Raw genomic sequence first — 51864 nt, 5'->3', positions numbered from 1 at the left:
ACTCATGACCCCATCCTGGGCCGTCACCACGCCAACAACAGTATTCAACGCTTCTCGATCCTGAACTCGCCCTGTCCGACGGACTTGCTATGAGCCGCTGGCCTCAACTCACCCTGACAGACAGGGCGAGGCCGGAGGCTCCGTTGAAGGGCACGCTGTGACTGCAGGTCGTAGATGGGCCAAGAGTCACCGGACAGGTCTTCACCGGGGCGAGGATGATGCCGTGCTGGGCAATGCCGATCTGCATGAAGATGGCGTCGGTCTCGGTCGCCAACCCGTTGTCGTCGGTCCACCGGCAGGCAACGGCCCAGGTCACGTTGAGGTAGCCGTTGTACACGGTGACGTCATTGCCGTAGCTGACATGACAGAGGATCGGCGCACCGGGTGCCTGCACGCTGATGGCGGAAGGATCGCTGAACGCGGCGCGTGGGCCGAGTGCTTGTGCGGCGGCCGGCGTGGTGCTCAGGGTGAGGCTCGCCAGCGAGGCGGCGAACACGACGACGAGAAGACGAAAAGATCGTAGACGTCGCAGTTTCATGAGGCTCCTTGTAGCTTGCGAGTGAGTCGTAGCCGTGGTGCCTGGTCGACATCCGTCGACTTTCGCGGTGGCTCAGGGACGCACATGGTGAACCTCCATTCCGGCGCTGCGGTCGCTGTCCCTGTGGCACGGAGCAGTCGAGTCGATGGTCGGTACGGCGAGCCGATACCGATCACCCAGTCGACAGTTGCGACTGCGTAAGGGCTACCAGTGACGATGCGGTCATCGACTGGATTCCTACTGAACACCGACTGGACGCCAGGATCGTTGAGGCCGACCAGAGCGGTCAGCCAGGGGCGGTGGGTCGAGCAACATGCTGCTGCAGTACTCGGCACACCGGTTCCGGTTCCACGACCTGCTCCGGCTCTACGCCGACAAGCTGGTCGAGGCGGAGAGCAGCCGGACCCGACACGACGCCTTCGCACGGCTGCTGGCCTCGTACGCCGAGCGGGTGACCGCTGCGATGGACCGGGCGCTGCCCCAGATGGTGCGGCTCGCCGGCCATCCCCGGCCGGAGGGCCAGTTCCCGGACGAGAAGCGGGCAGCGGCCTGGCTCGCCGCCGAGGCGACCGCGCTGGTGCTGCTGGCCGAGCAGGCCGGCCGGGACGGCGGGCTCGCCGACTTCGCCTGGCGGATCGCCGACCAGCTGCACGGCTACCTCCTGGTCAACCCGCACGTCGACGGCTGGACCCGGATCGTCGGGGCCGGCTGGTCGGCGGCGGAGCGTTCGGCCGACCGCCGGGCGCGGGCGGCGATGCTGATGTCCAGGGGGCAGGCCCGGAGCATGGTCGGTCGCGACCTCGAAGGTCTCGACGACGCGCTCACCGCCCTGCGGCTGGCGCAGGAGTGCGGCTGGGACGCGGCGGCAGCCTACCTTTCCCACAACGTCGGCTGGCAGTACTACGAGTTCGGCCGGCTCGCCGACGCCGAGACGTGGTTCGGCCGAACTCTCGACCTGACCGCGCACGAGCCCCTGGGGCACATCCGCGCGGCGGTCCTGAACGGCATCGGCATGAACATGCTCGACCGTGGCCGCTACGAGGACGCCGCGACGAGCCTCACCGCCGCCCTGGAGATCAACAACGCGACGGGGCGCGAGCGTTCCGCGCTGGTCAACCGGGGAAACCTCGCGAGCGTACTCCGGCAGCGTGGTGAACTCCTCGACGCGGCCGAGCAGCTCGACACCGTCCTGCGCAGGCACCGGCGGCGCGGCGACCTGCGCGGCGAACTCTCCACCCTGGACGACATGAGTCGGCTGGAGATCGACCGGCGGAACCTCGCCACCGGGTTGAGCCTGGCCCGGCAGGCACACGATCTCGCGGTCGAGACGTACGACCGGCGGGCCCAGACGATGACCGCCGGCACGCTCGGAAACCCGCTCCGGGAGAACAGCGAGATCGCGCAGGCGCTCGACGTACTCCGGGACGGGGTTGCGATGGCGAGGCGGCACTCGTACCGCTATCTGGAGACCAGGGCACGGGTGGGCCTGGCCCGTGCCCTGGCGCTGGCCGGTGAGCCGGATGCGGCGTGACACGAGGCCGGCCGGGCCGAGCGGGTCGCCCACGACCTGGGGTTCGGGACGCTCGCGACGGAGGCGAGGACGATCGGGGCGGACCCGCCGGCTCCCGACTAGCCGGTGACGCCGACCAGCCGGTAGTAGCCCAGCGGGGGCTTGAAGTCGACGCTCATGTATCCGATCCCCGCCGCCGGGGTCATGGCCGAGTACAACTGCCCACCGCCCGCGTACTGGCCGACGTGGCCGTCGTAGAAGACCAGGTCCCCGATTTTGAGCTGGCTGCGGCTGACCCGGATGACGTCGCGGCTCTTCAGGTTGGTGAGGTCGGCATTGTTGTTGTTGGCCTCCGAACGCGCCCAGTCGTACTGCTGCGCCGACGACCTGACGCCGCCCCAGCCGGGGAAGTTGACCACCCGTTCGTAGGCGAACTTGACCAGGCCCGAGCAGTCGAACGCGTCCGGACCCTCGGCGCCCAGGACGTAACGCTTGTCGATCTGGTTGAGGGCGTACTGGTAGGCGAGCCGGGTGTAGTTGTAGGTCTTCTTCGTCACCGAGCACGCGGTGCCCTGCGCGCTCGTACCGTTGCTGACCTTCACCTCCAAGTGGTTGAACTGGGCGATCCCGGCCGGGTCCCAGGACATGCCGCCGCCGCTGGCGGAGGCGCCGTAGCCGCCGTCGACGCCGAACACCACCTCGTCGTTCCGGAAGACCCAGCTCCGGCCGTCGCCGGAGTCGTCCCTGGCGGCGATCTTGATCAACGGCGACTTGCCGTCCGAGCTGGTGTCGGTCAGTTCCCAGTGCACCTTGGCGGTGCGGGTACCCTCCCACTCGACCTGGATGACCGCGCGGGCACCCGGGCAGCCGACCGGGATCTCCAGGCTCGGGTTGCCGATCGGCGCGGCCGAGGCCGGCGCGGCCATGGCGACGCTGGTGGCCAGGAACACCGGTATGGCGAGCAGTATCGCGGGAAGTGACCGGCGTCGCCGGCCGGGCGTCTTTGTGAGCATTCGACTCTCTCCCTCGGTTCGTCCGTCCTGTGATCGGACGTCAGGGAGACTAGGAATCCGGCTGGCGCCGCCGATTCCCGTACCTCACCCGTACCGGGACGCCTGTACCGCGCCAGAACTCGTCGCACAGGCTGTGAGCTGGGAGTTCTCGGCTCGGTTTGATGATCGTCGGTATGGTCGTGCGGTTGCTGTACCGGGGAATGATCCACCTGTTCACCGGATCGGGGCTACTGATCCCGGGCGACAGAGCGCTGCTGGTCGAGGTCCTCGCGCTACGGCACGAGGTGGCGGTGCTACGCCGCCAGGTTCCGGTCCGGCCGGGGCTGTCCTGATCGGACCGGGCGATCCTGTCCGCCCTCGCCCGCCTGCTGCCCCATCGGATACGGGTACACCGGATCGTCGGCCCGGCCACGTTGCCGAACTGGCACCGACGGTGCAGCTGGGACACCATCCGGTATGGTCCTCGTCGGGAGAGCGGCGCCCTGCCCGGTCGCGAACACCCACGCCCTGGCCGACAGCTTCGGCGGTACGTCGACGATCTCCTCACCGTCGGCGAGTAGCCGGTCGGCGATGTGTCGGACGATGCCCTCGCAGCCCCCGATAGCAACGCTACTTCGAGCAGTGCAAACCTCTCTCCGCCCTGGGGCGACGCCCGGGCCGCGCAGGCCAGATGAGAGCCACACGACCGGCGTGGGCAGCCGAAATGAGAGAGCGACAGCCCGGGCGCCTCGACCGAAGCCTGGCCGGACCACGGTCGCAGGTCAAGGAAACCAGTAGCCGATGAGCGGACATGTCGCGCCCGCTCAAGCCGAGATCAGCGCGTCCGAGGGAGGTCCTATGATCGACACCAAGTTATGTCGAGTCGAGGGGACAGCGATGGGCATAGTCCACGTATTCGTTCGGGCAACCGAAGAGGAATTGGCACGCGCAGTCGCCGATCCGACGAGCTTCGAAGGGACGTCAGGCCGTCCCCCGGATGAGATGGCGGACCTTGACAAGGCGTTGCCAGACATCCAGGAGCTCCTCGTCGAAGCGGACATCAAGGTCGACCTGGAACTGGGCGGCAAAATGATCTTCCCCTACGGCAACAACACGGACTTCGTCATGGTCTGGAGCGTTGACGACGTCGCCGACACCGCCGAACAACTCCGCAACGTGCCGTTCGACCGGCTGGCCGCCTTCGTTGACGACCCGGACCTCGTTGACGACCCGGACGAGCTCGACTACCTGAAGGAATACTACGAGGACATGGTCGGCTTCTTCGTTGCGGCGGCGGAGGCTCGCGCAGGCGCTTTCATGATCACGGCTTAGCGTCACTGCACATCTCTCGCGATGAGCGCAGTGAGCGTCTTTTCCACGAACATCCGAGGAAGGAGCCTGGTGGCCGTGGGGCGACGGGGACCCGGCATCTCCCTGCTCCAGGTGCCTCTGCCGGTCGGGTGTTGTCTCGCGGACGGGTGAGACAGGTCCGGGTCGGCGGGTACGGCGTTGTTCTGTCGGAGGCGGCGGGCGTAGCAGGCGGCGTACGGCACCCTGTTGGGCCTGTCGAGGGCCCGGCGCGACCGACGACGAGACCTCTCGTAAGACGAGACTTCCCGTACCAGGCCCAAACCAAATTTAAACCAGCATAATAATCATTAGCTGGACATATGGCGTTGATTCTGGTCCGAGTGCGGTGACGGCCGTCTTGTGTCGGAGGGGTTGCCCATTGCCTGGTCCTCGGCGGCGCCCGCGCCCAGCGGCGGACTACAGGGCAGGCTGGTTGAACAGCCGGCCGGTCCTGTTGTTCGCGTTCGCGTTCGCGGTGATGGCCGATCCGGTGTCCTCGGTGGCCTACGCGATCGAGGCGGCCTTGCGGGCGTTGGACGCCGACCTGTCGCTGCTTCTTCCGACGATGGCTCTCGTCGTGGGCCTGATCGGGCTGGTGATCCTGAACTATCACCAGTTGGTCGCCCGTTATCCGCAGGGCGGGGGCGCCGCCTCTGCCGCTGGGGAGGCCTTCGGTGAGGCGTGGGCGTTCATCCCGATCGGGGCGCTGATCGTGGACTTCGTCCTGACCATCGCAGTCAGCGCGTCCGCCGGGGCCGCCGCGTTGATCGCCTTCATGCCCGGCCTGGCGTCGTTCCGGGTTCCCCTGGCGCTGCTGCTGATCGTCGGGGTCGGCGGGCTGACCTGGTTCGGTCATCTCGGCCGGGCCGTGTTCGCGCTGATGACGGTCGCGTTCGTCGGCGTCGCGGTGGTCGTCATCGGCTACGCGACCCAGGCCACCCCGCACCCGACCGGACAGGTCACCGCCGTGGAGCCCCGTCCGGCGCTGTTGGCTGTCGCGTTGGCGTTCCCGGTCGCCATGGCCCTCGCCACCGGGGTCGAGGCGCCCTCATCGGCGATCGCCCAGCTCGGCCAACTCGACGACGCCGGACGGCGCCGCTTCGGCCGGGTCACCCTCTGGACGACCCTGGGCATCGTCGGGATCATCACTCTTGGCCTGACCACCCAGGCGGTCCGGCTGCGGGTCGGCGTCCCGCACCCGGACACCACGCAGGTCGCCGAACTGGCCCGGGTCGCCGCCCCGGCCCCGGTCTTCGCCGCGTTCCAACTGGTGACCACACTCCTGCTGCTCGCCGCCGCCAGCTCGTCCTTCCAGGCGGGCCCCGGCTTGCTGAAAGCACTGGCCCGACAACGGCAATCCGACGGAAGCACCTTGGGAATCCTGCCCGCCGTGCTGGCCCGCACGAACTCCCGCCACACCCCGGTCTGGGGAGTGCTGTTGTTCATGGTCGTGTCAGCGTTGCTCACCATCGCGGCAGGCGGCCGTGATCAGGAGCTCGTCCTGTTCTATGCCGTCTCGGTGTTCCTCAGTTTCCTCGCCGGACTCGGCGCGATGGCCGTCTTCTCCCGCCGTGAGCGGCGCCGAACACTGCTGGTGATCAACCTGCTCGCCGCCGTCGGGGTCGCCTTCACCCTGCTGGTCAACCTCTCCCGAGGTGATCCACTCGTCTCCCTCGCAGCGGCGTTGCTCATCGCCGCCGGCCTGTACTGGCTCTGGGTGCGATCCGGACGCCCGCGCGGAATCCGTCACGCGAGCGCGGAGTCCGGCTAGGTCCGGGGCATTTGGCCGGAGGTGGGACCTGGTTGCTGGTGGCGTCGGCCCGCCCCGCGAGGTACTGCGCCAGAGCGCGGATCCGGTGCGAGAGGTTGTCCCGCCGGCCTGTCGGTGGTCGGCGGGACGGGGTGGCGTGGTTCAGCTGGTCAGGTCGCGGCGGTTGAAGACGGTGGTGGCGATGAGGACGAGTACGGCGATGGCTGCGGCGAGGATGCCGAGGTCGGCCCATTGGAAGCCGTTACGCAGGGGTTCGTTGCCGATGTAGTAGTGGAACGGGGAGGCGTAGCGGAGGCCGTCGGCGCCGATCTGGGCGGCGAAGGTGTTCGCGGCGTAGGCGAGGACACCGACGCCGGCGCTGCCGGCGAGTGCGGCGGCGCGGCTGCCGGTGGCGGCGCCGACGGTGATGGCGATGCTGCCGAAGACGGTGGAGAGCAGTGCCAGTGCCGCGCACTGGGCGGCGAACTGTCCGATGCTGATGGTGTCGAGTTGGGCGCCGGGGCGGACCGCGAGCATGGCGAGCAGGACGAGGCCGGCGAGGGCGCTGGCGCCGATGGCGAGCGCGGCGCAGCGGTGGAGCAGGAGTCTGGTGCGGCTGACCGGGTGGGCGAGGAGGAGGTCGAGGTAGCCGGCTTCCTCGTCGCCGGCGATGGCGCGGGTGCCGGTGGCAATGCCGTAGATGACGGCGATCAGGGGCACGATGATGCCGAAGACGCTGGAGCCAAGGTAGCCGGCGGCGCTGGCGATGTCTTCCATGTTGAGGGCTTCGCGCAGAGCGGGGGAGAAGCCTTCGACGGCCTGGCCCATCGCCCCGTCGGCGACCTGCGGATAGAAGCCGGCGTACATCGTGCCGACCAGAGCGGTGCCGACGGCGAAGCCGGTGAGGCTGCGGCGGGAGTCCCAGAGGGTCTTGGTCAGGACGTTAGGCACGGCTGGGCTCCTTGGCGGCTTCGGTGGTCTGGTAGTAGGCGAAGAAGAGCTCTTCGAGGTCGGGTTCGCTGGCCCGCAGGCTGGCGACCTGGTGTCGGGCGAGGACCTGGATCAGTTCGTTGGGGTCGGTGGCCAGGGCGAACCGCGCGGTCGGGCCGTCGATGGTCAGGTCGGAGATGCCGGGGAGTGTGGCGAGGGCGGCCTGGTCGACCGGGTCGGTGAAGGTGATCTCGAACCGGTGTAGGGCGTGGTCGCGGAGCCGGGCGACGGTGTCGAGGGCGACGAGGCGGCCTTCCCGGATGATTCCGACCCGGTCGGCGACGGCCTCGACCTCGGTCATGATGTGCGAGGACATGAAGACGGTCTGTCCGGCGGCCTTGGCCTCGCGGACGAGGTCGAGGAAGGTCTGTTGGACGAGCGGGTCGAGTCCGGAGGTCGGCTCGTCGAGGATCAGCAGGTCGGGGCGGTGCATGAACGCCTGGACCAGGCCGACCTTCTGCCGGTTTCCCTTGGACAGTGCCTTGATTCTGGCGGTCAGGTCGAGATCGAGGCGGGCGGCGAGTTCTTCGATCCGCGCCCGGGGTACGCCGCCTCGCAGGTGGGCCAGGAAGGTCAGGCATTCGCCGACCCGCTGGCGGGGGTTGACCACGAAGTCGCCGGCGAGGTAGCCGATCCGACGGTGGAGTTCGACGGCGGGCTCGCGGGCGTCACGGCCGAACAGCCGGGCCTGGCCACTCGTGGGGCGGATGAGGTCCAGCAGCAGCCGGATGGTGGTGGACTTCCCGGCACCGTTCGGGCCGAGGTAGCCGAACACCTCGCCCTCGGCCACCGCCAGGTCCAGCCCGACCAACCCGCGGCGGGTTCCGTACGTCTTGGTCAGCTTCTCCAGCTGAATCACGTCTCCCATGACCGCCACAGTATCAAACTTTCAGAGATTTCTGAAACTTCGAAGCTGTTAGGATTTCGTCAAGACGAGTGACGGGAGGACCGGAGTGTCAGCCTTAAGTGATTCGGCGGAGCGCCTTGCCCTGACCCTCAGCCAAGGGGGGATGCAACGAATGACCGCGCGTGTGCTGGCGACGCTGCTTTTCACGGAGCGGGACACGCTGACCGCGGGCGAGCTCACCGAACTGCTGACCATCAGTTCGGGCAGCGTCTCGACGGCGTTGAAGTCACTGACCTCGGTGGGGTTGATCGAGAGGGTGCCCGCACCCGGCAGCCGCCGGGAACACTTCCGCTTCCGCGAGGGCGCCTGGGCGACCCTGATGTCGGAGCAGAACCAGCTGGTGAAGGTGATGCGGGAGGCCGCCGAGCAGGGCATCACGGCCACCGGTGAGGACAGCGCGGCCGGTCGCCGCCTGTCCGAGATGCGGGACTTCTACGACTACCTGTGGCGAGAGCTGCCGGCCGTGATCGACCGGTGGAAGGCCCAGAGATCGAGCCACTAGCCACGTCATGAGACGGCTGGTGCGACGCCGAAGACGGCGACGGCGCCGGACTCCTGGCGGTCGTCATGGGCCCGACAACCGGTCTTCGTCTGGTGGTCCAGTGACATCAGTCGTCGCAACGCCGAGCGGTGGCGGCCGCGGCGTCCGGACGCCTCGTGAGCAGCCGCCTTCGGCATCGACAGATGTGGTCAGGCTAGGGTCGTCCGGGCAGTTCCGCAGACGCGAGCCTTCCTGCGGGCGTGATGGGGTTGGCAACGGCTGGGAGACCGAGTGCGAAGGTGGCGTCGACGCTTACGACTGAGTGTGCTGGCTCAGTTTCAACAGCCAACCCAGGTGGTCGTGGGCGGGTTCGCCGCCGCGGTCGCGGTCGGCACCGCGTTGCTGTCGTTGCCGACCGCGACAGAGTCGGGACAGCGGACCGCGCTGGTTGACGCCCTGTTCACCGCCACCTCGGCGGTGTGTGTGACCGGGCTGGTCACGGTAGACACCAGCGGTCACTGGTCCAGGTTCGGCGAGATCGTCATCCTGGCACTGATCCAGGCCGGCGGGCTGGGGATCATGACGCTGGCGACCATGTTCACGGTGCTGCTCGCCGGGCGACTCGGCCTGCGGGGCAGGTTGCTGGCCCAGGTGGAGATGAAGACCCTCGGGCTGGGTGACATCCGCCGCCTGGTCCGCAACATCGTGCTGTTCAGTCTGGTCAGCGAGGCCATCGCAGCGGCAGTGCTGACTGTCAGGTTCGCGGTCGGCTACCACGAACCGTTTGGAAGTGCCGCCTACCACGGGGTCTTCCATGCGGTGTCGGCATTCAACAACGCCGGCTTCTCCCTCAACAGCGACAGCATGGTGCGTTATGTCGCCGACCCGTGGGTCACCCTGACCGTGGCATCGGCGATCATCATCGGAGGTCTCGGGTTCCCGGTGGTGTTCGAACTCGCTCGGAACTGGCGGCGCCCCAGGACGTGGTCGGTGATGACCCGCATCACCGTGTTTCTCACCGTGACGCTCCTTGCGACCGGCACCGCCGTGTTCACCCTCGCCGAGTACGCGAACCCGGCGACCCTTGGCCGGCTGGACGCGCCGGCCAAACTACTCGCCGGTTTCTTCCACTCGGTCAACACCCGCACGGCCGGGTTCAACAGCATCGACGTGTCGGCGCTGCGCCCGGAGAGCCTGTTCGCCACCGATGTGCTGATGTTCATCGGCGGAGGCAGCGCTGGCACCGCGGGTGGCATCAAGGTCACCACCTTCGGACTGCTCGCGTTTGTCATCTGGTCGGAGATGCGCGGCGAAACCAGGGTCAACGTCGGCCGCCGCCGGATTCCGGAAACCAACCAACGCCAGGCGCTCACCGTCGCGCTGCTGGGAATCGGTGCGGTGACGGTCTCCACGTTCGTACTGTTGGCCCTGACCGCCCACAGCTTTGACCGGGTGCTGTTCGAGGTGGTCTCCGCCTTCGGCACCGTCGGCCTGTCCACCGGCATCACCACCGATCTGCCGCCGGCCGCGGCGCTGCTCCTCGTCGGGCTGATGTTCCTGGGCCGCACCGGACCGTTGACACTCGCCTCCGCGCTCGCGCTGCGGGAACGCACCCGCCGGTTCGAACTTCCCGAGGAAAGGACGATCGTTGGCTGACGAAACGGAAGAGATGGTCGTGGTGGTCGGGCTCGGTCGTTTCGGCGGTGCGCTCGCCCTGGAACTGCACCGCCAGGGCACCGAGGTGCTCGCCGTCGACCACCGGCCGAAGGTGGTACAGAGCTTCGCCGGGCAACTGCCGCACGTCGTGACCGCCGACACCACCGACATCGAGACGTTGCGGCAACTCGGCGTACCGGAGTTCCCCCGCGTGGTCGTGGCGATCGGCACCGACGTCGAGGCCAGCATCATGACCACCTCGCTGCTGGTCGATCTGGAAATCCCGGACATCTGGGCCAAGGCGATCAGCCGGCAGCACGGCAAGATCCTGCAACGGATCGGCGCCCACCACGTGGTGCTACCCGAACACGACATGGGAGAGAGGGTCGCCCACCTGCTCACCGGCCGCATCCTCGACTACATCCAGGTCGACGACGACTACGCCATGGTCAAAACCAAACCTCCGCGGGATGCGGTCAGCGTCCCGCTGCGCCAGTCCCGGCTCCGCAGCCGGTACGGCGTGACCGTCGTGTCCGTCAAGAGACAGGCCGACGGACGGGAAGCCACATTCACCTACGCCACCCCGGAAACCGTGTTGATGTACGGCGACATCGTCCTCGTGGTGGGCCGGATCAGCGACGTCGAGCGATTCGCCAACGCCCACTGATCAGACGGACCGGCGCGGCGTTTGCCCGCGCAGGACGTGTTCCGTGCCCGGACGCACCACAGCGGCCGCTGCGCCTCGAGCGCACGGAGGATCTCCCCGGGCAGAACGCCAGCGGGTCCGTCGATGATCGGCAGACCGCTCTGGAGGGGCAGCAACCAGGCGTCACGATCTACTCCACGCCGGCGGCACCGAACTTCGGCAGGTACCACCACCGGCGGTGAACCTTTCGCGCTGTGGGTTCCGGCCTGCCGATGGCAGCACCCCTGGTTTCGCCACAGGTCCTACGGCTCGGGCCAGTCGAGTAGGCGGGCGCCGAGTACGGCGGCTTGCAGGGTGAAGCGTTGGGTGGGGTCGTCGGGGTCGTACCCGGTGAGGTGACGGACCCGGTCGAGCCGGTAGGCGACGGTGCGGGCGCTGATGTGTAGTTGCCGGGCGGTGGCGGTGGTGTTGCCGTGGCAGGCGAAGAAGGCGGTCAGGGTGTCGAGGATCGGGATGGCGCCCCCTCGGGCTTCGGTCAGGGGAGCGAGAACGGTGTGGACGAGGTCGGTGATCGCGGCGCGGTCGCGGAGGAGGACGGGAAAGACGAGCAGGTCCGCGGCGCGTAGGACGGGGGTGGTGAGGCCGAGTCGGTCGGCGAGTTGCAGGGTGTCGCGGGCCTCTTCATAGGACTGTTGGATGCCGCTTGGGCCTGGGTGGGGGCGGCCGACGCCGATCTGCCACCGGTTGTCGGTGCCGAGGGCGGTGAGTAGGTGGTGGGCGATCTCGCCGGTGGTGCCACGAAGCGCGGCTGGGGTGATGCAGATCAGCAAACCCTCGTGGGTGGTGGTCAGGATGTTCCGGCTGCCGAACCGGGAAGTGAGCCCTGCCTCGACGCGCTCGAGCACAGGGTCGGTGAACGTGGTGGCCGCGCGGGCGACGATGACCTGGTGTCGGCCGGCGAGTTGGACCGCGAAGCGGTGGGCGTGTTCGGCGAGCCGCCCGGGGTGGCCGTGACCGTAGAGCAGGTCGTTGATGAACTCGCGGCGGGCGGCGTGGTCGCGGCGGGCGGCGTGCAGGTGCGAGCGTTCGTGCCCCTCCGCGGCGGCGTCGAGGAGTCGCCGAGCCGCGTTCCAGACGGCGGTGGCGGCGGCGCGGGCGGCGCTGGGGGTGGGTGCGTCGGCGATGCCGGGCAGGGTGGGCAGGAGGGTCTCGGCGGCGTGCAGGTAGGCGGCGGTGAGGGTGCGCAGGGTGATGTTGAGGTCGGCGGCCCGCTCTCCGTGGCGTCGGCACGCGTCGAGGTCGGCGCGTTGCGGGCGTCGACCGGTCGCTGCGGCGGTGGCGAGGGTGTCGAGGTAGCCGTGCAGCAGTTCGGCTGGCACGTCGAGCGTGCCGACCTCAGCTGGTGAACTGGACGGCTCGTCACTCACGGCGGGCTCCACGGCGAGAACTCTATGGTCACGGGCGGCTTGCTCCGTCCGGTGCCGACGACGCCCGCCGGCACCGGACGAGACGTCAGACGGCGAGATCGCGTCGCTCGAACGCTGCGGCGGCCGCCCCGACAAGAACCGCGATGATGCCGGCCAGGACGAGAAGGTAGCCGACGTGGAAGCCCGTGTGGAGCGGGTCGGCGCCGAGGTAGTAGTGAAAAGGCGAGAGCCAGCGCAGCGGGCGGACGGCGTCGAACTGGTTACCGAGGGCGTGCAGCAGGTACGTGGCAACGGCGACGCTACCGGTGGTGGCCAGCACGACGGGACGTCGTCCGACGAACGCGCTGACGGTGAGGGCGAGGGTGCCGAAGCAGAGCCCGACCAGCAGCAGGCCGAGGGAGGCGGCGCTGATCCTGCTGGCGCCGACGTTCATCTCCAGCGCAGCGGCGAGGGCGAGGACGAGCAGCCAGACGACCGCGCCGACGGCGACCACCGCGACGGTGAGGGCGGCGAAGCGCTGCAGGACGAACCGGCGGCGGCTGATCGGGTTGGCCAGCAACAGATCGAGCACGCCGGCGTCCTCTGGCCCGGCGATCGCGCGGGCGCCGAAAACGGTCGCAGCCATGATCAGCAGTAGCGGTACGAACACGGTGTAGATGACGGCCTGCAGGTAGCCGGCACCGCTGGACAGGTCCTGGAACGCCAGCGCGGTCTGCATCCCCTGCGGGATGCGGTCGGCAGCGGACTCGGCGGCCTCCGGATCGCCCTTGAACTGGGACCAGGAGGAGACGTAGATGGTGACAAAAACGCCTATGCCGATCATCCAGCCGGCGACGGCTCGCCGGTAGTCACGCAGGGACTTGCGGATCAGGCTGGGGATCACGACGTCGTCTCCTCGGACTGGTGGTAATAGCTGAGGAAGGTTTCCTCCAGGTCGGGTTCGGTGCTGATGAGGTCGACGACGGTGTGTCGCCCGAGGGCCTTGATCAGCGGGTCGAGTTGCCCGTCGACGGTGCAGCGCAGCACAGGTCCTTCCACGGAGACGTCGGTGACGCCCGACAGGCCGGTGAAGTCGGCCGCCGCCGGCGGCTCGGCGAAGTGCACCTCGACCTGGCGGACGGCTCGTCTGCCCAGCGACTCGACCCGCTCGACGGCGACCAGCCGGCCGGCGCGGACGATGCCGACCCGGTCGGCCGCCGTCTGCACCTCGGCGAGTACGTGTGAGGACATGAACACCGTCTGCCCGTTCGCGCGGGCCTCGCGGACCATCTTCAGGAACTCCTGCTGCATCAGCGGGTCCAGGCCGGTGGTCGGCTCGTCGAGAATCAGCAGCTCCGGCTCGTGCATGAACGCCATCACCAGGCCGACCTTCTGCTTGTTGCCCTTCGACAGGCCACGAATCCTGCGGGACAGGTCCAGTTCCAACCGCTCCGCAAATTCGGCGATGTGTCGGGCGGAGACGCCGCCACGGGCGTCGCCGAAGAACCTCAGCAGGTCAGCCACCCGTTCCCGACCCTCGAACGCCAGCTCGCCCGGGAGGTAACCGATCCGGCGTCGGGTGTCGACGCCGTGCCGGGGTACGGCGCCGAGCACCGTGGCGGTGCCCCGGGTGGGACGGATGAAGTCCAGCAGCAGCCGGATCGTGGTCGTCTTCCCAGCTCCGTTCGGACCGAGATACCCGAACACCTCACCCGGCTGGACCCGCAGATCGAGATCCTCCAACCCGCGGCGACCGCCGTAGAACTTCGTCAGGCCCCGGGCCTCGATCACCGAGTTCACGAGACATCCCCTCGCCCAATGTGTAGTAGTGACGTGTCGGCCCTGGCCGGCACGCGACGGATTTCCACCATGCCGGCAGCCTTGTCTCGCCCCCAGCGGGTTTCCAGGCCGATGTCGGGACAGATCCGGGCAGTGTTCGTTGCCGAATTTCAGCAACGGACAAGGCGGGAACCCCGCCGTGCACGTTCACGGCCGGGAGGAACGCGGTCACGGGCCGGGACGTTTCTGGTTCTCGATGTATTCGCGTACGACGGTCAGCGGCGCGTCGCCGCAGGAGCCGGCGAAGTACGACGGCGACCACAGGTGTCCGCCCCACAGGTATCGGGACAGGTGGGCGTCGAACTCCTTGCGTAGGTAGCGGGCCGACACGCCCTTGAGGCTGTTGACCAGCTGGGCGTGGCGAGTCACGGCTGTGGAGTGGTCTGCCTCACACGCCGTCAGGACGCTCGGTTCCGCGGTGTCTTGAGGCGGAACCCCTGGAAACGGAGGAGTCACTATGGCTGGGAACACCAAGGTGGTGGTGGTTGGTGGCGGGTACGCCGGTGTCATGGCGGCCAATCGCCTGACGCGGCGCGACGATGTGGGCGTGACGTTGATCAATCCCCGTCGGATGTTCGTCGAGCGGATTCGCCTGCACCAGGTGGTGGGCGGGTCGGACGACGCGGTCGTCGACTACCGAGAGGTCCTTGCCGAGGGCGTCCGGCTGGTGGTCGACACGGTGACCCAGATCGACGCGGCCGGTCGCGGCGTGACGCTGGCAGCCGGCGGCACGGTCGGCTACGACTATCTGATCTACGCCGTGGGCAGTGGCAGCGCCGGCCTGAGCGTTCCCGGAGCGGCCGAGTTCGCCTACCCGATTGCCACCCTGGAGGAGGCACAGCGGCTGCGGCCGGTCGTCGATGCTGCTGTCTCCACCGCGCCGGTGACGGTTGTCGGAGCCGGTCCAACCGGCATCGAGACCGCCGCCGAACTGGCGGAGGCGGGTCGTACCGTGACCCTGGTCTGCGGCGGGGTACTCGGTCCGTATCTGCACGCCCGAGGTCGGCGCTCGGTTGCCAAGCGGCTGGCCAGGCTCGGCGTGACCGTGCTCGACGGCCCCGGCGCGAAGGTGACTGCGGTGACTCGCGACACCGTGCGGCTCGCGGGCGGCCGCGAGTTGCCCAGTGCGGTGACCATTTGGACCGCCGGGTTCGGCGTGCCGGACCTGGCCGTCCGCAGCGGGCTGAGCACCGACGCGCTGGGCCGCCTGCTTACCGACGAGACGTTGACGAGCGTGGACGACGTACGCCTCGTCGCGGCCGGGGATTCGGCGGCCCCGTCGGACCTGCCGTTCCGGATGAGCTGCCAGGCCGCGACGAGGATCGGCGCGCACGCCGCCGACACCGTGCTGGCCCGGATCGCGGGTACGCAGCCAACGCCCATCAACCTGGGATTCTTCGGCCAGTGCATCAGCCTGGGGCGTCGCGCCGGCATCTTCCAGTTCGCCTCCAGGGACGACAACGCGAACGGGTTGCACATCGGCGGAGGCCCGGGCGCGAAGCTCAAGGAGTTCGTCTGTCAGCACACCGTCAAGCATCTGGCGAACGAGGCACGTAAGCCCGGTTCGCTCACCTGGGTCAAGGATGACAAGCGCCAGGAGTTGCTGCGGGCCAAGCGCGGCGGGGCGCCGGCCAACCGCTGAACAAACAGCCCGGGGTCACGGGTCGGCGATCCCAGTTCGAACGACTGCCAAACACCGAGGGTGTCCCGTGGGAGCTCCGGCCTGTGTCGGCGGGCCCCGGGTCCCCGAAGCCACCTAGACAAGGCAAGGAAACGCATGAACGTCGCTCTTTGGATTGCTACCGGGCTGCTGGCGGCAGTCTCCCTGACCGGGGGCATCACCAAGGTGTTCGTAGCCAGGGAGAGATTGGCTGCGCTGAATGGCGGAGAATGGACCAGACACGCCAGCGTCGGCTTCATCAAGACCATCGGGGTCCTCGAACTCCTGGCTGCGGTTGGTCTGGTCCTACCCGCCGTGCTCGACATCGCACCGTTCATGGTGCCGGTGACCGCCGTCTGCTGGGTGCTGCTCATGGTCGGCGCGGCGATCATCCACGTCCGCCTTGGCCAGCTCAGGTTGGTGATGGTGAACCTGGGCTACGTCGCGCTTGCCGCCTTCATCGCCTGGGGCCGCTTCAGCCTTGAGCCCTTCACCGGCTGACGATGATGTGCTGCTGGCGGGGCGGTGTGGTGTCGGCGCGGATCATCCGGAAGCCCGGGCCGCCCGGTGGTGGCGGCTTGCTTCGGTCGGAACAATTGGCTGCTCCCCGGCCGAACGCACCCGACAAACCCGGTCGAGGGACGAACGCGGCGTCGCCGGTCGGGACGAGACGGGAACCTCGTCAGCAGCACGGCCAGCCGAGCCAGGATCAGGGCTTCGCTGTTGATACACGATCGAAGGCCTTCGGCGACCAGGGCCGGCGGCGAGGATGAAGGGTCGAGACATGAGCGACACCACTGACCCGGCGACCGACACCTTCGTCGCCCATCGGAACCTGCTCTTCACCGTCGCGTACGAGATGCTCGGATCGGCGGCCGACGCCGAGGACGTCCTCCAGGAAACCTGGCTGCGATGGATCAAGGTGGACGCGGAGCATGTGCGCGACCAGCGTGCCTACCTGGTTCGGATCACCACCCGGCAGTCGCTCAACCGGCTACGCGCAATGAAACGCCGGAAGGAGGCTTATGTGGGCCCCTGGCTGCCCGATCCGCTGCTCACCGCCCCGGACGTGGCCGAGGACGTCGCGCTCGCCGAGAGCGTGTCCATGGGACTCATGATCGTCCTGGAGACACTGTCACCGACCGAACGTGCCGTTTTCGTACTGCGCGAGGTCTTCGATGTCAGCTACGGCGAGATTGCGGCCGCCGTCGGCAAGAGCCCCGCGGCCGTCCATCAGATCGCGCATCGCGCCCGCCAGCACGTTGACGCCCGCCGCCCCCGCCAGGTCGTCTCCCCCATCGAGACCCGGGCGGCTCTGGCCGCGTTCCAACGCGCGGTCGAAACCAGGGACCTGCAGGGCCTCCTCGACGTGCTCGCCCCCGACGTTGTTCTGGTCGGCGACGGTGGCGGTGTCAAGCACGCCGCGCTGCGGCCGGTCATCGGCGCCGAGAAGGTGGTCCGGATGTTCTTCGGTGGTCTGGGCAGGGTCGAAGGCAGGCTCACCGGTGAACCGACCGTGGTCAACGGCAACCCGGCACTCCTCGTACGCCTGAACGGCGAGATCGACGGCATTATGGTCATCCGTGTCGAGGGCGCCCGCATCGCCGGCATCTACTACGTCCGCAACCCGGAGAAGCTGACCCGCGTCGAAACCGAGACCCCGCTCACCCTGCGGTGAACACCGATGCCGGAGCGGGGACCCGGGATTCAGGCTCGCGGTTGCCCGGGCATGGCTACAGCAGGCCGAGCCTCTCGTCCGGAAAGTGCTTCCATGCGAGTCGTTCGGCGGCGAAGGGGTCCTCCACCAGTTGCGGACGGTGGTCGAGGAGCATCGTGCGCCGCTTCGTCCCGTACGTCGACCAACGCCCGGTCCGGCTGTTCGAGGGGTCGCCAGTATGGGCGAAGGCCAGCCAGGCGTCCTGGATGTTGACCGACAACGCGTCGATCGCTGGACCGGTGCCGTTGAAACGCTCGTCGTGGGTGCCGAAGACGAGTCCCAGGTCGAGCGCGTGACAGCAGCCCAGGAGGCCGTCCAGGATCGGGGCCGGATAGGTGCCGAGGAAGTGGTAGGCGGCAACATGGTGGTGCCGCTTCGCCTCCACGATCCGAATTGTCGGCATCCGCACCGCCCGGTCGCCCTCGATCGCCATGTGCAGGTCAAACGGGCTGGTCCAGGCCTTCCCTCGGGCGGCCATCAACGGACGGTACGTGTCAATCAGCCGCTGGACATGCTCGGCGGGGATGAGGATCCCGAGCTGTTGGATGAGTTGCTCCTCGGTCATCGGGGGCAGTGCACCCTGTCCCAGGGCCAGCCGATGTTCGTCGAGCTGCGACCCGGCGAGCAGCGAGACATCGGACGAGGCGCCGTTGCGGATTGCGTCGATCGGCCGCTCAAGCAGGTTGACCCCGTCGATGACCGGAAGATAGTGCATCGCGCCGAGGTGCGGGTCGACGGCCGCCATGTGCGGCACGATGGCGGAGGACGCCTGGACCATCTGTTGCGGCGTGAGCGCTCGGATCGCCTCCACGTCACCAGGTCTGATCTTGAGGGAGTTGAGGTAGATCTCCGCAATGAGTGCTGCCCGTTCCACGGTCTGGGCCGTGTGTCCGGCACTGCTCTGCAGGATCACCCGACGGAACAGGCCCCTGGCGGGCGGGGAGGCCATCAGGAACGCGCAGTCCACCGAGCCCGCGGACTGGCCGAAAACCGTGATGTTGTCCGGGTCGCCGCCAAACGAGCGGGCGTTCTCGTGTATCCACTGGAGTGCGGCGATCAGGTCGAGTCGGCCCTCGTTGCCGGTGGACGGGATCCGGCCGCCGGTCACCTCGTTGAGGTTGAGATAGCCGAGCGCGCCGAGCCGGAAGTTGACCGTCACGACGACTACGTCCCCGCGGCGGGCCAGCGAGCTGCCGTCATAGTTGGGCTGTCCGCCGGAGCCGTACTCGTATCCGCCGCCGTGGATCCAGAACATGATGGGCCGGTGGGCATTGTCCAGACCGGGTGCCCAGACGTTCAGGAAGAGGCAGTCTTCGCTGCGCTCGCCGGGCACCGTCAGGTATGCCCCGGCGAATTCACTGGGCGGCTGCCTGTGCTGCGGTGCGACCGCGCCGAAGGTCTTGGCTGACCGTACGCCGTGCCACCGCTTCTTCGGCTGCGGCGGCAGCCACCGCCGGTTGCCGGTCGGAGGCTCGGCGTAGGGCACACCACGGAAGACGAAGAGCCCGGCTTCCTTTGTCCCTTCCAACCTGCCGCAGGTGGTGCGGATGACCGGATCGGTTCGGGGACTCGAATGCGGGCCCGCCGCAGCGGGATGGCCAGCGGACATCACCAGCGGAAGGGCAAGACCCGCCCCGAGAAGCGTTCTCCGGTTGACGCTGACCTGCTCCTCGTCGGTGGTACGCGGGAGTGAGATGCCGGTTCTTGCAGCCGTGTGGCGAAACGTGACCATGCCGACCACCCTCGCCCCGGCTCACCCGTCTTTCCAGGTCGATGTTCCGACAGGGGCCGGGGTTGTTGCCTGCCGAACCTCGGCAAGGGGGAGCGGTCCTCCCAGGGCTCGGCGGTCCCCACGGGACGATTCGGTTGGAGGCCGCCCGGGCATGGCTGGTCAGTATGCGCCGGCCGCATGCCCGGCCCGCCGTGCCGCTCCGACCGTTGCGCCGGATTGAACGGGTGTTTAATGTGTTGGTATGGCATCGGCCGGCGTGGTTCCCGGCGAGCGGGATGGCGACGTCCTCACCGCTGATCGGATCCTCGATGCTGCCATCGAGCGGTTCGGATGTGACGGCTTCCATGTCGGGCTGCGCTCGATCGCCACAGCTGCTGGTGTGACCGCCGGCTTGGTCATCCACCACTTCGGTTCGAAGGCCGGGTTGCGTCGCGCATGCGACGAGCATGCCCTGGCGGTCATGCGTGAGCAGAAGACGAAGGCGCTGACCGACGGCACAGCGGCGATGTTCATGGCGCAGCTGGCCGAGGTCGAGCAATTCGCACCAGTGGTGCGGTATCTGCTGCGCAGCCTGCAGGCCGGCGGCGACCTGGCGATGACGCTGATCGAGCAGATGATCACCGACGCCGAAGCGTACCTGGCCGCGGGGGAGGCGGCCGGGGTGATCCGGCCCAGCCGCGACCGGGCTGCCCGTACGCGGTACCTGGCCTACCAGGCGACGGGCGGCATGGTGTTGTGGTTCAGCGTGCACGGCGCGGCAGTGGGACCTGAGTCGTTCCGTACGCTGTTCCGCCGGTACGTGGAGGAGATCACCCTGCCCGCCCTGGAGCTCTTCAGCCAGGGGTTGCTTGTCGACCGGTCGATGCTCGACGACTACCTGATGTACGTCCCGGATCCGCCGTCGGACGGTGACGCGGCCACGGCCGCACGGTAATCACCACGCCCCGCGTGGGCTTCTCCTCACCATCCGACGACACGTTGCCCAGCGAGTGCTCAGGGCTGCCTTCGAACGGGACATACGACCATGACTGCTGCCATCGACATCCAACACCTCGACAAGTCCTTCGGCCGGGTAAAGGCGCTGAACGGGCTCGACCTGTCGGTCGAAACCGGCCACGTGCACGGCTTCCTCGGCCCGAACGGCGCCGGCAAGTCCACCACCATCCGGGTCCTGCTCGGACTGCTGCGGGCGGACTCCGGCCAGGTCCGCATGCTCGGCCGCGACCCGTGGACGGACGCGGTGCCGCTGCACCGCCGGCTCGCCTACGTACCCGGTGACGTGGAGCTGTGGCCCAATCTGACCGGCGGTGAGGCGATCGATCTGTTCGCCCGGCTCCGCGGCGGCACCGACTCCGCCCGGCGGGACGAGCTGTGTGAACGGTTCGATCTGGACCCGAGCAAGAAGGGGCGGACGTACTCGAAGGGTAACCGGCAGAAGGTGGCCCTGATCGCCGCGCTGGCCAGTGACGTCGAGTTGCTTCTGCTCGACGAGCCCACCGCCGGACTGGACCCGCTGATGGAAGCGGTGTTCCAGGACTGCATCCGGGAGGCGAAGGCCGCCGGCCGGACCGTCCTGCTGTCCAGCCACATCCTTGCCCAGGTCGAGGTTCTCGCCGACCAGATCTCGATCATCCGGCAGGGCCGGATCGTCGAGACCGGCTCGCTGGCCGAACTGCGTCACCTGACCCGTACCTCGGTCGAGGCGATCACGGACCGGCCCGCCGACGCGCTCGCCAGCCTTCCCGGCGTGCACGACCTGCGGACCGAGAACGGCCACGTCCGCTTCGAGGTCGAGGGCGACCACCTCGCCACGGTGGTGCGGCAGTTGGGCGAACTCGGTGTGCACGGGTTGACCGCCCGCCCGCCGACGCTGGAGCAGCTGCTGCTGCGCCACTACGACGACCGGCTTCGCGACGACGCTGCCCGGCAGGTGGCGTGATGCCTACCGTGGATGCCGACCAGCCCACGCGTGCCGCCGGTCCCTCTGGGACGGTGCTCACCGGGACCGGCACGCTCCTGCGCTTCATGCTGCGGCGCGACCGGATCCGGTTTCCCGCGTGGACGCTCGGGCTGACGCTGATGATGACCTACTACTCGACCGCGATCGGTGGCGTCGTCCAGAGCCCGGAGGACCTCGAAGGGCTGAGTGCGTTCTCCGGCAGCCCGGCGGGTGCCCTGTTCGGCGGGCCCGGTTTCGGGTTCGACGAGTTGACCATCGAGCGGTTCCTCGCCGGCCAGTACGGGCTTTACATGTTCGTCGGCGCCGCACTGATGGGGTTGCTCACCGTCGTCCGGCACACCCGGGCGGAGGAGCGCAGCGGCCGGGCCGAACTGGTTCGCGCCAACGCCGTCGGCCGACACGCCCAGCTCACCGCCGCGCTGACCCTCGCCGCCGTGATGGGCGTGCTGGTCGCGCTGCTGGTCGGCGGGCTGATGACCGCCCTCGGCTACGGTGTGGGCGGGTCGCTGCTGTTCGGCGCCGCCATCGGCGCCGTGGGGTTGGCCTTCGCGGCGGTCGCGGCGGTCACCGCCCAACTGTCGGAATACCCTCGGGCGGCTGGCGGCATCGCCGGTGCCGTCCTCGGCGCGACCTTCCTGCTACGCGGCCTGGGCGACATGGCAGCGGTGCAGGGTAACGGTCCCTCGTGGTTGTCCTGGCTGTCGCCGATCGGCTGGTCCCAGCAGACCGCCCCGTACGTCCACGACCGCTGGTGGCCACTGACCATCTCGCTGGCGTTCGCAGCGGCGACCGCCGCCGTGGGTTTCACGCTGTCGGCGCGCCGCGATCTCGGTGCGGGCCTGATCCCGCCGCGCCCGGGTTCCCCCCGTGCCGCCGGCTGGCTGGCTGGTCCGCTCGCGCTCGCCTTCCGGTTGCAACGGGCCAGCCTGATCGGCTGGAGCGCCGCCCTGCTCGTCAGCGGCCTCGCCTACGGATCGTTCACCCAGCCGATACTCGACGGCTTCGCCGACGCACCCGAAGACCTCGTGGCGGTGATGGGAGGCTCGCAGGACATGCTGGCCGGCTTCCTCGGCCTGATGGGCCTGACCATGGCGTTCACCGTCGCGATCTTCGCCGTACTCGCCGTGCACGCTCTACGCGGTGAGGAAACCGGCGGCCGTACCGAGCCCATTCTCGCGACCGCCGTCAGCCGCCCCGCCTGGATCGGCAGCCATCTCGCCGTCACCGCCGTCGGCGTGCCCTGGCTGCTTCTCGTCGCCGGCGCCGGAATGGGGATCGGGGCGGCGGTGAGCACCGGTGACGCCGCACTGATCGGCGACCTCATCGTCGGGCACGTTGCCCATACCCCGGCGGTCTGGTTCGTCCTCACCGCCGCCGCCCTCCTGTACGCGGCTGCGCCACGGCTGCTGCCGGCGATCTGGGCAGTCCTCGGATACGCCCTGATCGTCGGCTTCTTCGCACCGATCCTCGACATCCCCGCTGGCGCCGTACACCTGTCGCCGTTCGAACACATCGGGGAGTACCCACTCGACGAGGTCCGTATCGCCGCCGTACTCGTCCTGACCGTGCTCGCCGCTGCGGTCGCCCGGACGGCCGTGGCCGCGTTCCGCCGACGCGACCTGACCAGCTCCGCCTGACGGGACGACACCATCGTCGCGACGGCAAGCCGTTCGGCCCACGCGGTGACGAAGACGAGGTGGTGAGGGCGGCGGCTGTTCCACGAACGCCCTCACCACCTGCGACACCTGGTACGGTTGAATAGCTTCAATGTGATGGCCGCCGTCCGAATGCTCAGGGAGGACTCGTGGCGGCGGCCGCGCTCGGTCGGTGGCAAATGAGTGCGCCAACGCGTCGATTGACGAGTACGTCTCCCTCGGCAGTTCTCAAGGGCGGCGAGCGAGCAGGGAGAACGAGTTCGGCAAACGGCCCTCCCACGCGGCCGCCGCGACATCGTCCGGACGCCAGAACGGCTCGGGATACTCGGCGAGATGCAGGAGCTCCATCCCGGCCGCGACCACAGTGGTGACGATCTGGCCGAGGGTCCATTGCCACTCCACCGCACCGTTGGCGGGGAAGGTGTCGTTGACGTGACTTCGGCCGAAATAGCTTCTACCCGGGCGAATGCGTGGCTGGTCGGTGTCCCACGTCCACAGCGGCACCGCCGGATGCGCTTCGTAGACAAACAGGTGCCCCGACGGTCGCAGCACGCGCACGATGTCGCTAGCCCACGCCGCCAGGTCGCGCATCCAGATCAGCGCGCCTTTGCCCGTGTAGATGAGATCGGCGCTCGCGCCTGCCAACGGCAGCTCGGGCACTGCCGCAACAACGTACCGGCAGGCGACACCGACCTCTGCGGCCCGCCGTTGCGCCGCGTCAACAGCCACCGCGCTGTAGTCAATACCGACCACCGACCTCGCGCCGGCCTGTACAAGCGCCACGTCCTCCAGGCCGTGGCCGCTCTGCAGGTGCACGACCTCCGGCGAACGGGCCAGTACGTCGTGCAACAGCTCACGTTCCGTCTCGATCAGTGACGAGCCGGCCGCCGCCTGTGCCAAGAGATCCTCGTACTCGCGCACATACTTCTGCGACGCTGTTTCCCAGGCAATCCGGTTCGAGTGCGTCGTGCGATCCACAAGGGGATGATCCTGGCATGGTGATGGTGCGTCAACTGTATTGACGACGCGCCTCGCGGGCGCCGCGACGTACTGCCATCGGCTATGACAGCCACTTCGCCGCGCTGTTGTCCTGGTGTGGGGAGTGGATTGGAGTAGGCGGACTTTCCCCACGGCGCTGAGCGGCACTCACCCCTCTGAGCTGCCCCGATCGTCACAGCGCCGACCGGTCGCCATGACATTGGCGCTGCCCAGAGAACTGCGGATCGTTCCTTGACGCGGAAGAGGTTATTGGTCCAGCCCCGGTACCGCCCGCCAGCTATAAGCAGGCCATGCGGCTCGTCACCGGATTTCCGGTAACGAGTCATTCTCGTTGTGTTCCGTTGGGCGGGCGCACGTTGAGAGCACGTGGTTCGCCGGGCCCGGGCCGCGGGTTGGCCCCGTGCGGCCCGGTCGGACGGAGCGGGCGGCAGTTGATTCGAGGGCGCCTTGGGCGGGGCATCGCTTGTCGCGCGGCATCCGGTCACGCTTCCTGACGGTGCGGCGTTTTTCCCGGGGGAACGCCGACCGGTACGGAGGCTGTGTAGGAGGCGAGCAGAGCGAGCTTGTCGGCGCTGTCGGTTCCCGGGTCGGGGTGGTAGACGGCAAGGGCGAGGGTCTGCGCGGTGTCGCCGACGATGAGCTTCGCGCGGTTGAGGGTGAGCGGCCCGACGAGGGGGTGATCGATGGTGACCGGCCAGTTCTGCTGGGCTTGGACGTCGTGCTGTGCCCAGAGGGTCCGGAACCGTTCGCTGGCGAGGGAGAGTTCGCCGACCAGTTGGACGAATCTGGTGTCGTTGGTGTCGGTCCCGACGGAGCGGCGGAAGCCGGCGACGAGCCGGGCGGTCGTGTCGTCCCAGTCCGGGTAGAGGGCTTGTTCGTCAGGGTCGAGGAAGACCGCGCGAAGACGGTTCTCCCCTGGGGCGAGCCGGGGCGAGAGCGCGGTGGCCAGCGGGTTGGCGTCCAGGACGTCGAGATAGCGGCCCTCGACAAAAGCGGGCAGATGTAGGGATACCAGGAGCTTCCGGATGCCCTCCGGGACGGTTTCGCGCGGCCGCCGGCGTGCCCGTGCCGGGGACTGCTCGGTGAGGGAGAGCAGGTAGGCGGTTCCGGTCGGGTCGAGCCCGAAGACGCGAGCGAGGGCTTCCAGAACTTGCGGCGAGGGGTGCCGGTCGCGGCCCTGCTCGAGGCGGAGGTAGTAGTCGGGGCTGATCCCCGCGAGGAGGGCCACCTCCGCCCGGCGCAGGCCCGGTACCCGGCGGTTACCCGTAACGGGCAGGCCGACCTGATCGGGGCGTACCTGCGCGCGGTGGGCGCGCAGGTAGTCGCCGAGCATGTTCTTGCCGGAAGCCATGTCTCGATCGTAGATCCCGGATCAGGGCTGGTCGTAGCCCTGCGGGGACCACTGTCCCGGGGGCATACCCGCGGTGACGGCGGCGAGACCACCATTGGTGGCAGATCAAGCGCGACCGGCTTCCCATCGGAGGTGCGGGCGTTCTCAATGCCGCGAACGCGGCTGCGAACGAAGGGAAGAACTGTGACTGGGCTGGCAGTAGTGACTGGTGCGTCCTCCGGGATCGGCCGCGAGTACGCGCGCCGGCTGGCCTCGCAGGGCGTGTCACTGATCGCGGTCGGGCGCCGGCGGGAGCGACTCGACGGATTGAAGGCCGAGTTTCCCGATGTCACCGTGCATACGGTGGTCGCGGATCTGGCGACACGGGACGGCATCGAGCAGGCGATCGCCGCGGTCGCGGACCGGCCGGTGACGATGCTGGTGAACAACGCCGGTGTGGCGCACTACAAGGCGTTCGTCGAGCTCCCGCCGGAGCAGGCCGCGGAACTGATCGGGGTGAAGGTGCTCGCGCCGACCCTGCTGACCCGCGCGATCGTCCCCGGCATGGTCGCCCGTGGCGCCGGGCGGATCGTCAACGTGTCCGGAATGATCGCGTTCAGCGGCCCGGCGAGCCTGGAGCAGGTCCCGCTGCGCCGTGCGGTGTACGCGGCCAGCCTTGCGCACAGCGTCGCCCTGTCGCAGACGCTGCATGCCGAGCTGTCGCCGCACGGGATCCACGTCCAGGCGCTCTGTCCGGGCGTCGTCGCGACCGAGTTCCACGAACGGCAGGGCATGGACCTCAGCGCAGCCCCGCGGATGAGCGCGGCCGACGTCGTCACCGCGAGTCTTCGTGGTTTTGCGCTCGGCGAGACCGTCACCGCGCCGGGCGTCGAGCTGAACGACCTCCTGCAGAGTGTGTTCGACGCCGACCTCGCCGCATTCGGCGGCCAGTCCCCGCAACTGGCGACCCGCTACCGCTCCTGACGATCCAGCAGCAAGGTTCGGCGGCAGCACACCAGGCCGCCGCGCCCCGCCTTGTGCCGGCGCGCCGTCAACGCCACCAGGTGCGCGAGTACGGCCTGGAGCCGCGAACCCGGTAGTCGTGGTCAGAGCCTCCCCGGCGATCCTCTCCGAGGAGGCTCTGACCACTGCTGGCGAATCGGTTGGTCAGCTCACAGGCGCGGGTCCTGCTGGACCTTCAGGGCGCTGAGGATCGGGTCGCCCTCGCCCTTCTCACGGGTGAGCTCGATCTTCAGGTCGCCACCCTCGTGCTCGACGATGACCATGTTCAGGTCCGCGGTCAGCGCACCCACCTTCGCCTGCACGTCGTGGTCGTAGAGCACGACCTTGCCGTTGGCGAGCACGTCGAAGGCACGCTTGCCGACCTTGACCTTCTCGATTTCCGCGAAGTCGAGGCCGATCCGGTACGTCCCGGCGGGGGCGTTCTTGAACACGTAGCTGAACGTCTCGCCGGTCCGCTGGGTGCGGAACAGCACGTCGTCCTCGGTGCCGGCGATGTCGGACCTGGTGGTACGCGCCCTGCCGCCGACGTAGCCCCACGGCCGCTTGCCGAGCTCCTGGTCGGGCGACCAGACGAAGCCGTCGGCACCGACGTACCCGGACCCGCCCACGTCCACGCCCCGCCAGTAGGCCGAGGTCGCCAGGCGGACCGGCTTGAGCTGGGCTTCGCCCTTGCCGGCGTTCGTCGCCACGAGCAGGTCCCCGACGAGTACGCCGGGCTCGACGTCGGCGTTGTCGGCCGTCGCCGTGACCGTGGTGGACTCGCCGGCCGCCAGCGTGACCGTGCCGGTCGCGGCCGCGCCCGTGAGGGTCAGCCACGGAAGGTCGGCGGCCTCGTGCCCGCCGCCGCTGGTGCGTTTCTGCTCGCTGATCCGCACCTCGAGCGGGGCGGAGCCGGTGTTGGTCACGGTCACGTCGGCCATCGACTTCTGGCTCCTGTCGAGGAGCCAGTCGAGTTCACCTCCGGTGACGGTGGCGATGCCCGTGGTCAACGCCGTGTCGACGACCTCGGCCTGATCCTTCCTGGCGATGGTCACCGGGTGGCTGGCGGTGACGTAGTTCGGCGCCGAAACCTCCACGGTGTTCTCGCCGACCAGCGCCTGGGCCTTCCACCGGCCCTTCGCGTCGGCCGTGATGACCCGCTCACCGCCCGGCCCCTTGAGCGTGACGATCGCGCCCTCGATCGGCTTGCCGTCGTTGGCGTCGGTGGCCGTGCCCTCGATCGTGCCCGCGGCCGGGAGGGTGTACTCCAGCCCCAGGCCGGCCTTCAGGACGGGCTGGTTGACGGAGTACTGGCTCGCGGGGTTGCGGGTCAGGCTCTCCACGCCGACTGTCGCCGACGACCCACGGGTGAGCGGGTTGTCGCCGCCGACGCCGTCGCCGTACCCGATCTGGATCCGTCCGTCCGCGATCAGGGTGACCGAGAAGCTCACCCGAGCCGTCCGGTCGTTGTAGAAGGCGACGTTGCGCCACTCGATGACCTGCGCCGCCAGCCCGTCCACCTCGGTCGTGCCGAGGTAGATGCCCGCCTGGTCGTCCACGACGAGGTCGTCCCAGAGCGGATAGATCGCGTCGATCGGGTACGGCGACGGCAGTGCCGTGTTGTTCCCCAGCGTGCTGGCGCGGTCGAAGGTCAGCGTGCCGTTTGTCGTCACGCACACGCCGTCCCAGGCCGTGTCGTAGAACGGGAACAGGAAGTCTGAGTTGAACCACTGCACGCCGCAGAGGTCGTCGCCGTGCCACCCGGACTCCTCCGTGCCCTGGCGGTAGAGCCCGTCGGTCACCTTCATCGAGTACGAGCGACCGGCGGGGGCCACCGGCACGGGGCCCGGCTCCGGCTGTTCGGGCTGGGGCTCCGGCTCCGCCGTGTCTGCGCGCGGGTCGAGCGTCACCCGCAGCGCGGCGATGGTCGGGGCCTTCAGGCCCTTCGATCCTCGCAGCTCCACGGTGAGCGGGCCACCCTCGTGCTTCACGACGGCGGTGCGCCAGTCGGCGGTGTTCGGCCCCACGGCCGCAGCCGGGTCGTACGCGTACTCCGCCAGCGTTCCGTCCACGAGGACGTCGAACACCCGCCTGCCCTTGGCCGTTTTCTCGATCTCGGCGAACCCGAAATCGATCGCGTAGGTGCCCTTGGGCGCGTCGGGGAAGCGGTAGAACAGCTGCTTGTCCGGCGTGCTCCGCTGCGACTGGAACAGGGCGTCGTCCGTCGTGCCGTTGATCCCGGCCTTCGTGGCGGCGACCTTCGTCTTCCCCTCGTAGCCCCACGCCGCCTTGCCGGCGGCCTGGTCGCCGGACCAGGTGTAGCCGGAGCCGTCGGTGAACGTCGAGCCGCCGGCGTTGACGCCGACCTGGTACTTCGTGGTCGTGAGCGTCACCGGGACGTAGGTCTTGGACTGACGTCCGGAGTCGGACCTGACCACGATGTTCGCACCGAGGACGCCGGGCTTGGTGCCCTTCGAGGAGATCGAGACCTTGACGGTCGTCGACTGACCCGGGGCGAGGGTGCCGCCGGTCGAGGAGAGCGACAGCCATGGCAGGTCGGTGACCTGGTCGTCCTCGACGTCGACCAGCACGACGTCGTCGGCGATCTGGTCCACCGCCCACAGGGCCCCGGTCGAGTCGGTCTCGAGGCCGCCGCCCTGGCCCACCTTCTGGCCCGGGAACCACCACGCGTTCACCAGCGAGCAGTCGTCGGGGTCGACCTGCAGCAGGCGGGTGGGCCGGTTCGAGGTGAGGTCGGTGTACCAGATGGTGTCGGACGCCTGGTTGTAGGCCAGGCCAATCACCTCGGGCAGCGGCGGGGCGCAGAAGGACAGCAGTGCGCCCGCGTTGTCGTGCGACGTCCCGGCGACGGTGCCGATCATGCCGTTCGCCCGGCCGCCGACGTAGAACACGTCCTCCGTCGGGTTGTAGGCGAGGCCGGTCAGCGGCAGCGTGGACCAGTCACCCTTGATCTGCCGGGTCTCCTTTCCGGTTTCGCGGTCGAAGCAGTGGATGTAGCTGGCCGGGCTGTCCTCCAGCTGGCACATGTCACCGGTCTTGGTGTCGAGCGCCATGTCGAACGCCCGGTAGGCGGGGTTCCACGCCGCGTCGAAGACCTTCCCGGTCGGCTTGCCCGCCACCGTGTAGGCGGTGTTGGTCCGCGCGTTGTAGTCGTGGACCCAGACGTCGCCGTCGTACCCGACGCCGGACGGCTCCTTCTCCGCGATCGTGCCCGGGATGGCGATCCGGGTGATGACGTCTCCGCCGGCGGTCGGGCCGACCTTGGCGGCCGCCTGTGTCTCCGCGGCGCTCGTCGTCGTCGCCTTGCCGTCGACGTTCGACGGCTTCGTGCCGCTCGCACCGGCCTTCCACGCGGTGAGGTCGATCGTGCTGGCCGCACCCGTGCCGGTGCGCGCGGTGGTGCCGGAGGCGTCGAGCTCGGGGTGGCGCGCGGCCTCACCCAGGTTGTACGTCAGCGGGGCGGAACCGGTGTTGGTGAGCGTCAGCGAACCCGCACCGTTCTGGTCGGTGCCCAACAGCGCCTCGAGGCCGTCGGCCTTCAGACCGGCGACACCCGTGGTCAGGCGCACGTCGATCGTTGCGTTCGCGTAGAGCTTGTCGAGGGAGAAGGGATATGCCGAAGTCGCGTAGTTCGGCGCGTCGACGGTCATGGTGTAGTCGCCGACCGGAAGCTGGCGGTGCACGACGCCCGTCCCGTTGGTCGTGACGGTCTCGACGAGCCCAAACTTGTTCGAGAACGAGACCTTGGCCCCGGCCACCGGCAGCCCGTCGTTCTGGTCGACGACGGTCGCGTCGAGGTACCCGAAGTCGGGCATGTCGTAGGTGACGGTCATCCCGTCGCGCAGCACCGGGGCGCTGTCGGAGAACCGGATGCCGTTGACGCCGGCCCAGCCCTGGATGCCGGTGACGGCGTGGCCGCCGGCGGTCACCGGGTCGTCGGTCCCGACGCCGTCGCCGTAGCCGAAGATCACGGTGCCGGAGCGGGTGAGCGTGGCCGAGAAGTTGACCGGCTCCGTGTACTCCGACCGGATCGGGTAGGCCCAGATCTTGGCGTTGCGGTACTCGACGACAAACGCGTCCTCACCGTTGACCTTGGTGGCTGCCGTGAAGACACCACCGCCGGGGGCGAACTCGACGGGGGACTGGACGTAGAACGGGAAGATGCCCGCACCGCCGGTCCCGGGCCCGGTGGTGGTGTCCGGGGAGATCACGCCGCGCTTGCCGATGCCGAGGGTGTCGTGGCTGCCGTTGTACAGCGCCACCGGGAACGGCAGCTTCACCGTCGCCCACACGCCGCTGGTGAACCCGACCGGGTCGGTGCCGCGCAGGTACTCGCCTTCGGAGACGACGCAGCTGTAGCCGCCCTCGTCGACGACGAGCCCGACCGGGATCTCGAGCGACTCGTTCTGCGTGCCGACAGTCAGCGGGATTGTCGTGGGCGAGAAGCAGGCGTTGGGCTTGACGGTCAGCTTGTACCCGCCCTCGGGGACACCGCTGATCGTGAACGCGCCGTTGGCGTCGGTGCGTACCGGCTTCAGCGGCGTGTCCGCGACGGTGACGTCGGCGTTCGGGACGGGCTGCAACTTGTCGTCGACGACCCTGCCGCTGATGTGATGCCTCGCAGCAGCGGTGAGCGGCAGCCCGACCGAGGTGTCCTGGCCGAGAGTGATCGTGACGTTGGCGGTCGCGGTCAGGTAGCCGAAGACCTTGGTGCTGAGCTGGTAGTCGCCGACCGGGAGGTTCGTCGTGAACCGGCCGTCCTCGTCAGTGCCGATCGACCGGCTGAACGGTCCGCTGATTGTCACCTCGGCGGCGGGGACCGGGGCGCCGTCGGCGGTGACGACACCGGTCAGGGTGCCGCCCTGCCGGGGCGCGAGCTCGAGCAGGCGGACGAGGTCGAGCCGGCCCTCGCCGTACTTGTTGTTGAACGCGGCGGTGCCGCCGCACTCGGTGTCGTCGACGTCGACGGCCGACTCGGCGAGCAGGCGACGGGTCTGGTCGACCTGCCCGATGAGGGTCGGGTCGTAGCTCCACAGCGCTGCGACGGCACCGGCGACGTGGGGCGCCGCCATCGAGGTGCCGCCCATCTCGACGTAGCTGTTGCCCGGGTAGGACGACAGGACGGCGTCACCCGGAGCGGAGATCTCCGGCTTGATTCGGCCGCCTTCACCCTCGCCCTTGCGGGAGAACAACGCGAGCGTGCCGTCCGACGAGTAGGCGCCCACGGAGTAGGCGCTCTCGGCGGAGCCGGGCGATGACACGGTGTCGCAGGCCGCGTACGGCGTGGTGTTGCCCGATGACCAGACGCTGAAGATGCCCGCGGCGGTCCAGGCCTCGTCGATGGCCCGGAAGAAGTCGTCGAAGGCGTGCTCGGCGGTCTGACCCCACGAGTTGTTGATGACGTGGGGACGCTTCGACGGGTCCGGGTTGTCGCCGTGGACGTCGGTCGGGGCGAGCAGCCACCAGCCGGACCGGAGCAGCGACTCGACGCCGGTGCTGTCGCAGCAGCCGTTCGTGGCGATCCACTGCGCGTCCGGGGCGACGCCGACGTGGTTGGTGCCGTCGGCGCCGACCATGGTGCCCATGGTGTGCGTGCCGTGTCCGTTGTCGTCGCACGGCGCGTCCGTGCACGTGCCCCGGGTGGCCATCCAGTTGTAGTTGTGGTCGACGGTGCCGTCGGGCTGCACGCCGCGGTACTGGTTGGTCAGGGCCGGGTGGTCGAACTGGACGCCCGAGTCGAGGTTGGACACGGTGATGCCCGCACCGGTGGCGCCCATGGCCCAGGCCTGGGGTGCGTGGATGGCCTCCAGACCCCACGTGACGGTGTCTGCCTCGGCTGCCTTCGGGGCGGCGGGACGGGCAGCCTGGTCAGCGGGGCTTTTCTCGACCACGGGCTCGACCAGTGCGACCTGCGGCGTCGCGTGGATCTCGGCGACCTGCACCTTCGAGGCCACGTCGAGGGCAAGCTTCTCGGTGCCCCCCCTGACGAGCACGGCGTTGGCGATCGGGTACGAGGTGTATGTGACGCCTGCCTGGTCGAGGTCGGTGGAGACGGATGTCAGGGACGTTTTCGCCGCCGCGGTCAGCGCGTCGTAGACGAACTGACCACGAGCGGCCCAGTCGGTGATCTTCTTCGCCGGCTCGAGGTCGGCCTCGGTGTCGAACCTGATCCAGAAGTCGGATGCCGGAGATGTGCGGAAGCGGTCCTTCAGGTTCGACGCGATCTTGTTGGTGGCGGCGCCGGGATCCGGGTCGGCGGCGGAGGCCGCTGGCGCCTGGATCAGGCTCAGGCCGACCGCTGCGGCAAGTGTTGCCGCGAGGGCTTTGAGTCTCATGTGGGTCCTTTGGCCTACAGGGGCTGGTAGGGGTCGTGGTTCTCGTGGTCGTCGGCGCCGTCGGCGCGGTCGACGTCGCGCGTGTCGGGGGAGTTGACGCGCGGCTCGCGGGACGGTTCGGGTGGTGGCTGGTGCACGTCGGTGGCGTCGTCACGCGCGGCAGGTCGCTCAGGCATGCATCGCCCCAGGGCTGTGGATCATGAAGCCATGCTCGACGGGGGTGAATGATCTTCGCTATCCAGCGGATACGTCAATTTTCACGACGCGTCGTCGAGAGAGTCCTCTTCTGCGAACACTCCGGCCTCCACCGCCTTGACCGCGAGCGCGGTCCGAGAGGTTACCTTCAACTTGCGCATCGCCGCACGCAGCTGCTGATCCACCGTGGCCGGCGACTTGGCCAGGATCCGGCTGATCTCCCGGTTCGTCTTGCCGGCGACAACCAGCTGGACCACGTCGAGCTCGCGAGGTGAGAGCTGGTCACCGTACCCCCGTCGGCCGCCGCGCCACAGGCGCGGGACCTCGGCGCCGTGCTCGCGAAGCCGCTGCGCGACCCGGTCCGCATCGCCGCGGGCGCCGAGCCTGAACAGGTGCTCGTACTGTGCGGCCAGCAGCTCCCGGCCCGGTTCGAGCTCGCCGTGCGCGATGAGCGCCTCGGCTTGCCGCTCCCGGGCGAGCATGGCGTCGTAGGGGCGCGGCATCACGCTCCAGGCGCGCGCCGCCCGATCGTGCACCGTCGCCGCGCGGGCGTGGTCTCCGGCCGCGGCGAGCAGCAGGGCGCGGCATACGGTGAGCGCGGCGCGGGGCGCCGGTGCTGTGCGGCCACGTAGTCCTCTGGCGAACTGGTCGGCCAGGCGGGTCGCGGCCTTCAGGTCGCCCGCGGCGAGGTGCGCCTCGATCCGGGCGGGAACGAGGTCCGTCGCCCAGATCCAGATGCCCTTTCTCCGGACGGTGTCCATCGGCTCGTCCGTGATCTGCAGCGCCCGACCGCTGTTTCCGTCCGTCAGCCACAGTCTGGCCAGCGCGGCGGCGGCCTCCATCGTGTCGTCGGCTGCGCCGAGACGGGCAGACTCCTCGAGGACCAGCCGGAACTGCTCCTCCGCGGCGCGCCGCCGTCCGGCCGCGGCTGCCAGCCGGGCCGCGAGGCGAATGCTGCCGAGGTAGTGCGCCGGCCGGTCTCGGTCGGCATCGGCGAGTGCCGCACTTCGGTCCGGGAGATCCTCCCACCGGCCGGTCAGCCACGCCAGGTTGGCCTGTTCGAGTCGGACGTTGTGCTGCAACCGGGACGCCTGCTCGGTCTCGGCAAGGCGCATGGCCACGGCGAGGTGTTCGTCCGCGTCGGCGTACCGACCCCAGATCAGCGCGCCGGTCCCGACATTCGCGTGGATGCGGGCCACGTCGAGGCGCTCCGCCGAGGTTGCGCCGTCGACGGGTAGGCCGGCAACGACGTCCCAGGCCTCCTCCTCGCCGAGCATGAGCAACGCGGCGGCGCGGTTGCCGGCCAGGTTCAGCCGCTGCGCGGGGGAATCGACCTCGGCGGCGAGCTCGGCGGCGCGATCCAGCCAGCGCCGATGGGTCGCCGCCGGCCACGGCCCCGCATAGGCCCATCCGAGGTAGGTCATCGCCCGAGCCGCCTCGACCGGGTCATGGTCAAGGTTGGCCACCGCCCGCTCCAGCTCGCTGAGTGCGGCCTGCGCCTCACCCCCGGTGATCAGGAGTCGCCCCAGTGGGTTGCGGATCTCGGCCTGCTGGCGGGCGGAGAGACCGGGGGTCTCCAGCACCGAGCGCAACGTACGGATCACGCGGTGGTGAACCTCGTCGACCGGTTCACGCCGGCCCAGCGCGGCCACTCCGGCGATGCGCGCGACCCGTGCCCGGTCCACCGGCGGCAGCACGGCCCACGACAACAGATCGACCAGCACGTCGACCGCCTTGGTGTGGTCACCCGAGGCCATGGCCAACTCGGCACCCTGCTCGGCGTACCGCGCCCAGGACTGCCGCTCGCCCGCCTCACGGAAGTGGTGGGCGAGGCGCGCCACAGGCGGCGGGTGGATGTCCTCCAAGGCCCGGCCGGCCAGCAGGTGAAATTGTCTGCGGTCGGTCAACGGGATCGCCTCGTAGACAGCCGTGGCGGCCAGCACGTGCCGGAATCGCCACCGGCCGCGGTCGTCTCCGTCCAGGACGCCGGCGTCGGCCGCCTCCGCGACAGCGCCTCGACACGCAGCCGGTGACAGGCCGGCGGTTTTCGCGATCGTGGCCACCGACGACCGCTCAGCCAGCGTGGCCGCGGCTCGCAACACCTGCTGCGCCGTCGGCGACAGACGGCCCACCCGCTCCCGGGTGGAGTCGCGCACCGTCGGCGGCACCTGTAGCTCGCGCAACTTCAGCCGGACCCACTGCCCGTCGCGGAAGACGAGGTCGGCACGGTCGCACATGAGGCGAACCGACTCCTCCAGGGCCAGCGGAACGCCGCCGGTCCGCTCGTGCATGAACGTCGCGAACTCCTGCGATACCGGGTTGCCGTCCAGCATCGAGGAGACCAGCGCTGCCGTGTCGTCGGGTCGCATCGGCGCCAGGGCGATCCTCAGCTGGGTCACGCCAGCAGGCAACCGGGACGTCAGCCGCAGCAACAGCGATCCGTCGTCCACCTCCTCCGGCCGGTAGGAGACCACGAGGCTTGGCCCGTCCGACTGCTGTCGGGAGGTGACGAACAGCAGGAACTCCAAGGTCACCTCGTCTGCCCAGTGAGCGTCCTCGAGCACGAGAACGTCGACACGCAGCGCCCGCAGCAGCTCGTCCAGGGCGCGGAACAGGCGATGCCGTGCCGCCTTCGCATCGTCCAGGGGCTGTAGTGCGGGCGGCAGGTCCGAGGACCATTCCGGGAACAGGGGTCGTAACGCACCCGCGAGCTCGGTGAGCCGCAGTCGCGACACCGGGCGGTCGATCCCACGGAACGCGTCGACGATCGGCCCCAACGTCAGCGACTCGCGAAGCGGCGGGCACACCGAGACCAGCGCCGTACGCTGGTCTGGCGCGGCCAACCACTCTCGCAGCAGCCGGCTCTTCCCGATCCCCGCCTCGCCCTCCACCAGTACGATCGCCGGTGGCCGGGCCAGGGCGCCGCGAAGCGCCGCCATCTCTCGATCACGGCCCACGAAACGCGGTGTAGAAACCGTTGGTGCAGTTCCATCGTCCTCGGGCGAGGGGTCGAGCATGCGTGATGATCTCGCTTTTCGGTGCTCGGGCACAAGTACCATCGCCGCGACTCTCGACCAGCGCGATGGAGTTTGCGTCGGTGGCGTCGGTCTTGCGGCCCTACCCGGTGGCGAACATCCCCGCCCCGGGCGGACAACTCCGGTGCACGTCCACGACCTGCTCGCCATCGGCGAGCAACCGGTTGGCGATGTGCCGGCTGATTCCCTGACAGCCCTCGAGCGCCCGGATCCGATGCGGCCACCGCTTTGCGTACTCCTTCATCGCCGCGTAGTCGTCCCGGCCGGTGTCGAAGCGGCCGCCGCCGGCTCCGGTGCTCGATCCGCCTGGTCCGTCGAGCCGGGAGGGCGACGTCACTTCGAGCAGCGCAAACCCCTCGTGAGCCGCTCCCCGCCCTTGGCGGCGCCCGGGCTGCGCAGGCCAGATGAGAGCCACACGACCAGCGTGGGCAGCCGATGAGAGAGCGGTCGACGAGCGGATGTCGCCTGAGACGTTCAGTTCTTGGGGTCCGGAGACTACTGTGGTCCGATCGGCATCGGCCCGTCGTGAGGATCAGCAACGTGGTGCCTGGAAACAACGTGGTGCCTGGAAACCCGGACCGAGCGGCGCGTCCGCCAACCTCCGAACCCGCCCGAGGCACAGCGCGTCGCGAATACCTTACACTTTGAAGCCGCATCCTGCGGCGCAGCCAACTGCCCCGAGGGATGACCTATCGAGTGATCAGGCACGACGCTTGGACCATGCGGTACGCGCGGTTGGTGCGCTCGACCCTGTGGAGGGCAGATGACCGATCTGACGCTCGTGACAGTCCACGGGTTCGTCTCCTCACCGCGGACCTGGGAAAGACTGGTGGCTGTCTGGTCTGCCGACGAACGTCTCCGCAGTCTCAGGATTCACCCGTTCGAGTACCGGTCGCCGAAGATGCCGAGACTGCCACTCTCGCCGCAGCGCATTCCGGACTACGACGACATCGCCCAGACGCTTGCCTCCACCTTCACGGCAGCACTCGCGGACGCCCCGGCGACAGCGTTCGTCACCCACAGCCAAGGTGGTCTGATCGTACAGCGGTTTCTCGCCTGGATGCTGCAGCAGGGGCGAGGTCGCGAACTGTCCAGAATCGTCTCGGTGATCATGCTCGCGTGTCCGAACAACGGGTCGGACTACGTCCGTACGTTGCGGCACGCGTTCGGTTACCGCCGCCATCCGCAGGCTGGCGACCTGGAGATGCTCAACAGACGGGTTGCGGACACGCAGCGGACAGTGTTGCGGGACATTGTCAACACCGACCGCACCGACGATCACCGGTGCCGGATCCCATTCCATGTCTATGCGGGCGACAGCGACCGGATCGTGGTCGCGGCGTCGGCGCAGTCCGCTTTCCCGGGCGCGTCGACGCTGGCAGGGAATCACGCATCCATTCTCGACCCGTCGGCTCCGGGAAATACCACCGCCGACGTCGTGCGGTATCACCTCCTGGCCGACCACTCGTCGTGGCGTACGGCAAGCCCATCGTCCGGCCGGGCGGTGCCGCAGGACAGTAGGGGACCGGGCATCGTTGAGGGGTTGATGACATCGAACGGCGACATCACCGTGAGCGGTACGTATGTCGCCGGTCATGACATCAGGTTCGACCGCCACGCGGACGACGAGCAGGAGCGATCGTCCTGAACCCGCATCGAGAGTCGTTCGGTCCCGAGGGCGGCAATCGACCGGTTGAAACCTCGAACCCCGGTCTGACCGTCGAAGGTGTCGCCACCCAGCGTGGCGACGTTCGGCTTGACGGCACGTTCGTCGCCGGCCATGACGTGAAAATCAACAAGGTGGTCGTTGTCAATGAGCTGGTTGACGGTGACGACGCCGCTCCCTTCCTGGTTGTCGATCGCGAATACCTGAAGAGACAGTCCGACGTGCCCAAGCGGGTCTACGTCGCGCGCTCGCCGGACTGGGCCGATGTCGTTCGCGGCTCGGATCCCGAACTTCGGTTCATCGAGCGGGAGCAAACGGAGCAGGTGCTTGCAACCGTACGGGAGGAGTTGCTGGAACCGTGCCTGCGCGGCACCGACTCGCTTCTGCACGCCGTGTTCGTGTTGGGAGCACCTGGGGCAGGCAAGAGCACGCTGGTGCGACGGGTCGCCGCGATGCTGGTGCAACTGGGCGAGTGCGTCGTCGCCGACTTCGGTGTCAACACGACGGCCGTCGCGTCACGTGACACCAAGCGCTACATCGCGGCACTGGACAAGCTCGCCGACGGTGGGATGCCTGTGATTGTGCTGCTCGACGACCCCTTCTTCGCGAACTCGGGTTGGGTCGAACTGCTGCACGCGTTGAGCCGCCCGCAGCACCGCGGAATCGCGGTCCTGGGGGCCAGCCCCGATTTTCTCTTCCAACGCTACGCACACTGGCTGTTCGACCGTCGTACGGTGGGGCAGACGATCTCCCTCGTCAAGCCCTCCAGCGCCGAGCGGCAAAGTCTCGCGACCTTGTACGGACGAGCGCCGTCGGGGTTGTCGTCGGATGACGATCTCCTGGTCATAGCGATGGAGGCAGCCGCAGGCGAGTCGTTCGCCGCCATCATCCAGCGAATCTGGACGACGCTGAACGGCGGAGTTCCGCTGAGCCCCGTCACCGACCACCGCGAACTGCCATGGCAGGTCATCGCCTTCGCGCTGGCGTGCTACTTCCACCGGAACTACGTGCTGTGCCCCGAGCCCCTGCTCAGGGCCTTGTTGATCGATGCCCTCACGGAAACTCCCCCCGCGTACCTGACCCAGGAGCTGCAGGATCTGGTTACCCGCGAAGGGTGGCAGATCTTCTCGATCCGTGGTGCGTCGGAGTCAGACGCGGTCGGCATGCGCCTGATCGGCACGACACACGCCCGCGTGTCACGGGAAGCATGGAAACATTTCCCTCTGCGGAACCTCGACATCGAAAATCGGATCACCGACATCTCGGTGCAGGTGCCGCAGGCGGTTCCGCAGCTGGCCGAGTTGCTCCTGGCCATGCACGCCTCACCGAGCAGTCGTGAGCGCGGGCTCACACAGCGCTTCGCGGCACGATGGCGCGCGGCAGTGCAGTCCGGCACCCTGGAGACGCGAGCGGTCGCCTCACTTGTCAGCCACCTACGACCCTCCCGCGGCGCCCGTCTTCGATTTCTTCCCATTCTGCGGACCTGCCTGAGAGCACAGAACGACCAGAGCTGGCTCGCCGCGTGGCAGTTGTTGCACCTGTCGTCGGCAACGTCGCATCCGCAGGAGCGGGACTTTCTCTTGAAGGTCAGCATCCCGTGGACGCTCAAGCACGCCGACTTCTCGGCCGGTCCGCGAGAGGCCGTGGAGATTGCCGAACGGCTGGGCGGGGCCGTCCGAGAATTGATCATCGAGCGGCTCATCGTCGCGCTGAAGGGCTCGCTGGGCTGGCGAGTAGATGCCCATCAGGTCGCCTGGCTGATCCGTACGATTCCGCCGCGCGAGGTCGACGCCGTCCTCGAGGACATCTACGACTGGTTGGCGGAAGGGCTCCTCGATGAGCCAGGCGTCGGCCGCACGCCCGACGATCGCGCGGTCGGTGCGCTGGTGGATCTGCTCGACAGTACGAAAATTGTCGACGCGGCCCAGCGGCAGCGGCTCTTCGATGTTCTCTTCGAGTGGATGCACGTGTCGACGGACACCGACCTCAATCTCGCCAGACGGATCGTCCGGTGCGCGGTGGAAGGCGCGAAGGCGGGGGACCTGAGCGCTGCCACCGTGATGGTGTCTCAGATACAGGAGCTGCTCCGGGCACGACCGGATGTCATCGGCGGCGTGTCGGTTGAGCTTCTCTCGTTACTCACGGACGTCCCCGGACTGGTGCAAGACGGACGAACGATCGTCGAGCTGACGTTCGCCTGGCTCCGGGGCCGTCCGGAAAGCAATCAGGGTATTTGGACCGCGCTGCTGGGGATCCTCGAGCGCTCGCCCGAGCTCGCCGACCTCAAGCCGGCCGTCGTCGAGCAGACGTTCGCCTGGCTTCGGGGCCGTCCGGAGAGCAGCCAGGGTACGTGGACCGCATTGCTGGGGATCCTCGGACGTTCGCCCGAGCTCGCCGACCTCAAGCCGGCCGTCGTCGAGCAGACGTTCGACTGGCTCCGCGACCGTCCGGAAAGCAACGAGAGTATCTGGACCACGTTGCTGGGGATCCTCGGACGTTCGCCCGAACTCACCGACCTCAAGCGCACTGTCGTCCACGGCACCTTCGCGTGGCTGCTGAGCCGTCCGGAGGCCAATGAGAGCGTATGGTCCGCGCTCTTCGGGACGTTGCGGCGTTCAATCCACCTCGTCGAGGACGCGCGGCTTATCGCGCCGGTCGCGTTCGAGTGGTTACGAGAGCGAACCGAGGTGAACGAAGGGGCATGGGGTGGCCTCCTGCCGCTGCTCTGCTGGCCGTCCGAGATGAGGCGGGAAGCGACCGAGATTCTTCTCGCGACGTTCGAGTGGGCGAGCACGCAGTCAGCACTGCCGCAAGGAGTGCGGTCAGGGCTCCTTCTCCTCCTGTCGACGCCACTCGACATCACGCCGGCCGAGCGGCGGGGCATGATTGAAGTGCTGGCTCGAGCAGTCGTCGAGTCCGACGAAAGCCCAACCATGCACGGTCGGGGAGTTCACCTTCTTGATGCCGCCACGAGCTCCGATGCCAGCCTCGCCGCGGTGGCAGAGGCGGAACTGATCTATGCCGAGGGAGCCGATCAACCCGAGCTGGAAGTTGTCTTTCCGCTGGCGTACGCGGTGTGCCAGCTCGGTCGCGAAGACCTCGCCGATCGCCTGCGTCGGTGCGTGTCCGGCACTCTCGAACGGAGTGAGAACGAGTCGAGCGTCTATCTGTCTCTTCTGGCCGCTATCCCTGAGATACTGCGCGGACAGTAAGATCTGAGCTCCTGGCGCGTTCGGCTGCGGAGCCGGTTGTCGAGACCATCGCAGCGGCCGTTACCTGGCGGACGGTAGCCGCATGATCAGATGCGGCTGACCGTCGGATGGCGGACGGGAGCCTGCAAATCCGGCGGTTGTGCCGTTGGCGGACGAACGGGCGCTGCTGGTGGACATGCCGGTCGTAGTGTCCGACCCCGATCCTGATGCCGGAGAGCGCCGTCACCGTCAGGCTGGTCGGCAGGCCACGCGCGGACAGTGTGGCGGTCACCAGGATCGCGCCACCCACTCCCGCGGCGACGGCGGCCCGGGCGTCGGCACCGTGGAAGGCGCGACCCGGCGCTGGCCGAGGGTCGCGGCCACTGCCGTGCCGAGGACCACCGGGTCGGCGCCGACCGCGGCGGCGAGCAGGACCAGGCCGGTGATCGGTCGGAACCCGCGGATCCGCAGGCCGATCCCGACGAGGGCGCCAGCGTCGTTGAAGCCGGTGAAGGTGGCGAAAAGAGCTGCCAGGGCGAGGCTGTCCCAGCTGATGTCCAGCACCGGCACCTCCGCAGGCGTTGAGCGGGAACTCCGGGTACGGGCCGGAACGCCCGGAGCGCCACCGGCCGGTTGGCCCGGCTACGTGGATGTGGATGCTGGTTGACATGCCGCGCCGGCCGGGCCGCGTTCCGTCCGTTCAGCCCACCGGGCCGGCCGGCAGCGAGGTCAGCCGGTCGACAGTGACGGTTTCCAGCGGCACCACCACGGCAGCGTGACCGTCGGCGTCGGCCAGCGCCCGGCTCGCCTCGGGTACGGCCACGACCAGGCAGCCCGCGGCCAGCGCCGCCGCGATGCCCCGGGAGGGGTCCTCCAACGCCACACAGGCGCGCGGATCGACGCCCAGCCGATCGGTCGCCGTCAGGTACGCCTCCGGATGGGGCTTCGGGTTGGTCACCCCGTTGCCGCAGACCACGGTGTCGAACATCCCGGGATCGAGTTGGCGACCGACTCCTCGACGTCGGCCTCGACGCCCAGGTCGTCGTGGACGGTCCGGACGATGTCTCGCAGACTTCCGCCGACGACCCGGCGACGTGTCTCGGTCGACAGCGTGCCGCCGGACATCTTGGCCAGGTCGTCGAGACTGACGTCCCGGAGGGGTTCACTGTCGAACGGGGTGTCGTCCATGTCGAACAGCACCGCTTCCAATGAACCTCTTTCCACACCCCTGCGGTCCGTCGGAGTCGCGCCCGGAGGTCGGGGCGCAGGCGCCGCACTGTTCCGGTGGAAGGAGGTCCAGTGGGCCGACATCCGGGGCGGCCATCTCCGCCGTCACCGGAGGGTGTCGGCAAGCCAACGTCGCAGTGTACGGGGATTGTCGCTGGTCGTCCCGTCCACGCCGAGTGCGAGCCCGCGCCGCAGATCCTCCTTGTTGCGGGTGGGCCAGCCGTGTACCGGGAAGCCCTCGTCGTGCAGCTGCTGGACGATCTCGGCGGTCAGCCCTTCCCAGCCGCTGTGTATCCGGCAGGACCCGGTTTCCTTGATCAGCTTGTGGTAGCCGCCGGGGTATGCCTCGGCGTCGGTCCAGTTGGACACGATGATGCCGCGCCGGATTCCCGGCAGCTTCTCGGCCACGGTCGCCATCGCCTCGACCGAGAAGCTGGTCAGGATCGTTCGCTCCGCGTAGTCGGCGTGATCGGGGAAGAAGTCGACCAGACCGTCGATGGCGGCGAGATCCTTGATTTCCAACTGGATCACCCGCGTTGTCGCCTGATACATCTGCTCCAGCGTGGGCACCCGCTCACCGTCGCCGACATCGATCGAGCCGATCTTCGACCAGGTCAGTTCCGCGACCGGGCCCAGGTCCTTGCCGGCCGGCTCAACGGCGACCCGGTCCAGGGTCGCGTCGTGCAGCATGAAGAGTTGCCCATCGGAACTGATCCGTACGTCGGTCTCCACCTCCTCGACGCCGATCTCTTCCGCCACCCGGTAGGACGCGACAGTGTTCTCGGGGGCTTCGGCCATTGCGCCGCGGTGTCCGACAACGGCAAATGTCACGATCTTCCTCTCGATACAACTTCTGCTTGTCGCTGGGATCCTCGTGCCGCCGGCCGGCGGCACGAGAGGTCTGGGGTCAGGGCAGCACCAGGCGCCGATACTTCGGCAGCACGCGCTTGACGGCCGGGTTGAGCTCTCGGGCGACCCCACGTAACACGTCGCGGGGGTTGGTGTCGGAGGCGTACACCTTCTGCAGCGCGAGCAGCATCTCGGCGATCGTCTCGTTCACGTACCGGCGCATCACGTCCGGCGTGCGGGCGCGGCCCAGTTGGTCCTGGGCGATCTGGTAGGCGGGAGTCCGGGTGTTGCGGTCCCGGATCTTCGGCGAGTTGAGGGTGCTGGTGGTCACCGGGAGATAGCCGGTCTCGAGGCTCCAGGCGGGCGCGCCCTCTTCGGTGAGGTATTTGATCAGTTCCCAGGTTGCCTGTTTGCGCGTCTTGGTCGCGTTGCGCATGACCGCCAGGCCACTGCCTCCGGTCGGCACGCCGGGCGCGTCCTGCTCGGGCAGGAACGCGGCACCGAGTTCGAACTTGGCCGTGTTGAGCAGCGAGGTGAGCGATCCGGTGGAGTTGCAGATGGACGCGGTCACGCCGGCCACGAAGTCGCCGTTGAGGTTGCTGGCCAGGTAGGCCATCTGGTCGTCGTGGATGAACGCCCGATCGAATTCCAGGGCAGCGATGGTCTGCTCGGAGATCAGTTGCGACACCATGCCGTCGTCGGAGTAGCTGCCGCCGAAGGCCCAGGACGAGGCCTGGAAGTACCAGTCGTCCGCGCCGGTGTAGCCGCGCATCTTGACCGGTGAGCCGCGATATGTGAAACCTTTGAGCTGGCGACCCCACTCCCGTAGTTCGCTGTACGTCCGCGGGCCGCGGTCGGGCAGTCCCGCGGCGGCGAAGATTTCCTTGTTGTAATAGAAGAGCGGCGTTGAGCGAGCCCAGGGCAGCCAGTAGACCTCGCCCCGGATGGTGCCCTCGGCCAGGAACCTCGGGTGGAACGCGTCCGTGCCGAAGTCGGCGTCGAAGTAGCCGGTCAGCGGTTCCAGCGCCTCGGCCAGGAAGTAGCGGTTCCAGGACACGTCGCCGAGGATGACCACGTCGGGAATCTGCTCCGTGGTAAGGCTGACGGCCAACTTCGAGTCGAGTGCGACGTATCCGGGGAACAGTTGGATCTCGCAGAAGATGTCATTCTGCGAACTGTTGAACCCGTCGACGACCGACTGTAGGACCTTGGCGTTGTGGGAGGTGAACGCACTCCACAGCACCACTCGGTCGCGGCGGGCGAACTGCGCCGGCACGTGCCCACTGACCTGGGCGTAATCGCCGTCCCGGCGGCCGACGCAGCCGGTCAGCCCCAAGCCGGCGGCGAGCGCGGTGGCACCGGTCAGGAGTTGGCGGCGGCTGAAACTGGTCCCGGTCACACTGGTCCCTTTCTGATCGAACCGGTTCTCAGGCAGGCGACAGTCATCGGCGGACCGCGCTGCCGGCCAGACCGGCAACGATGTAGCGCTGGGCCAACAGGAGGACGATCGCCATCGGCAGGACGACGAACAGGGTCCCGGCCATCAGGGCGCCCCAGTCGTTGATGCCTTCGTTCTCCTTGAGGTAGAGCAACCCGATCGGCAGCGTTCGCATGTTGACCGAGTTGGTCACGATCAGTGGCCAGACGAAGCCGTTCCACTCATCGATCAGGGCGATCAGTCCGACCGTGATGATCGCCGGTCGGGCCATCGGCACGATGAACGAGACGATCGTGCGCAGATGCCCGGCGCCGTCCAGTTCCGCCGCCTCCAGCACCTCCTTGGGGATCGAAAGGAAGTACTGGCGGAGCAGGAAGGTGCCGAATGCCGATGCCACGCCCGGCAGGATCAGGCCGGCATAGGTGTTCACCAGGTTCAGTTGGCCGACGGTGATGTAGTTCACCAGCAGGGTCACGTGGCCGGGCACCATCAGCGCGCCGAGCATGAAGAGGAACAGCCAGCGCTTTCCCGGGAACGGCAGGTAGGCGAAGGCGTACGCGGTGAAGATCGCCAGCAGCACCTTGAGCGTCGTCCCGATCACGGTCACCACCACCGAGTTGATCAGGAACTGGTCGAACGGGGCCAGGTTCCAGGCGTTGACGAAGTTGTCCAGGGTCAGCGATCGCGGGATCAGCCGCATCGGCCAGATGTTGATGTCGGCGCTGGTCTTGAAAGCCGTGCTGACGAAGAGGTAGAGCGGGATCAGGAAGACCAGGGCCGCGGCCACCAGGCCGACCACGCCCCACCAGCGCGTACGCCGGGGACCGGACGGGTTCTGCGGAGTGGTCTCGGTTGTCACTGCGGTTGGCATGACCGTCATCAGTAGTGCACCCTCCGCTCGACGAATCGGAACTGCAGTACGGTGATCGCCATCAGCACCACGAACATGATCATGGAGGCCGCGCTCGAGACGCCGACGTTGTTGCGGCTGAACGCCTGGTCGTAGATGAACCAGCCCAGCGTGGTGGTGGCACCGGCGGGCCCACCGCCGGTCATCAGGGCGATCACGTCGAAGGCCTGGAAGGCCGAGATCGTCTGGGTGATCACCAGGAAGAAGGTGGTCGGGGAGAGCAGCGGGAAGAATATCTTCCGGAACAGTGCCCAGTGGCCGGCGCCGTCGATCCGGGCGGCCTCCAGCAACTCCGCCGGAATCTGCTGGATGCCCACCAGGTAGACGATCGCGACGAAGCCGAGCCCCTTCCAGATCGACACGACGATCAAGGCCCACAGCGCCCAGTCGGCGTCGGTCGTCCACGTGGGGGAGTCCGCTCCGAACGCGTTGAACACCATCCGGCTGAGGCCATGATTGGGATCGAAGATCAGTAGCCAGATGGTCGCGATCGCCGCTCCGGACAGCACGTGGGGGGAGAAGGCGAGCGTCTGCACCGCGGTGGTGCCCCGGAGACGCAGCGAGAACAACAGGGCCAGCGCCAGGCCGAGCACCATGGTCACGACAACGACGGCGACCACCCAGACCAGTGTCCGTAAGAGGACCGTGGGGAAGGCCCAGCTGCTGAACAGGCCGGTGTAGTTGAGCAGGCCGACGAACTCGGCTTTGGGCGAGATGAAGTCCCAGGTGGTGAGACTCAGATAGATGTTCTCGACGATCGGCCAGTAGGAGAATACGGCGATCAGCGCCAGGTTGGGCAGCGAGAACGCGGCGAACAGCAGGTACCCGCGCCGGCGTCGGCGCACCGCGCCGGGGTGACGCTTGGCGGTCGTTTCGCCGGTACTGGTCGGCCGGTGGGCGCTGACCGACACAGCTGATCTCGGACTGAGATCGGTTGCTCCGCTGCTCACGAGCTACCACCCTCCGCATCGACGTCGAACCGCCGCAGACTCTACTGACGATCATGTGCTCGACTCTGGTCAGAAGATCGCCAATCTGTGATCATTGCGCGAACGTTTCAACCTTCTGTGCAAGGGTGCAAGCCAGCATGCCTAGCTCGTTTCAGGGCCGCGCCTTCGATCGTCAGCAGCGGATCCTCAGTTACGTCCGGAACGAGGGCCGTGCGGTCGTCTCCGAGATCGCCGACCTGTTCGCGATCGCTCCGGCGACGCTGCGTCGGGATCTGCGTGCGCTCGAGGCGCAGCGGCTGATCGTCCGGTCGTACGGCGTTTTCTACCCCACCGACATCGGCGGCTACGAGACCCCGGTGGAGTACCGGCACAAGGCCCGGACCGAGGAGCGGCTGGCGATTGCCGAAGCCGCGGTCGCCCTGATGGCCGACGTCGGCACGGTGTTCCTCGACGAGGGGGCGCTGCCGGAGGACCTGGTCGGGCCGATGCGCCGGCTGCCCCGGATGACGGTGGTGACCCGATCATTGACCGTTGCTGCCGAGCTAGGTCGTCAGACCGATCATGATGTGATCATCGTCGGCGGCCGGCTGCGGCCGGCGACCATGGGCACCGTCGATCGGTGGGCGACGGCGATGCTCGGCGAGCTGAACGTCGACCTGGCGTTCATGGGCACCAACGGGGTGTCGATCGAGCGTGGGCTGACGACTCCGGACCCGTCCGTGGCGCAGGCCAAGACGGCGGGGATGCAGGCGGCCCGCCAGTCCGCGCTGGTGTGCGAGCACACCCGGTTCGGGGTGACCAGTTTCGCGAAGTTCGCCGACGTGGCGCAGCTGACCTGGGTCATCACCGGCAAGCAGATGTCCCAGGCGTCCGCGCGGCGCTACAGCGCGGCTGGCCCCCGGGTGCTGCGCGTCTGACACTCCGGCCGTACCCGCCGAAGCCTTGGCGGTCAGGTCGGCACGCGGGCCCCGGAGCGTTGCGCTGGTACTCGACTCCGGACGCACGAGCCGTGACGCGCGGTTGGGTTGGCGTCAACCACGAGACGCGGCGCGACTGGGTCGAACGGCGGTGTTGGAGGTGGATGGATCGCCGCTGGGGAGCCGGGTCAGCGGGCGGTCGCCTCGCCTGTCGGCGCGTCCTGACGTGCGGGTACCGCCTGCCCGGCCACCGCCTTCTCCAGGTCGTCGATGCTGCCGGACATGATCGTCCGGATGTGCTCGGTGATGCGCTGGAGCGGCCAGTCCCACCAGGCCAGGGCGAGGAGGCGGTCGATGTCGGCGTCGCTGTGGCGGCGGCGGATGAGTCGGGCGGGGTTGCCGCCGACGATGCCGTAGTCGGGTACGTCGTCCACGACGACCGAGCCGGAGGCGATGATGGCGCCGTTGCCGATGCGTACTCCGGGCATCACCATCGCCCGGTAGCCGAACCAGACGTCGTGGCCGACCACCGTGTCACCCCGCCCGGGCAGTCCGGTGATGAGGTCGAAGTGCTCGGTCCAGGAACCACCCATGATCGGGAAGGGGAAGGTCGACGGGCCGTCCATGCGGTGGTTGGCGCCGTTCATGATGAAGCGCACGCCCTCGCCGAGCGCGCAGAACTTCCCGATGATCAGCTTGTCCGGCCCGTAGTGGTACAGCACGTTGCGGGTCTCGAAGGTTGTCGGATCGTCCGGGTCGTCGTAGTACGAGAACTCCCCGACCTCGATCAGCGGCGAGGTGACCAACGGCTTGAGCAGCACCACCCGCGGCTGCTCGGGCATGGGGTGCAGCACGGTCGGTTCGGCGGGAACGGGCGGCGTCACGGATCGGGTCCTCTCGGGGTCCGGGCGAACGCTTCGGATGAGCGTTGATCAGCCACTAGTGCGACAGATGGTACATTAAGTCGTTGCCACGGCGTCGATCCCCGGAGCAGACGGACACCAGCGATGACAGATGGACCACCAGCGATGACTCCCGCGGCCCCGGGACCGCAGTCCGCCCAACCGCCGCCGACGCGCCGTCGACCCGGAGGCCGCACCGCCCGCATTCGTGGACAGGTGCTCGACGCGGTCCGCGTGGAGCTCGGCGAGCGCGGTTATGACGGGCTCACCATGGACGCCGTCGCCGCCCGCGCCGGCGTGCACCGCGCCACGGTCTACCGGCGCTGGGAGGACGTCGGCGGCCTGCTCGCCGACGTCCTCGACGCGGCGGGCGAGGACGACTGGCAGCCACCGGACACCGGCTCGCTGGAGGGCGACCTCGCCGCGCTGAACCGAGAGATCCTGGCGGGAATGACCGCGCAGCCGCCGGTCATGGCAGCCCTGATCGCCGCCTCGTTCCGCTCCGAGAAGGCCGCCAGCGCCCAACAGCGGCTCTGGGAGGACCGGTACGCCCGCTGCGAGGTCGTGGTCAGCCGGGCTGTCCGGCGCGGCGAGCTTCCGCCGCACACCGACGGCCGGCGACTGCTCATCGCCGCCACGGCACCGCTGTACCACCAACTCGTGCTCCTCCGCACGCCACCCGACCCGCACCTGCCCGACCACGCGGCCAGAACCGCGGCCCTCGCCGCAGCCGCCGGAGCCTTCGCCGAACCACCGGATCAGAAACGTTGACCAGGTCGGCTTCACCGTGTGGCCGAGAAGATCCGCAGAATGGAGTGCCGATGACCTGTGACGTCTTCCGCCATACCCGTAACCGGCCGACAAACCGTCGCAGGGCTGCCAGGGGCATGGCAGCGCTGCTCGTCGCCCTGGTCGCCCCCGCCGTGCAACCGGAGGCCGCGCTCGCGGGCGCAGACGCGGGCTCTCACGTGGAGGGCGCCCTCCCGGACGGCTCGACCTACGTGATGGACGTGCCGGCGAACTGGAACGGCACGGTACTGCTCTACAGCCACGGCTACGTGCCGGACAACTCACCGAACCCCGCTCGCAACGCGCCCAGCGACAACGTCCGCACCGCGTTGCTGACGGCCGGGTACGCGCAGATCGGATCCTCGTACCCGGAGACCGGCTGGGTCGCGGAGCGGGCGGTGCACGACCAGCTCGCCACGTTGGACACGTTCCAGGCGCAGTTCGGGCGGGCCCGGCGAACGATCGCCTGGGGCACGTCCATGGGCGGCATGATCACGACCGGGCTCGCCGAACGGTTCGGTGGCCGGTTCGACGGTGCCGTGGCCATGTGCGGACTCGAACAGGGCGCCGTGGCCAACTACAACAACGGCCTCGACACGATCTTCGCCCTCCGTACGCTGCTGGCGCCGGGCTCGACCACGCCGTTGGTACGCCTGCCTGACCAGGCCACGGCCCTCGCCTCGACCGCCGAACTGATCGCCGCCCTCGACGCGGCACAGGCGACCCCGCAGGGCCGCGCGCGCATCGCGCTGGCTGCGGCGCTGCGCAACACCCCGGGGTGGACCGACCCGGCGCGGCCGGAGCCGGACGCGGACGACCACGACACCGCTCAGCGCAACCAGTTCGAGATACTCCACCAGGTCATCACCATGACACTCACCTGGCGGCAGGACGCCGAAGAGCACGCCGGCGGCAATATGTCCTGGAACACCGGCGTTGACTACGCCCGCCTGTTGGCTCACTCGGCCGTCCGGCAGGAGGTCGAGGAGTTGTACGCGCGGTCGGGACTGTCGCTGCGCGATGATCTTGCCGCGCTGGCCGTCGCGCCGCGCATCACCGCCGACCCCGCGGCGGTCGCCTACATGAGCCGGAACATCTCCTTCACCGGCCGGATCACCGTGCCGATGATCAGCATCCACACCACCGGCGACCCGCTCGTTCCCGTGCAGGCCGAGCAGGCCTACGCCGAGGCGGTCAGCGATGCCGGTCGCTCGCCGCTGCTGCGCCAGGCGTACGTGCGTCGAGCCGGACACTGCACCTTCACCACTGGCGAGATGCTGGCGGCGCTTCGCGCCCTCGACCACAGGGTCGGCACGGGGCAGTGGCCCGACACCGCCCCCGTCGCGTTGAACCGCCTCGCGGCGGCCCTGGACCCCACGGCCACCCATGCCTACCTCAGCTACCGGCCTGATCCGTACCCCAGGCCGTTCCGTCTGACGTGCTGACGCTGACCAAGGGTGTCCGCCGGCCAACACGCTGACGGACAAAGGGCTCGAGTCCCTTCGAGCGCGCAAGATCAGCCAGGGCCTGAGCCGCAGCGCTGCGGCTCAGGCCCTTCGCTGTTTTCATCCCGCACGGACGATCGGTGGTGGGCGCGGTTGTCGGAGACGGGTTGGTTGCCGCCAGCGGGCGCTTGAACGGCGTCTTGACCTGCTCTCCTGGCCGGATTCGGGCAGCATGGACCGGTCGACTCCGGCGGCGGGCCAGTTCAGGCCGGCGGTGACGGCGTACGCACCGGGCCACTGAGCTCTCGCTTGTCGGCGGGCGCACCGAAACTACCGCCGGTCGGCCGAAACTATCGCTTGATAAACCCACGACTTTCTGAAAATCTGATAGTCGTCGATGAATGTGAACGCTAACACCGCCCCATCCCCGACCCCTGGGAGGTGCCCGCGTCGTCCCCCCGAGAGTCCACCGCCCGTAGCCACCACCACCGGACGGGCCGGACCACGCCCCCAAGCTCCAACGCCTGAGCGCACAACCCGGGCGACCCACATCCGAGCAGACGCCGGACGTGGAGTCGTGCCGGCGGGCGGGCCGTGGGCACCAGACGTCCCGGCCATCACCGCCCGGGCGACTTCCGTCGTCCGAACTGGGCCAGAAACCATCCCCGCCAACCTTGGAGGAAGCATGATCTCCCGGACCCGTCCCTCCGGGCATCGACTTCGAACGCTAACCGTTTCCGGAGCCTTCGCGATCGTCGCGGCCCTCGTCGTGTCGTTGCTGCCCAATCTCGCGCAGGCCGCCGAGTCCACGCTCGGTGCGGCTGCTGCCCAGTCCGGTCGGTACTTCGGTGCCGCCGTCGCGGGCGGAAAGCTCGGTGACAGTGCGTACACGACGATCTTGAACCGTGAGTTCAACAGCGTCACCGCCGAGAACGAGATGAAGATCGACGCGACCGAGCCGCAGCAGAACAACTTCACCTTCGGTAACGCCGACCGGATCGTCAACCACGCGTTGAGCCGGGGTTGGCAGGTGCGTGGGCACACCCTGGCCTGGCACGCGCAGCAGCCGGGCTGGATGCAGGGCATGGAGGGCAGCGCGCTGCGTTCGGCGATCCTGAATCACATCAACCGGGTGGCGAGTTACTACCGGGGCAAGGTGGTCGCCTGGGATGTGGTGAACGAGGCGTTCGAGGACGGCAACAGCGGTGCGCGTCGGAATTCCAACCTGCAGCGTACGGGTAACGACTGGATCGAGGCGGCGTTCCGGGCCGCGGATGCGGCGGACCCGGACGCGAAGCTCTGCTACAACGACTACAACACCGACAACTGGACCTGGGCCAAGACCCAGGCCGTCTACAACATGGTGCGCGACTTCAAGCAGCGCGGGGTGCCGATCGACTGCGTCGGTTTCCAGTCGCACTTCAACAGCGGCTCGCCGTACAACAGCAACTACCGCACCACGCTGTCGAGTTTTGCCGCCCTCGGGGTGGACGTGCAGATCACCGAGCTGGACATCGAGGGTTCCGGCACCACCCAGGCGAACACCTACCGCAACGTGGTGAACGACTGCCTCGCCGTCGCCCGTTGCAACGGCATCACGGTCTGGGGCGTACGCGACTGTGACTCGTGGCGTTCCAGCGGCACCCCGCTGCTGTTCGACTGCAACGGCACCAAGAAGGCCGCCTACACCGCCACCCTGGAGGCACTGAACAGCGCCGGCCCCGGGCCCACTCCCACGCCCACCACCCCCACCGCTTCGCCTACCGTGCCACCGACGGGTCCGCCCGGTTCTGCCAGTGAGATCGTCGGGGTGCAGTCGGGTCGGTGTGTCGACGTGCCGAACGCTTCTCGTACGAATGGCACCCGGGTGCAGC

The 51864-nt window shown here is 68.5% G+C and carries 42 protein-coding genes and 2 pseudogenes; 21 read left to right on the top strand and 23 right to left on the bottom strand.

Annotation, left to right across the window (positions count from 1 at the left end; all coding sequences use genetic code 11):
* Window positions 1-103: 103 nt before the first annotated feature.
* On the bottom strand, window positions 104-538 hold the full coding sequence (locus tag ABGB05_RS32920) for a hypothetical protein (protein WP_347657860.1): 435 nt from the start codon (window positions 536-538) through the stop codon (window positions 104-106).
* A gap of 313 nt (window positions 539-851) precedes the next feature.
* On the opposite strand from ABGB05_RS32920, the gene ABGB05_RS32915 reads away from it, so the two are divergent.
* The gene (locus tag ABGB05_RS32915) at window positions 852-2069 is read left to right on the top strand and encodes a hypothetical protein (protein ID WP_347657859.1); all 1218 of its coding nucleotides are present in this window, start codon (window positions 852-854) and stop codon (window positions 2067-2069) included.
* Window positions 2070-2167: 98 nt separating this feature from the next.
* On the opposite strand, the gene ABGB05_RS32910 is transcribed toward ABGB05_RS32915, so the two are convergent.
* The gene (locus ABGB05_RS32910) at window positions 2168-3061 is read right to left on the bottom strand and encodes an NlpC/P60 family protein (protein WP_347657858.1); all 894 of its coding nucleotides are present in this window, start codon (window positions 3059-3061) and stop codon (window positions 2168-2170) included.
* A 173-nt stretch (window positions 3062-3234) separates the two neighbouring features.
* Between ABGB05_RS32910 and ABGB05_RS32905 the strand changes: the two genes are divergently transcribed.
* The 3 genes from ABGB05_RS32905 to ABGB05_RS32895 all read left to right on the top strand — a co-directional run bounded on the left by ABGB05_RS32905 (window position 3235) and on the right by ABGB05_RS32895 (window position 6161).
* Entirely contained in the window at window positions 3235-3393 is a 159-nt protein-coding gene (locus ABGB05_RS32905) for a hypothetical protein (protein ID WP_347657857.1), read from the top strand.
* Between the two features lie 505 nt (window positions 3394-3898).
* Window positions 3899-4372, top strand: a complete 474-nt coding sequence (locus tag ABGB05_RS32900; RefSeq protein WP_347657856.1) for a DUF1877 family protein — start codon at window positions 3899-3901, stop codon at window positions 4370-4372.
* Between the two features lie 451 nt (window positions 4373-4823).
* Window positions 4824-6161 carry an amino acid permease gene (locus tag ABGB05_RS32895; protein ID WP_347657855.1) on the top strand — a complete coding sequence of 446 codons (1338 nt, stop codon included), beginning with the start codon at window positions 4824-4826 and terminating at the stop codon, window positions 6159-6161.
* Between the two features lie 141 nt (window positions 6162-6302).
* Here ABGB05_RS32895 and ABGB05_RS32890 read toward each other — a convergent pair whose 3' ends face one another.
* Window positions 6303-7091, bottom strand: a complete 789-nt coding sequence (locus ABGB05_RS32890; protein ID WP_347657854.1) for an ABC transporter permease subunit — start codon at window positions 7089-7091, stop codon at window positions 6303-6305.
* Complete coding sequence (locus ABGB05_RS32885; RefSeq protein WP_347657853.1) at window positions 7084-7998, bottom strand: ABC transporter ATP-binding protein; 915 nt, start codon at window positions 7996-7998, stop codon at window positions 7084-7086. Before ABGB05_RS32885 ends, ABGB05_RS32890 begins: the two co-directional genes overlap by 8 nt.
* Before the next feature lie 151 nt (window positions 7999-8149).
* Here ABGB05_RS32885 and ABGB05_RS32880 point away from each other — a divergent pair, with 151 nt between their 5' ends.
* The 3 genes from ABGB05_RS32880 (at window position 8150) to ABGB05_RS32870 (ending at window position 10841) form a co-directional block, all read left to right on the top strand.
* The gene (locus ABGB05_RS32880; RefSeq protein ID WP_347657852.1) at window positions 8150-8539 is read left to right on the top strand and encodes a MarR family transcriptional regulator; all 390 of its coding nucleotides are present in this window, start codon (window positions 8150-8152) and stop codon (window positions 8537-8539) included.
* Between the two features lie 339 nt (window positions 8540-8878).
* Entirely contained in the window at window positions 8879-10174 is a 1296-nt protein-coding gene (locus tag ABGB05_RS32875) for a potassium transporter TrkG (RefSeq protein ID WP_347657851.1), read from the top strand.
* On the top strand, window positions 10167-10841 hold the full coding sequence (locus ABGB05_RS32870; protein WP_347657850.1) for a TrkA family potassium uptake protein: 675 nt from the start codon (window positions 10167-10169) through the stop codon (window positions 10839-10841). Before ABGB05_RS32875 ends, ABGB05_RS32870 begins: the two co-directional genes overlap by 8 nt.
* A 281-nt stretch (window positions 10842-11122) precedes the next feature.
* Here the strand turns inward: ABGB05_RS32870 and ABGB05_RS32865 are convergent, their stop codons facing one another.
* The 4 genes and pseudogenes from ABGB05_RS32865 to tnpA all read right to left on the bottom strand — a co-directional run.
* A complete protein-coding gene (locus ABGB05_RS32865) occupies window positions 11123-12247 on the bottom strand; it encodes a helix-turn-helix domain-containing protein (protein WP_347657849.1) in 1125 nt (374 codons plus the stop codon).
* 85 nt (window positions 12248-12332) lie between these two features.
* Complete coding sequence (locus ABGB05_RS32860; protein WP_347657848.1) at window positions 12333-13130, bottom strand: ABC transporter permease subunit; 798 nt, start codon at window positions 13128-13130, stop codon at window positions 12333-12335.
* Complete coding sequence (locus tag ABGB05_RS32855; RefSeq protein WP_347657847.1) at window positions 13127-14026, bottom strand: ABC transporter ATP-binding protein; 900 nt, start codon at window positions 14024-14026, stop codon at window positions 13127-13129. Before ABGB05_RS32855 ends, ABGB05_RS32860 begins: the two co-directional genes overlap by 4 nt.
* 207 nt (window positions 14027-14233) lie before the next feature.
* Window positions 14234-14422 (bottom strand): annotated as a pseudogene (gene tnpA / locus ABGB05_RS32850) (IS200/IS605 family transposase); the annotation flags it as partial.
* A 100-nt stretch (window positions 14423-14522) separates the two neighbouring features.
* Between tnpA and ABGB05_RS32845 the strand changes: the two are divergent.
* The 3 genes from ABGB05_RS32845 (at window position 14523) to ABGB05_RS32835 (ending at window position 17403) form a co-directional block, all read left to right on the top strand.
* Complete coding sequence (locus tag ABGB05_RS32845) at window positions 14523-15707, top strand: FAD-dependent oxidoreductase (RefSeq protein WP_347657846.1); 1185 nt, start codon at window positions 14523-14525, stop codon at window positions 15705-15707.
* A 135-nt stretch (window positions 15708-15842) separates the two neighbouring features.
* Entirely contained in the window at window positions 15843-16226 is a 384-nt protein-coding gene (locus ABGB05_RS32840) for a DoxX family protein (protein ID WP_347657845.1), read from the top strand.
* Window positions 16227-16509: 283 nt separating this feature from the next.
* Window positions 16510-17403: an RNA polymerase sigma-70 factor gene (locus ABGB05_RS32835; protein WP_347657844.1), complete on the top strand. Its 894-nt coding sequence runs from the start codon at window positions 16510-16512 to the stop codon at window positions 17401-17403.
* Window positions 17404-17458: 55 nt separating this feature from the next.
* Here ABGB05_RS32835 and ABGB05_RS32830 read toward each other — a convergent pair whose 3' ends face one another.
* Window positions 17459-19051: a carboxylesterase family protein gene (locus ABGB05_RS32830; RefSeq protein ID WP_347657863.1), complete on the bottom strand. Its 1593-nt coding sequence runs from the start codon at window positions 19049-19051 to the stop codon at window positions 17459-17461.
* Window positions 19052-19415: 364 nt separating this feature from the next.
* Between ABGB05_RS32830 and ABGB05_RS32825 the strand changes: the two are divergent.
* From ABGB05_RS32825 to ABGB05_RS32810, 4 genes and pseudogenes are all read left to right on the top strand, one after another.
* Window positions 19416-19601: pseudogene (locus ABGB05_RS32825) on the top strand (helix-turn-helix domain-containing protein); the annotation flags it as partial.
* Window positions 19602-19634: 33 nt separating this feature from the next.
* Entirely contained in the window at window positions 19635-20108 is a 474-nt protein-coding gene (locus tag ABGB05_RS32820; protein WP_347657862.1) for a hypothetical protein, read from the top strand.
* Window positions 20109-20198: 90 nt separating this feature from the next.
* Entirely contained in the window at window positions 20199-21113 is a 915-nt protein-coding gene (locus ABGB05_RS32815) for an ABC transporter ATP-binding protein (protein WP_347657843.1), read from the top strand.
* Window positions 21113-22771 (top strand): ABC transporter permease, encoded by a 1659-nt coding sequence (locus ABGB05_RS32810; RefSeq protein ID WP_347657842.1) that lies wholly within the window; start codon window positions 21113-21115, stop codon window positions 22769-22771. Before ABGB05_RS32815 ends, ABGB05_RS32810 begins: the two co-directional genes overlap by 1 nt.
* Window positions 22772-23017: 246 nt before the next feature.
* Here the strand turns inward: ABGB05_RS32810 and ABGB05_RS32805 are convergent, their stop codons facing one another.
* Together ABGB05_RS32805 and ABGB05_RS32800 are read right to left on the bottom strand one after the other, a co-directional pair.
* On the bottom strand, window positions 23018-23767 hold the full coding sequence (locus ABGB05_RS32805; RefSeq protein WP_347657841.1) for a class I SAM-dependent methyltransferase: 750 nt from the start codon (window positions 23765-23767) through the stop codon (window positions 23018-23020).
* Between the two features lie 502 nt (window positions 23768-24269).
* The gene (locus ABGB05_RS32800) at window positions 24270-25139 is read right to left on the bottom strand and encodes a helix-turn-helix transcriptional regulator (protein WP_347657840.1); all 870 of its coding nucleotides are present in this window, start codon (window positions 25137-25139) and stop codon (window positions 24270-24272) included.
* Window positions 25140-25271: 132 nt separating this feature from the next.
* Between ABGB05_RS32800 and ABGB05_RS32795 the strand changes: the two genes are divergently transcribed.
* Window positions 25272-26102, top strand: coding sequence for an SDR family NAD(P)-dependent oxidoreductase (locus tag ABGB05_RS32795; protein WP_347657839.1), 831 nt, complete (start codon window positions 25272-25274; stop codon window positions 26100-26102).
* Window positions 26103-26290: 188 nt separating this feature from the next.
* Here ABGB05_RS32795 and ABGB05_RS32790 read toward each other — a convergent pair whose 3' ends face one another.
* The 4 genes from ABGB05_RS32790 to ABGB05_RS32775 form a co-directional block, all read right to left on the bottom strand.
* A complete protein-coding gene (locus ABGB05_RS32790) occupies window positions 26291-32476 on the bottom strand; it encodes a S8 family serine peptidase (protein ID WP_347657838.1) in 6186 nt (2061 codons plus the stop codon).
* Window positions 32477-32490: 14 nt separating this feature from the next.
* On the bottom strand, window positions 32491-32652 hold the full coding sequence (locus ABGB05_RS32785; RefSeq protein WP_347657837.1) for a hypothetical protein: 162 nt from the start codon (window positions 32650-32652) through the stop codon (window positions 32491-32493).
* A gap of 81 nt (window positions 32653-32733) precedes the next feature.
* Window positions 32734-35688 (bottom strand): AAA family ATPase, encoded by a 2955-nt coding sequence (locus ABGB05_RS32780; RefSeq protein ID WP_347657836.1) that lies wholly within the window; start codon window positions 35686-35688, stop codon window positions 32734-32736.
* Between the two features lie 100 nt (window positions 35689-35788).
* Window positions 35789-36043 carry a hypothetical protein gene (locus ABGB05_RS32775; RefSeq protein WP_347657835.1) on the bottom strand — a complete coding sequence of 85 codons (255 nt, stop codon included), beginning with the start codon at window positions 36041-36043 and terminating at the stop codon, window positions 35789-35791.
* 426 nt (window positions 36044-36469) lie between these two features.
* On the opposite strand from ABGB05_RS32775, the gene ABGB05_RS32770 reads away from it, so the two are divergent.
* Together ABGB05_RS32770 and ABGB05_RS32765 are read left to right on the top strand one after the other, a co-directional pair.
* Complete coding sequence (locus ABGB05_RS32770) at window positions 36470-37354, top strand: alpha/beta fold hydrolase (protein WP_347657834.1); 885 nt, start codon at window positions 36470-36472, stop codon at window positions 37352-37354.
* Window positions 37355-37491: 137 nt separating this feature from the next.
* Window positions 37492-40584 (top strand): ABC transporter ATP-binding protein, encoded by a 3093-nt coding sequence (locus ABGB05_RS32765; protein ID WP_347657833.1) that lies wholly within the window; start codon window positions 37492-37494, stop codon window positions 40582-40584.
* Between the two features lie 267 nt (window positions 40585-40851).
* Here ABGB05_RS32765 and ABGB05_RS32760 read toward each other — a convergent pair whose 3' ends face one another.
* The 7 genes from ABGB05_RS32760 to ABGB05_RS32730 all read right to left on the bottom strand — a co-directional run bounded on the left by ABGB05_RS32760 (window position 40852) and on the right by ABGB05_RS32730 (window position 45937).
* Window positions 40852-41127 carry a hypothetical protein gene (locus ABGB05_RS32760; RefSeq protein WP_347657832.1) on the bottom strand — a complete coding sequence of 92 codons (276 nt, stop codon included), beginning with the start codon at window positions 41125-41127 and terminating at the stop codon, window positions 40852-40854.
* Window positions 41128-41263: 136 nt separating this feature from the next.
* Window positions 41264-41551, bottom strand: coding sequence for an HAD family hydrolase (locus ABGB05_RS32755; RefSeq protein WP_347657831.1), 288 nt, complete (start codon window positions 41549-41551; stop codon window positions 41264-41266).
* Window positions 41518-41772 carry a hypothetical protein gene (locus tag ABGB05_RS32750; RefSeq protein WP_347657830.1) on the bottom strand — a complete coding sequence of 85 codons (255 nt, stop codon included), beginning with the start codon at window positions 41770-41772 and terminating at the stop codon, window positions 41518-41520. The genes ABGB05_RS32755 and ABGB05_RS32750 overlap by 34 nt, the downstream gene beginning before the upstream one ends.
* A 123-nt stretch (window positions 41773-41895) precedes the next feature.
* On the bottom strand, window positions 41896-42588 hold the full coding sequence (locus ABGB05_RS32745) for a glycerophosphodiester phosphodiesterase family protein (RefSeq protein ID WP_347657829.1): 693 nt from the start codon (window positions 42586-42588) through the stop codon (window positions 41896-41898).
* 109 nt (window positions 42589-42697) lie between these two features.
* Window positions 42698-44038 carry an ABC transporter substrate-binding protein gene (locus tag ABGB05_RS32740; protein ID WP_347657828.1) on the bottom strand — a complete coding sequence of 447 codons (1341 nt, stop codon included), beginning with the start codon at window positions 44036-44038 and terminating at the stop codon, window positions 42698-42700.
* Window positions 44039-44081: 43 nt separating this feature from the next.
* Window positions 44082-44957, bottom strand: coding sequence for a carbohydrate ABC transporter permease (locus tag ABGB05_RS32735; RefSeq protein WP_347657827.1), 876 nt, complete (start codon window positions 44955-44957; stop codon window positions 44082-44084).
* Entirely contained in the window at window positions 44957-45937 is a 981-nt protein-coding gene (locus ABGB05_RS32730) for a sugar ABC transporter permease (protein WP_347657826.1), read from the bottom strand. Before ABGB05_RS32730 ends, ABGB05_RS32735 begins: the two co-directional genes overlap by 1 nt.
* 137 nt (window positions 45938-46074) lie before the next feature.
* Here ABGB05_RS32730 and ABGB05_RS32725 point away from each other — a divergent pair, with 137 nt between their 5' ends.
* Entirely contained in the window at window positions 46075-46854 is a 780-nt protein-coding gene (locus ABGB05_RS32725) for a DeoR/GlpR family DNA-binding transcription regulator (RefSeq protein ID WP_347657825.1), read from the top strand.
* 188 nt (window positions 46855-47042) lie between these two features.
* Here ABGB05_RS32725 and ABGB05_RS32720 read toward each other — a convergent pair whose 3' ends face one another.
* Entirely contained in the window at window positions 47043-47696 is a 654-nt protein-coding gene (locus ABGB05_RS32720; protein ID WP_347657861.1) for a CatB-related O-acetyltransferase, read from the bottom strand.
* A gap of 276 nt (window positions 47697-47972) precedes the next feature.
* Here ABGB05_RS32720 and ABGB05_RS32715 point away from each other — a divergent pair, with 276 nt between their 5' ends.
* The 3 genes from ABGB05_RS32715 to ABGB05_RS32705 all read left to right on the top strand — a co-directional run.
* Complete coding sequence (locus ABGB05_RS32715) at window positions 47973-48527, top strand: TetR/AcrR family transcriptional regulator (protein WP_347657824.1); 555 nt, start codon at window positions 47973-47975, stop codon at window positions 48525-48527.
* Window positions 48528-48643: 116 nt separating this feature from the next.
* A complete protein-coding gene (locus ABGB05_RS32710; protein ID WP_347657823.1) occupies window positions 48644-49990 on the top strand; it encodes a hypothetical protein in 1347 nt (448 codons plus the stop codon).
* A gap of 685 nt (window positions 49991-50675) precedes the next feature.
* On the top strand, window positions 50676-51864 hold a 1189-nt coding region (locus ABGB05_RS32705), incomplete at its 3' end, for an endo-1,4-beta-xylanase (protein WP_347657822.1).

The sequence above is a fragment of the Plantactinospora sp. B5E13 genome (assembly GCF_039871775.1).
Classification (GTDB): domain Bacteria; phylum Actinomycetota; class Actinomycetes; order Mycobacteriales; family Micromonosporaceae; genus Plantactinospora.
This window is presented reverse-complemented; position numbering and strand designations above follow the sequence as displayed.

What these genes read in the sequence shown, in the direction of transcription:
- ABGB05_RS32885 (WP_347657853.1), bottom strand. Translation starts at nt 7,998, where the DNA reads ATGGGAGACGTGATTCAGCTGGAGAAGCTGACCAAGACGTACGGAACC.
- ABGB05_RS32780 (WP_347657836.1), bottom strand. Translation starts at nt 35,688, where the DNA reads ATGCTCGACCCCTCGCCCGAGGACGATGGAACTGCACCAACGGTTTCT.
- ABGB05_RS32820 (WP_347657862.1), top strand. Translation starts at nt 19,635, where the DNA reads ATGCGTGAGCAGAAGACGAAGGCGCTGACCGACGGCACAGCGGCGATG.
- ABGB05_RS32835 (WP_347657844.1), top strand. Translation starts at nt 16,510, where the DNA reads ATGAGCGACACCACTGACCCGGCGACCGACACCTTCGTCGCCCATCGG.
- ABGB05_RS32810 (WP_347657842.1), top strand. Translation starts at nt 21,113, where the DNA reads ATGCCTACCGTGGATGCCGACCAGCCCACGCGTGCCGCCGGTCCCTCT.
- ABGB05_RS32845 (WP_347657846.1), top strand. Translation starts at nt 14,523, where the DNA reads ATGGCTGGGAACACCAAGGTGGTGGTGGTTGGTGGCGGGTACGCCGGT.
- ABGB05_RS32840 (WP_347657845.1), top strand. Translation starts at nt 15,843, where the DNA reads ATGAACGTCGCTCTTTGGATTGCTACCGGGCTGCTGGCGGCAGTCTCC.
- ABGB05_RS32915 (WP_347657859.1), top strand. Translation starts at nt 852, where the DNA reads ATGCTGCTGCAGTACTCGGCACACCGGTTCCGGTTCCACGACCTGCTC.
- ABGB05_RS32755 (WP_347657831.1), bottom strand. Translation starts at nt 41,551, where the DNA reads ATGTTCGACACCGTGGTCTGCGGCAACGGGGTGACCAACCCGAAGCCC.
- ABGB05_RS32725 (WP_347657825.1), top strand. Translation starts at nt 46,075, where the DNA reads ATGCCTAGCTCGTTTCAGGGCCGCGCCTTCGATCGTCAGCAGCGGATC.
- ABGB05_RS32785 (WP_347657837.1), bottom strand. Translation starts at nt 32,652, where the DNA reads ATGCCTGAGCGACCTGCCGCGCGTGACGACGCCACCGACGTGCACCAG.
- ABGB05_RS32710 (WP_347657823.1), top strand. Translation starts at nt 48,644, where the DNA reads ATGGCAGCGCTGCTCGTCGCCCTGGTCGCCCCCGCCGTGCAACCGGAG.
- ABGB05_RS32735 (WP_347657827.1), bottom strand. Translation starts at nt 44,957, where the DNA reads ATGACGGTCATGCCAACCGCAGTGACAACCGAGACCACTCCGCAGAAC.
- ABGB05_RS32920 (WP_347657860.1), bottom strand. Translation starts at nt 538, where the DNA reads ATGAAACTGCGACGTCTACGATCTTTTCGTCTTCTCGTCGTCGTGTTC.
- ABGB05_RS32880 (WP_347657852.1), top strand. Translation starts at nt 8,150, where the DNA reads ATGACCGCGCGTGTGCTGGCGACGCTGCTTTTCACGGAGCGGGACACG.
- ABGB05_RS32905 (WP_347657857.1), top strand. Translation starts at nt 3,235, where the DNA reads ATGGTCGTGCGGTTGCTGTACCGGGGAATGATCCACCTGTTCACCGGA.
- ABGB05_RS32830 (WP_347657863.1), bottom strand. Translation starts at nt 19,051, where the DNA reads ATGTCCGCTGGCCATCCCGCTGCGGCGGGCCCGCATTCGAGTCCCCGA.
- ABGB05_RS32770 (WP_347657834.1), top strand. Translation starts at nt 36,470, where the DNA reads ATGACCGATCTGACGCTCGTGACAGTCCACGGGTTCGTCTCCTCACCG.
- ABGB05_RS32910 (WP_347657858.1), bottom strand. Translation starts at nt 3,061, where the DNA reads ATGCTCACAAAGACGCCCGGCCGGCGACGCCGGTCACTTCCCGCGATA.
- ABGB05_RS32815 (WP_347657843.1), top strand. Translation starts at nt 20,199, where the DNA reads ATGACTGCTGCCATCGACATCCAACACCTCGACAAGTCCTTCGGCCGG.
- ABGB05_RS32790 (WP_347657838.1), bottom strand. Translation starts at nt 32,476, where the DNA reads ATGAGACTCAAAGCCCTCGCGGCAACACTTGCCGCAGCGGTCGGCCTG.
- ABGB05_RS32900 (WP_347657856.1), top strand. Translation starts at nt 3,899, where the DNA reads ATGATCGACACCAAGTTATGTCGAGTCGAGGGGACAGCGATGGGCATA.
- ABGB05_RS32745 (WP_347657829.1), bottom strand. Translation starts at nt 42,588, where the DNA reads ATGGCCGAAGCCCCCGAGAACACTGTCGCGTCCTACCGGGTGGCGGAA.
- ABGB05_RS32800 (WP_347657840.1), bottom strand. Translation starts at nt 25,139, where the DNA reads ATGGCTTCCGGCAAGAACATGCTCGGCGACTACCTGCGCGCCCACCGC.
- ABGB05_RS32720 (WP_347657861.1), bottom strand. Translation starts at nt 47,696, where the DNA reads ATGCCCGAGCAGCCGCGGGTGGTGCTGCTCAAGCCGTTGGTCACCTCG.